Source organism: Ornithinimicrobium sp. CNJ-824, from assembly GCF_001942405.1.
In the GTDB taxonomy this organism is placed as follows: domain Bacteria; phylum Actinomycetota; class Actinomycetes; order Actinomycetales; family Dermatophilaceae; genus Ornithinicoccus; species Ornithinicoccus kibberensis.
Map to the genome: position 1 here is coordinate 55,247 of NZ_MKKA01000004.1, position 40,947 is coordinate 96,193.

A 40,947-nucleotide genomic window follows, 5' to 3' on the forward strand; every position below is an offset into this window, starting at 1 on the left:
CGGCTGGTCAGGGTGGAGCGGTCGAGCTGGTCCTTGGCGGCCTGCACCAGCGCGGGGTGACGGTGGCCGAAGTTCAGCGCCGAGTAGCCGGACAGCGCGTCGAGGTAGCGGCGGCCCTCCACGTCCGTGACCCAGATCCCCTCGGCGTGCTCGACGACGACGGGCAGCGGGCTGTAGTTGTGGGCGGCGACCCTGTTCTCGAGGTCGATGAAGTCCTGGTTGGTCGACAGCTGCGTCATGGTCGTCATCCTAGGGGTGGGGCCGGTGGTGGACCGGGGTGCGGGTCGGCAGGGCGCGCGGTCCGGCAGCGCCGACGGACCTGTGGGGAAAGTATGCAGTGTCAAGAATAAGTATGCAAAGACCGGGTCAGGTCGCGTCGAGGCTCTCCCCCGCCCGCTCGGGCAGGAGCAGGTATGCCGCGACGGCCCCGACGAGGAAGGTGCCCCCGAACAGGGCGAACAGTCCGGCGTTGCCCCACAGGACGAGCAGGGCGGGGACCGACAGCGGTGCCACGATGGAGGCGATCCGGCCGAAGCCGGCCGCGGCCCCCGCGCCCGACCCGCGGACCGAGGTGGGGTAGATCTCCGGGGTGACGGCGTACAGCGCGCCCCAGGCCCCCAGGTTGAAGAAGGACAGCGCCATGCCCGCGGCCAGGACCTGGGTGGTGCCGTCGGCGACGCCGAACAGACCGGCGGAGACCGCCGACCCGACGAGGAAGGACGCCAGCGTCACGCGGCGTCCCCACACCTCGACCAGGACCGCCGCCAGGGCGTAGCCGGGCAGCTGGGCCAGCGTGATGACGAGCGTGTAGCCGAAGGAGCGGACCAGGTCGTAGCCCTGGGCGTAGAGCAGGCTGGGCAGCCAGATGAAGGCCCCGTAGTAGGAGAAGTTGACGCAGAACCAGACCAGCCAGATGCCCAGCGTCCGCCGCCGGTAGGTCGGCGACCACAGCTGCCCGGGCGTCTTCGGCGGGACCGGGGGCAGCGGGCGGCTGCGGGCGGGCGGCTCGACCCCGGCGGAGTCCTCGAACCGGCGCACGACCGCCTCGGCCTCCTGCGCACGGCCGCGCCGCTCGAGGAACAGCGGGGACTCCGGCAGGCCCCACCGGATCACGACCGCCCACAGGGCGGGGACCAGCCCGATGGCGAACGCGTAGCGCCAGCCGCCCTCGAACCGCGGCACGACGAAGAAGCCGACGAGCGCGGCCAGCAGCCAGCCGACGGCCCAGAACGACTCCAGGGCCACGACCATCCGGCCGCGGATGCGCGTGGGCGAGAGCTCGCTCACCAGCGTGGAGGCCACGGGCAGCTCGGCCCCCAGGCCGAGCCCGACGAGGAAGCGCAGCAGCAGGAGCACCGCCAGGCCGGTCGCCAGGGCGGAGGCCCCGGTGGCCACGCCGTAGACGAGCAGGGTGAGGGCGAACACGGTGCGGCGCCCGTAGCGGTCCGCGAGCATCCCGCCGAAGGTGGCCCCGATCGCCATGCCGACGAACCCGATGGACAGCAGCCAGGACTGCTCGGTGCGCGTCAGGTCCCAGGACGTGGCGATGGCCAGGCCGACGAAGGAGATGAGCCCCACGTCCATGGCGTCCAGCGCCCAGCCGGTGCCCGCACCCAGCAGGGTGCGGGTGTGCTCGCGGGTGTAGGGCAGGCGCCCCATCCGCTCCGCGCGGGTGGGGGCCTGCTCAGGCGGATCCGCGCCCGGGGGCGTCGCCGTCGACATGGTCGCTGATCCTAGGTCACTCCCGGGCACCCGCCTCGGCCGCCCGCACCGCGAGGGCGATCGCCGCGCCGCCGCCGAGCAGGAGGACCACCCCCAGGGCCAGCAGCGTCCCGCCGAGGGGCCGGGCCCAGGGCATGGTCGCGGCCACGTCGATCCGGGCCTCCAGGCCCCTGCTGCCGTCGGCCGGCATGACGACGGCGACCCAGCTGCCGGAGGTGGCCGGCAGCTCGACCGACTGCCGGCCGGGACCCTCGGCGCTGGCCACCCAGACGTCGTGCCCGTAGGGGTCGGTGCGGGGGGCGACGCCGGAGACCTCGCGCACGTCGGCCGTGAGCGGCCCGGTCTGCACGGTGTGCTCGACCCCGGCGAGGTAGGACGCCGCGTCGTCGGCCCGGGCGACACCCACGAACACCTCGCCGCCGTCGGCGTCCTGGGCACGGACCCGGACCTCGCCGAGCCCCTCGTCCAGGCCCAGGCCCCGCAGCTCGAGCGGCTCGGTGGCCACGGCATACCCGTCCGTCTGCACCCGCAGGGTGGGGCTGGTGACCCAGCCGTCCTGCCGCAGCGCCGAGACGCCCGCGCCGCCGACGACCAGCCCGAGGCCGAGGAGCAGGGCCAGGGCCCCGGCGACCACGGCCACGGTGCGGCCGGCCGTCCAGGCGTGCGACCTGCCGGTGCCCGGGTGCCGGGCCGGGACGGTCCGGTCCTGCGGAACGGCGGCCGGCCCGGTCGGCGCCAGGGTGTCCTGGAGGTCGCCGCGGCCACCCTGGTCCAGCCGGAACGGCGGGTAGGTGTCGGTCATCAGGCCGGCGTAGGCGGCCACCCGCAGCACCCAGCGGTTCAGGCCGAGGAGCAGGTCGTAGAGGCCCTGGGGGTAGCGGCCGGTGAAGAGCAGGAAGAACCCGGCCACCACGGCCAGGAGGGCGATCAGGCCGCCGCTCTCCCAGGCCCACCGGGTGCCCTCCGCGGTCTCCCAGGCCAGGCCGTCCACGCGGGCGTCGTCGACGAACCGGATGCCGTTGGTCGTCAGCAGCCCGACGATCAGGTAGTGCGGGATCGCCAGCAGCCACCACTTGACGAGGACGAGGCCCCGCGAGAGCTGCCCGGGCGGGTCGACCTCGAGGTGGGCCGGGTAGTCCGGGACGTCCTGCAGGGTGAACGGCGGGTAGCGGTCGGTCGCGAGGGCGCCGTAGGAGTAGTAGGCCACCCGCCAGCTCCACCGGAGGACGCCGACGTTGAAGTCGAAGATCGCGCGCGGATACCGCCCCGTGAACAGGATCGCGAAGAACGCGACGACCGTGAGGACCACGAAGGCCGCCCACAGCACGGCGAGCACGATCGCGTGCGGGACGACCAGCACCCACTTGACCAGCCACAGCCCACGGGAGGGCCGGTCCGGACCGGGGTCAGCGATAAGGTGGAGGGGGTATGCGGGAACGGTTCCCGGTGCGAGGACCGCAGTCATCGCGATCACCTTCTTTTTGTCAACCCCACCCTATCTCTCCCCGGGAGGCGGCGGAAGAGGCTCGGGCCCGCCGTGACCAAGGTCACCCCTCCACCGCCACACGGCGGGGGCCGACCCCGCGGTCAGCGGTAGTTGGTGAACTGCAGCGCCACGTCCAGGTCCTTGCCCTTGAGCAGGCGCTGGACCTCCTGGAGGTCGTCGCGGGACTTGGACGTCACCCGCAGCTCGTCCCCCTGGATCGTCGGCTTGACGCCCTTGGGGCCCTCGTCGCGGATGATCTTGGAGATCTTCTTGGCGTTCTCGCTGGAGATCCCCGACGTCAGGGCGGCCTCCAGGCGGTACTCCTTGCCCGAGGCCCGCGGCTCGCCGTCGTTGCTGTACTCCAGGTGCTTGAGCGAGACACCGCGCTTGACCAGCTTGGTCTGCAGCACGTCGAGCACGGCCTTGCAGCGTTCCTCGCTGTTCGCCGCCATCGTGATGGTCTCGCCGGACAGCTCCACCCGGGCCCCGACGTTCTTGAAGTCGTACCGCTGGTTGATCTCCTTGGCCGCCTGGTTGACGGCGTTGGCGACCTCCTGGTGGTCGACCTTGCTGACGATGTCGAAGGACGAGTCGGCCATGACGGCATACCTCCTGCTGCGCTCGGTTCGGACCCGTGGTCCCGTCCTGTTATCCTTTCATCCGCGCGCAGCGCACTGGCAGGTTGTCCGAGCGGCCAATGGAAGCGGACTGTAAATCCGTCGGCGTATGCCTACGCAGGTTCGAATCCTGCACCTGCCACTCCCGCGAGAGGGCCCCACCAGGGTGGGGCCCTTCGCCGTTCCGGGGCCGGTCGGACCGCGGCTGCTCCCTCGCCCGGCGACGGTCCCGCGGCGCGCTTCGTGCAACACCGGGCCCGCCGGGGACATAGTGCGGGTGTCGGCCCCCGACCGGGGGCGGCGCCACTCGTGCGCCAGGAGGAGCGATGGCCGGCAGCCTCGCCGACGACGACGGACCGGCCGCCCTCGCCGTGGACACCCGGGACGCCGCGTGGTTCGACGCCTTCTTCGCCGACCACGCGACCGCCGTGCACCGCTACTTCGTGCGACGGGCCGCCCGCGACGACGCGGAGGACCTCGCCGCCGAGGTGTTCGCCACGGCCTGGCGACGCCGGGACCGCATCCCGGCCGGCTTCGAGCTGCCGTGGCTCTACCGCACCGCCTCCTACGTCCTGGCCAACCACCGGCGACGGCCGACGCTGACGCTGATCTCGGAGTACGGCAACGAGCAGGAACGGCACACCACGCGCACGGCCGACCCCGCCGAGCTCGTCATGGCCGACCAGGAGGTGCGCACGGCGATGGCCCGGCTCAGCAGCCGCGACCGGTCCGTGCTCATGCTGCACGCCTGGGAGGGCATGGACGGAGAGGGCCTCGCCAAGGCCCTCGGCCTGACCCGCGGCGGCGCCGCGGCCGCCCTCTCCCGCGCCCGGGCCCGGCTGCGCCAGGCCTGGTCCGAGGACCACTGAACGACCCAGGAGGATCTGCACCATGGTCGACCACGACGACGAGGCCCTGGCCCGTCTGCGGGCCAGCGACCCGGCCACCGGGTCCCATCCCGACCTGCGGACGCTGCGGGCGCGCATCGCCGGCAAGGCGCCGGACAGCCTGGGCGCGGACCGGGCCACCGCCGTGCCCGACGAGGTGTGGCGGGGGAGCCGGGCGGCGACCCTCCCCTGGGTGGCGGCGACGGTCGCGCTGGCCCTGGGCATGGGCTCGGGGGGCTACGTCCTGGGCGCCCGGAGCGGCGAGGACCCCGGGGTCGTCGCGGCGCGCGAGGCGGACGTCGGCCCCGCCGTCGACGACGCCCTGCCGGGCCTGTCCCCGGGCGCGCAGCCGGTCCAGGACATGGAGGGCTCGGTGCCGGCGTCGCAGGACGGTGTGCCGACGAGCGGGGGGACCGTGGAGGGGGCGAACTACGACCCGGGACCGGTCCGGCTCGTCGCGGGCGAGGGCCTGCCGGAGGAGCGCACGACCGGAGAGGTGCGCACGCTGGTGTCGGCCCTCGACGCGGAGGAGTTCCTGGCCGACTGGGCCCGGTCCCTGGGGCTGGACGGGGCCGGCGTCGTGGAGGCCGACGACCTCTGGGGGGCCGGGCAGGGTCTCTACGACCCGGCGACGGGACGCATGCTCAGCGTCCATGCGGCCGACGGCGGGGCGCTGAACTACTCCTACGAGGACAGCTACCGTTCACCCTGGTGCCGGGAGATGGTCCCCAGCGACGAGGAGGGCCGCGCGCAGATGGCCCAGGAGTGGACGGACGCCATGGGACCGGACGTGCCGATGCCCGACCCGGCCAACTGCCGCGAGGTGGCCGGCGAGACACCGACCCCGGAGCAGGCGGTCGCGGCCGCGCGCGACTTCCTCACCGGCACGGGGGTGGTCGGCGAGGACTGGGACCTGGTGGCCCCGGGCTGGGACGACCCCACCTCCGGCACGGTGGCGGTCGAGGGCCGGCCCGCCGACTCCAGCTTCCAGGAGCTCACCGTCACGGTCACGGTCGGGCCCGAGGGGGTCGTCAGCGCCTGGGGAGTGACCGGGGAGCCCACCTCTCTGGGGACCTACCCGGTGATCTCGCCGGTGGAGGCCGTCGAGCGGCACGGTCGCCGGGAGTTCTCCGTCGACTACGGCGTCTCGATCCCCGAGGACCTCTCCTGGGCCGACGACGGCGCGTCGACGTCGATGCCCTACCCCGAGTACGAGATGCCCGAGCCCACCCCGCCGGAACCCGGGATGAAGATCCCCATGCTCATCAAGGACAAGACCGTCACCGACGCCGAGCTCGTCCGCGGCACCATGTGGACCCAGACCGGCGGTTCGCTCGAGGTTCCGGTGTGGAAGCTGCTCACCGGCGACGGGATGCACTACACCGTGATGGCGGTGGCCGACGAGGCGATCGACTGGCAGAGCTGGGAGTGACGGGACGCCGACCTCGGCCGGAGCGCGGTCAGGGTCAGCGGCGTTCGATGCCGGGCTGCCGCGCCTGCGCCATCCCCTCCAGCCGGGCGATCCGCTGGTCCATCGGCGGGTGGGTGGCGAAGATCTTGCCGACGTCCTTGGCCCGGAACGGGTTGGCGATCATCATGTGCGCCGCGTTCTGGAGCCGGGGCTCTGGCGGCAGCGGCGCCCGCGCGGTGCCGGCCTCGAGCTTGCGCAGCGCGGAGGCCAGGGCCAAGGGGTCGCCGGTGAGGGCGGCGCCGTCCTCGTCGGCGTCGTACTCCCGGGTCCGGGAGATGGCCAGCTGGATGACCGTGGCCGCGAACGGGGCGAGCAGTGCCATCGCCAGCATCGCCAGCGGGTTGCCGCCGTTGCCCCGGCCGGCCCCGCCGAAGAAGAGCATCATCTGGGCCACGGAGGTGATCACGCCGGCGATCCCGGCGGCCACCGAGCTGGTGAGGATGTCCCGGTTGTAGACGTGCATGAGCTCGTGCCCGAGGACGCCGCGCAGCTCGCGCTCGTCGAGCAGGTGCAGGATCCCCTCGGTGCAGCACACCGCGGCGTTCTCCGGGTTGCGGCCGGTCGCGAAGGCGTTGGGCGCGGCGGTCGGGCTGACGTAGAGCCGGGGCATGGGCTTGCCGGCCTGGGCGGAGAGCTCCTCGACGATCCGGTACATCTGCGGCTGCTGCTCGGGGGTGACCGGCTGCGCACGCATCGCCCGGATGGCCAGCTTGTCGGAGTTCCAGTAGCTGTAGAAGGTCGTGCCCAGGCCGATCAGGCGAACAGCCAGATGTAGCGTCCTGCGCCCACGACCGCGCCCAGCCCGAGGAAGAGCGCCATGATGGCGCCGAAGAGCAGCGCGGTCTTGGCGCCGTTGAAGTGGTTGTGCATGTCGGGTCCAACGTCTGTCCCGGCCCCCCGTGTTCCGCCGGGGCGGCCCCCGTCCGGCGACGGTTCAGAGCACGCCGACGGGGGTGATGCTGCCCACGACGACGACCGCGGTCAGGACGGCGACCAGGACGCCCTCACGCACCGGGACCCTCGGGCGGGCCGCGCCCTCCTGGGCGTCGTCGACCGCCGGGCGGTCCGCACCCTCCTGGGCGTCGTCACCGTCCCCGTCGGCCCCGTCGCCGGGCGAGGTGGCCTGCACGGCCTGGGCCGGGTCGGGCGTCTGCAGCAGCACCGCGACCCAGCGGACGTAGACGGCGATGCCCAGGGCCACGTTGAGGGCGGCCACCACCGCCAGCCACCAGGTGCCGTCCGCCGCGACCGGGCGCAGGGCGACGATCTTGGCGACCAGCCCGAGCACGGCCGGCGGCAGACCGGCCAGGGTCAGCAGCGCCAGGGCCAGCGGCAGCCCCAGCAGCGGACGGGTCCGCACGAGGCCGCGGTGGGCGGTCATCGCCGTCCCCGGGCCGGTGGTCACCGGACCACCGGTCGCCGGCCGGGCCACCGCCACCACGACGACGAGTGCGAGCAGCGTGCCGACGACGTAGACGACCAGGTAGGACCCCGCGGCGTGCACCGCCCGGGAGGACAGGGCCGCCAGCGGCAGCAGCACCCAGCCCGCCTGCGCCACCGTGGACCAGGCGAGCAGCCGCACGGTGTCGACCTGGCCCAGCGCCACGAGGTTGCCCACGGTCATCGACAGGGCGGCGAGCAGGGCCACCGCCAGCAGCGTCGTGCCGTCCACCGTCCCCAGCGCGCGGACGAGGACGACCAGTCCGCCGAGGGCGGCGACCTTGGAGACGGTCGCGAGGTATGCCGTCACGGGCAGGGCGCCCGCGCGTAGGTGACGGGGGTCCAGGCGTGGAAGGGGACGGCGGACACCTTGAACGCCAGGCCGGCCAGCAGCAGCACCGCCGCGACCGCGAGCAGCCCGGTGTCGTCGGTGGTGGGGACGGCCAGCAGGGCCGTCCCCGTGGCGGCGACCCAGAAGGCCGCGCCGAGGGCCATGAGCCCGAACGAGACGAGCGAGGTGGTCAGCAGCGAGACGGCCCCGTCGACCGCCCCGGCACGGCCGCCGGAGGTCCACCGCGGGTCGGCCAGGACGACCAGGGCCACCGTCGGCAGCGTCGCCAGCTCGAGGGCGACCAGCAGCGTGCCGAGGTCGCCGGCCGCGGGGACGGCGGCGGCGCCGGCGGTCGCCCCCAGGACCAGTGCTGCCACGACGGGCGTCCGGCCCACGCCGGAGGGCTGGCGCCAGTCGTCCCAGGCGAGCACGAGGACGACGAGCCCGCCCAGCAGCGCGGTCAGCTGCAGCACCGAGGTCAGCCGGTCGGCGGTGTAGAGGCACTCACCCGACGGCAGGCAGAACGCCGTGCGGGCGTCGCCGGCGACCAGTCCGAGACCGGGCCAGGTGCCCAGCGCCCCGGCGAGCAGGCCACCGCCGGCGACCAGCAGGTGCGGCTCCCGCCGGCCGGGGACGGCGGCGTCCAGGAGCAGGACGAGGACCGCGGCGACGAGGGGCGCGAGCACCGGGAGGGTGGCGACGAGGTCGAGCTCGAGGGTCATCGGGCCAGCACCGCCTCGACCGCCGGGGCGGTGACGGCCAGGAGCAGGTGGGGCAGCACGCCGAGCAGGAGGACGAGGACCCCCAGGATGCGCACAGACAGCCGTTCGGTGAGCACGGCGTCGGGGATGCGCGGCTCGACCCGTTCACCGGCCCACGCCTCCTTGAGCACGCGGGCCCCGTAGGCCACGGCGAGCACGGCGCCGACGGCGGCGGCCACGGCATACCCCTGGAACCAGGTCTGCGGACGTCCTTCGGCCGGGGCCCAGGCGGCGTAGACGGCACCGATCTCCCCCCAGAAGCCGGCCAGTCCGGGCAGTCCCATCGCCGCCGCCATCCCCAGGACGAGGGCGGCGCCCAGGCGCGGGCTGACCTCGCGCAGCGCCGCCCGGGCCACGGTGAGGTCGGCCGAGCCCCACCGGTGCTTGAGCCCGCCGACGACGACGAACAGCAGCGCGGAGATCAGGCCGTGGGCCACGTTGCCGAAGAGCGCTGCCTGCAGGCCGGTCTCCGTGCCGGTGGCCAGGGCGAGGACCACGAAGCCGAGGTGGGCGACCGAGGCCCAGGCGATCAGCCGTTTGAGGTCGCGCTCGACGAGGCAGGCCAGGCCCGCCCAGAGGATGCCGATGACCGCCAGCCCGCCGAGGAGGGGCGCGAGGGCGGCGAAGCCTCGGGGACGACCGGCACGACGAGCCGGACCATGCCGTACGTGCCCAGCTTGAGCAGGACCGCGGCCAGCAGCACCGACCCGGCGGTGGGCGCGGTGGCGTGCACCCACGGCAGCCAGGTGTGCAGCGGCCACAGCGGCACCTTCAGCGCCAGGCCGGTGAGCAGCAGGGCGGCCAGCACGACCTGGGTGCGCGGTGCGATGCCCTGCCCCCTCAGGTCGGCCCAGACGGACAGGTCGGTGGTGCCGGTCGCCGCGGCGACCCCGAGCAGGCCGACGAGGACGAGCGTGGACCCGAGCACGGTGACGAGCAGGAAGCGAAGCGCCGCCCCCTCCCGGTCGCTGCCCGGGTCGCCCCAGCGGGCCACGAGCACCCACATCGGCACGAGCACCAGCTCGAACCCGACGAAGAACAGCAGCGCGTCGCCGGCGAGGAAGGCCACGAGCGCACCGAGCACCACGAGCAGCAGGGAGGCGTCGTATGAGGCCAGCCCCGGCACGTCGGTCCCCCGCAGGAGCGGGATGGGGGCCGTGGTGTCCAGCGTCTCCTCGTCGACGTCGACCCGGCGGTGGGGCGGGGGGACGTGCAGGTGCTGCAGCACCGCCACCACGCCGACGACGGCGGTGAGCAGGACCAGGGGGATGCTGATCCCGTCCGCGGACAGCCGCAGCCAGACCCCCAGGCTGGGGATCCAGGAGACTTCCAGCTCGGGCCGGTGCAGCGCGGTCCCGGCCGATCCGACGGCCGACATCGCCGCCGCGGCGAGGGAGAGGGTGTGCACCGCCCGGTGGCCCGGCACGCTCGGCCACCGGTCCGCGGTGAGCAGGACGACCGCCCCGACCAGCAGCGGCCCGAGGGCCAGCAGCAGCCACCACGTGCCCAGGTCCGGGACGAGGCCGACGGCCTGCTCGAGCGCCGAGCGCAGCGAGCCGGTCATGAGGTCACCACCGCCACGAGCACGACGAGCAGCATGCCGCCGAGCACCCCGGCCAGGGACGGGGTGACGCGCCGCGGCGTCAGCAGGTCACCGGCCCGGCCGACGAGCCGGGCCCCCGCCCCGGCGCCACGCACCCAGGCGTCCAGCACCTCGCCGTCGAACCACGTGACCGCCCGCGCCAGCGCCAGGACGGGCGTGGCGACCACGAGCCGGTAGGCGTAGTCGGCGCCCAGCCCCCGTTCGGCCGCCAGGCTCAGCCGGGCCGGGACCCGGGCGGCCGCGTCCCGGGTGCGGACCCCGCGGGCGGCGAACCACACGGCCAGGGCGGCGGCGGCCATGAGGACGAGGGTGGCCAGGAGCAGCTGCACGTTCAGATGCACGTCGGAACGCCACACGGGCAGCAGGGCCACGACCGAGCCCAGCAGGGTCATCAGCGTCAGCACGGTCGTCCCCAGCCGGGCGGAGGAGGTGATCGCGGCCTCGGCGCGCTCGACCCCCTCGGCCTCGTGCACGACCTGGGGCTCGTCGAAGAAGTCGTCGATCCGTTCCACCGGTCCGGCGTGGTAGGTCGCCGCGTGCTGCTGGGCCAGGGTCGGCCGGTCCAGGACCAGCCAGGCCCGCATGCAGTAGGCGGCGGTGAGAGGTGCCGATGCACCCACGGCGGCGAGCACCACGACCGAGGCCGGGCCGCCGGCCCCGACGGCGCCGGTCTCGGCGGTGCCGAGGACCAGCTCCTTGGAGACGAACCCGACGAAGGGAGGCACCCCCGCGAGGGCGAGGAGGCCCCAGGCGAACCGTCGCCGCAGCACGCGGTAGCGCCGACCGCCCGAGGCGACCACGGCCATCGCCGTGCCACCGACGAGGACGCCGAGCCACCCGGCCGAGAGGAAGAGCAGCGCCTTGAACCAGGCGTGCGCGAGCAGGTGCTGGGTCGCCGCGTCCGGACCCGTCTGCGGCGTCGCCGCCGCGAGGCGCCCAGCATGAGCGCCACCTGGCTGACGGTGGACCACGCCAGGAGGCGCTTGAGGTCGCCCTGGGCGAAGGCCAGCAGGGCGGCGCCCAGCATCGTCACGGCGGCGAGCACGGCGAGCAGCGTCCGGGCGGTGTCCGTCGCCGCCAGGAGGGGGAAGAGGTGGACGAGCACCACCGTGCCGGCGGCGACCATGGTCGCCGCGTGGATCAGCGCGGACGCCGGGGTGGGGCCCTCCATCGCGTCGGGGAGCCAGTCCTGGAAGGGGAACAGCGCCGACTTGCCGGCCACGCCGACGACGAGCAGGACCATCGCTGCGGTGAGGGCCGGCCCCGGGGAGCCCGCCTCCCCGGCCACCTCGGCCACGCCCGACCAGTGCTCGACGATCCCGGTGAGCGAGGTCGTCCCGGCCCCGGCCGCGAGGACGACGAGCCCCAGGACGACACCCACGTCCGCGGTGCGGGTGACGAGCAGCGCCTTCAGCGCCGCCCGGCGGGCGGCGGCGCGGGTGGAGTGGTGACCGATGAGCAGGTAGGAGCACCAGCCCATCACCTCCCAGCCGACCAGGAGCAGCAGCACGTCGTCCGCAAGGACGGTCAGCAGCATGGCCGCGGTGAACGCGGCCACCGTGGCGGCGAAGACCGTGTAGCGCGGGTCGTACCAGAGGTACCACCGTCCGTAGACCTGCACGACCAGGGCGACGAGGGCCACCGCGACGGCGACCAGGCCCAGGGGCCAGTCCACCTGGAGTCCCAGGGGGACGGTCAGCTCGCCGAGCGGCAGCGCCCCGACCGACCCGGACACGTGCCGGCCGTCGACCCGGACGAGCACCACGAGCTGCCACAGCGCCGCGAGGAAGGTCACCAGCCCGCCGCCCACCCCGAGCCAGGCGGCCAGCCGGTTGGACCGGCCGCTGAGGGTGATCACCGCCAGCGCGGTGAGCGCCGGGACGGCGACCAGCCACTGCATCGGCGTGCCCCAGAAGTCGGGCACCCCGGGCAGGAAGGGCAGGTCGGGCATCGGCGGCAACGGCGGCAGCGGGATCTGCAGGTCGTCCCAGGACACGGTCGGGGCCGGTGGCGCGGCGGGCAGGCGGGTCACGGCGTCGAGCTCCCGTCCTCGAGGGGCGCCGCGAGGTCGACGTGACCGCGTTCGCGGGAGAGGGCGAGGAAGACGGCCAGTGCCACGACCACCTCGGCCGCGGCGATGGTGATGAGGAACAGCGTCAGCACGGGCCCGGACGTGGCCGCCGCCGTGCCCTCCCCCACGGTGGTGGAGCCCACGGTGACGAGCAGGAGCCCCGCCGCCCCGAGGATGAGCTCGACCCCCACGAGGACGAGCACGGCGTGCCGGCGGGCGAGGATGCCGTAGACGCCCAGACCGGCGAGCACGGCGACGAGCACGGAGGGCAGCGCGGGATGGATCACGACCGCTTCCCCCCGCCCCGGGCGATCGCGACCCCGGCCACGAGCGCGAGCAGCAGCAGGGCCGAGAGCAGCTCGAAGGGCCAGACGTAGACCCCGAAGATCCCCTCGGCCACGCGGGCGTTGTCCGGGCCGGTCAGCTCGACCCGGTCCCGTCCGACGCTGCCGACCAGGGCCGTGCCCAGCAGCAGGGTCGTGGCCGCACCCACCACCGCGGCGCCCGCGCGCTGGCCCCCGGAGGTGACGACGGGCACCCCGCCGGCCCGGGTGAGCATGAGCGCCACGAGGATGAGCACGACGACGGCACCGACGTAGACGAGCAGCTGCACCAGCGCGACGAGCTCGGCCCCCAGCACCAGGTAGCAGCCGGCGAGCCCCAGGAGGGCCACGACCAGCCACAGCGCCGCGTGCAGCACGCGGCCGGCCGTCACCGCGAGCAGGGCCGAGCCCGCGGTGAGCAGGCCGACGGCGAGGAAGAGCACGTCCAGACCGCTCACCGCTCACCCCCCTCGTCCACGGTGCCGGGCCGGTGCCCCTCGGGGAGGGTGGCGGGCGGGACCTGCTCCATCCAGCCGCCGAGCCGTTCCTTGTCGTGGAGCAGGTTGCGGATGTCCCCCTCGGCGTAGGCGAACTCGGGGGCCCAGAAGAGGGCGTCGAAGGGGCACACCTCCACGCAGATCCCGCAGTACATGCACAGCGAGTAGTCGATCTCGAACCGGTCCAGCTTGTTGACCAGGCGGGGCCGTCCGCGCGGGGCGTCGCCCTCCTGCGGCAGCTCCTCCTTGTGGGAGTCGATGTAGATGCACCAGTCGGGGCACTCGCGGGCGCAGAGCATGCAGGAGGTGCAGTTCTCCTCGAGGAGCGCGATGACGCCGCGGGATCGCTCGGGCAGGGCCGGCTGCTCGTGCGGGTACTGCCGGGTGTGCGCACCCCGCGCGAGGACCCGGGCCGTCGTACGCAGCCCCTTGAGCAGACCCTTGCCTCTCACTGCAGGACCACCACCCCGACGCCGGTCACGGCCAGCTGGAGGAGGGCCACGGGCAGCAGCACCAGCCAGGCGAAGCGCTGCAGCTGGTCCTCGCGCACGCGGGGCCAGGCCACCCGGAGCCAGAGGAAGACCACCCCCACGACCGCGGCCTTCAGCAGCGTCCAGAGCACGCCGACGACGGCGATCTCGTCCCAGGGGCCGCGCCAGCCGCCGAGGAACAGCACGGTGAACAGCAGCGCCATGACCACCATGCCGGCGTACTCCGCGAGCAGGAAGAAGGCGAAGCGCAGCCCGGTGTACTCGGTGAGCGGGCCGAAGACCACCTCGGAGTCGGCGATCGGGGCGTCGAAGGGGGTGCGCTGCAGCTCCGCGACGCTGGCGGCGAGGAAGACGAGGGCCGCCGGCGCCTGCCACAGCAACCACCACCAGGACCACTCCTGGACGATGCCGGTCAGCGAGAGCGTGCCCGCGGCCATGGCCACGCTGGCCGCGGCGATGACCAGCGGCAGCTCGTAGGAGACCAGCTGGGCGCCGGCCCGCATGCCGCCGAGCAGGGAGTACTTGTTGCCGCTTCCCCAGCCGGCCATGAGGGTGCCGATGACGCCCACGCTGGTCACGGCCAGCACGAGCAGGAGCGAGCCGGGCACGTCGGCGGCCACCCAGGCCGCGCCGAAGGGGATGACGGCGAGCGCCACGAGATAGGGGATCAGCGCCACGGCCGGGGCCAGCCGGAACACCGGACGGTCAGCCGCCGCCGGGGTGACGTCCTCCTTCTGGACGAACTTGATGCCGTCGGCGACCAGCTGGAGGATCCCGTGGGGGCCGGCCTCCATCGGGCCCAGACGTCCCTGCATGTGACCCATCACCTTGTGCTCCAGCTGGCCCAGGGCCAGGGGCATGGTGAGGAAGACCGCGAGGACCACCGCGGCCTTCAGGGCGACCTCGACGAGGAGGGGGAGCTCGGACGGCATCGGCGCCACCCTAACCAAGTCCACCGACGCCGCGCTGACCCCGCGCCGGGCCCGGCAGGCCGGCTAGCGACGGGAGGGCATCTCGTGGCGGTAGGTCCAGGAGGTCAGGGCCGTGCCGAGCATGACCACGAGGACGCCGAGGAAGATGTGCAGCGCCCGCTGGTCGGTCTCCCCCAGGGCGAACTGGACGGTGACCGCCAGGGCGAGCAGCACGGCCAGGGTGGTGTTCACGGGGCCGGCGGACCGTCGCAGGAGGAGGTAGACGAGCGCGGACAGGACCGCCGCGGCGAGGGTGACCCAGGCACCGACCTGGTGGTGGCGCAGGTACCGGTCCTGCCCGTCGAGGAAGGCGGCGGCCCAGCCGGCCTGGCCGATGAGACAGCTGAGCACCACGGTCACCGCGCTGCGCAGCACGATCAGATGGGGGTGGGGCATCGCCGGCAGACGCATACCGTCACTCTGGCAGAGACGTCGCGGTGGCAGACTGAAGACCCGTCGACGAAAGGCACCGTCATGTCGAACACCCTGGTCCGTCCCCGTCGGGGCAAGATCATCGCCGGCGTCTGCGCCGCGCTGGCGGAACGCTTCGGCCTGCCGACGTTCCTGGTCCGGGTGGGCTTCGTCATCTTCGGGCTGGTCGGCGTCGGCGAGCTCGTCTACCTCGCCCTGTGGATCATCATCCCCAAGGAGCGCTGACCGCCGACAGCGGCACGTCGTGCTCGGCGGCCCACGTCGCCCACTCCTGGGCCGTCCGTCGGCTGAACACCTCCGCGAAGGCCTCGTGGGTGGTCTCCACCCCCAGGGCCTCAGCGGTCCGACGCAGGAAGTGCGGCTCGAGCGCGGCGAGGGCGACGTGCCCCTCCGCGGCCGGGTACACCGCATACCCCGGCAGGCCCCCGCCCAGCAGACCCCCGGGGGCGGTGAGACCCCGGACGGCCGGCTCGGCCATCGCCGCGGCCGCGTCCTCGAGGGCGACCTCCCGCCGTGACCCCACCCCTGTGCGCGTGCGCCGCAGCAGGGCGGCCAGTGCCTCCCCGACCGCCCGTTCGGCCCCGTGGAGGTCGGCGACCAGCGTGGCCGGCAGGTGCGGGGGACGCACCAGGCCGACCGCCGCCTGGTAGGTCAGGTCGTGGCCGGGCAGCTCGGCCCGCCGCCCCGGGGAGCCCACCACGTCCACCTGGCACAGGCGGGGATGACGTTCGTGCAGCGTCCCGAAGTCCAGACCGAGCCGTCGCAGCGCCGACGGCCGGGACGAGGTGATCAGCACGTCGGCGTCGGCCAGCAGGGTGTCCAGCCGCTCCCGGGCGTCCTCCCGCTTGAGGTCGAGCGTGACCAGTTCCTGGCCGCGGTGCAGGTCGGCGTACCAGTCCGGCTGGTAGTGCTCCAGCGGGTCGCCACCGGGCGGCAGCACGGTCGTGACCTGCGCCCCGAGACCGGCCAGGCGCGCCGCGGCGAGCGGCCCCGGCAGGTTGACGGCGACCGTGACGACCTTGGTGCCCTGCAGCGGCGGGTCGTCCGGCAGCGTCACCGTGGGCCCCACGACGGTCGGGCACCCCCGGCGGCAGCAGCCGACGGCGGGACGGCGAGCGCCTCGCCCCCGACCCCTCGCCCGGTTCCTTGGCGCCCGGCCACGCCTTGGACGCCCGGGCCGCCAGCACGAAGCTCTTGCGCAGCGGGGTCCCCTCGAACCCCTCGGGCAGCAGCAGCGGACGCAGCCCCTCCCCCGTCCCGTCGTCGAACCCTTCGAGGTCCAGCCCGAACATCTCGTGCGTCTCCCGCTCGTGCCAGCCGGCGCCGGGGAAGATCCGCGTGACCGACCCGAGCCGCTGGCCGTCGGGGACCCTCGTGGTGAGCAGCACCCGCCGCAGGCGCCCTCGCCGTGCCGCACGTCGATCAGGTGGCAGAGGACGTCCAGGCCCGGGCCGTGCTCGTCGGTGGCGTCGGTCTCGTCGACGGCCGAGAGCCAGTCGAAGAAGGCATACCCCTCGTCGCGGGCGGCGCGCACCGCCGCGACCCACTCCCCCGGCCGGACCCGCCGGCGCTCGACGCTCACGCCGGGTCCGTCCCGGGCGGGCGCACCAGCCCGCGGGTGACCTCGCCCGCGGAGACGTCCCGGTCGCCGTAGCGCGCGTGCGCCCGCGCGCGCCCGGGGACCTCGGCGGCGATCTGGTCCTGCAGCTGGACGATCCCGGCCAGCAGCGCCTCCGGCCGGGGCGGGCACCCGGGCACGTAGACGTCGACGGGGATGAGCTGGTCGACCCCCTTGGTGACGCAGTAGGAGTCCCAGTAGGGACCGCCCGAGTTGGAGCATGCCCCGAAGGAGATGACGTACTTCGGCTCGGGCATCTGGTCGTGGAGCCGCCGGATCGCCGGCGCCATCTTGTCGGTGACCGTCCCGGAGACGACCATGAGGTCGGCCTGGCGGGGCCCCGGCGCGAACGGGATCACCCCCAGCCGGATGAAGTCGTGCCGGGCCGTCGAGGCGCTGATGAACTCGATCGCGCAGCAGGCCAGGCCGAAGTTGAACACCCACAGGGAGTACTTGCGTCCCCAGTTGAGGACCACCTGGACCGCGCGGGGTGCGCGTTCCGCGGGTGCTCCGACCCGGGGGGTGGCCAGCGCGGTGGAGGTGCCCGGCGCGCTGGCGACGGGGGGGTTGGGCCGCCATGGTCACCACCACCTCAGCAGGCCGCGGCGCCACACGTGCAGGAGGGCGACGACGAGCACCCCGATGAAGATCGCCATCTCCACCAGGCTGGCGACGCCGAGCTCGCTGCGGATGACCAGGGCCCACGGGAAGAGGTAGACCGCGTCGACGGCGAAGATGACGTAGAGGAGCGCGAAGACGAGGTAGCGCACGCTGCCCTGCTCCCACCCGCTGCCGATCGGGTCGACGCCGGACTCGTAGGTGGTGAGCTTGGCGGGGGTCGCGTCGTCCGGCGCGAGCAGGCGACGCACGCCCGAGCCGGCGGCCACGAGGGCCACGCCGGCCAGGGCGACGGCCGCGACGACGAGGTACTCACGCATCGCGCCCACCCTAGTCGCATCCCGCCGGGCGCGGCGGGAGGTGCGCACGACGGGGTATGCCGTCGCGCCGCCCGCTCAGAACCGCGGCCGCAGGGGGTACCCGGTGCCGCCGTCGGCACCGGTGCGGGTCGCGAGCACCTGGTGCAGCTGGATGCCGCCGCGCTCGAAGCTCAGCCGCGACCCGGCCAGGTAGAGCCCCCAGACCCTGGCGGTCGCCAGTCCCGCCTCGGCCACGCACTCGTCCCAGTGGTCCCGGAGGTTCTCGCACCAGGCCCCGCAGGTGCGGGCGTAGTGCGCCCGGAGGTTCTCGTGGTGCTGCACCTCGAGACCGACCCGCTCCATCTCGGTGACGATGCGTCCGGACGCCGCCAGCTCGCCGTCGGGGAAGACGTAGCGGAAGACGAAGTCGCCCTGGCGCATGGGGGCACGGTCGGGGTCGCGCCAGGTGATGCAGTGGTTGAGCAGCCGCCCCTCGTCACGGAGCCGGTCGCGCAGGAAGGCGAAGTAGCGCCCGTAGTTGCGCACCCCGATGTGCTCGGTGAGGCCGATCGAGGAGACCGCGTCGAAGCCCCGCTCCGTGACGTCCCGGTAGTCGGCGTGGCGGACCTCGGCCCCGGTCAGCCCCTCGGCCGCGATCCGTTCCTGGGCCCAGGTGGCCTGGGCGCGGGAGAGCGTCACGCCCAGGGCGGTGACCCCGTGGTGGCGCACGGCGTGCCGCACCATGCCGCCCCAGCCGCAACCGACGTCGAGCAGCCGCATCCCCGGCCGCAGCCCCAGCTTGCGGCAGACCAGGTCGTACTTCTCCTCCTGCGCCTCCTCCAGCGAGGCCTCCTCGTGCGGGTAGACCGCACAGGTGTAGGTCATCGACGGGCCGAGGAGCATCTCGTAGAAACGGTTGGAGACGTCGTAGTGGTGCTGCACCGCCTCGGCGTCCCGCCGCCGCCCGTGGCGCAGACCGTGCGCGAGCTTGCGCAGCTCGGACGGGGTCTCCAGGTCGGGCAGCTCCGGCACCCGCAGGCCGGTGGCGCGGGCCATCCGGAGCAGGTCGGGCACCTCGCGCAGCGGAGGACGCCTCAGGTCGAGGCCGCCGAGCAGCTTCAGCTCCTCGTAGGGGTAGGCCTCGTCCATCCCGTCGACGACCAGGTCGCCCTGGAGGTAGGCCCGCACGAAACCGAGCTGGCCCGGGTGCGTGGCGATGTAGCTCAGGCCCCGGGTGGTGCGGATCCGCAGCACCCGTCCGGCGTCGGGGCCCGCGCTGGAGCCGTCGGGCGCGACGACCCGGACCTGCGGCGGCTCGCCCAGCAGCTCGTGGATCGTGGCGGCCACGGTCCGGGAGCTGCCGGGACCGGCACCCTTCCTCTCGCCGGTCGAGGTCCTCGTCATCGCGATCGCACCGCCTTGTCGTAGAGGGTGGGCAGCCGCCCCTCGGGGTCGTAGCGCTGCTTGACCGGCCGGTACGCCGCACCGCCGTAGCGCTCCTCGAACGTCGCCTCGTCGAAGAAGGACTCCGAGTAGAGGCCCTTGTGGCCGCCGAGGGCGTGCACCTGCTCCTCGACGGCCCGGTTGGTGTCACCGTGCCGCCCCCCGGGCGGGACGTCGACGGCCGACCAGAAGCCGACGTTGACGTAGTCCTCCCCGACCCGCATCGGGTAGAGCGGCCACGGCGGCCCCCCGTCCGGCCCGGGGGTGGTCGTCCGCAGCCGGACCGGGCAGAGCCACAGCGGCTCGATGGGGATCTCGCGCAGGAACCAGCGCAGGAAGTCCGCGGTGCGATCCAGCGGGATCTCCACGTCCTGGATCACGCGCTCCTGGCGGGGCCGCCCCCGCGCCCGACGGTAGGCCGACACCCAGCCGTGGCGCTGCTCGAAGGCCATGATCCGCCAGTAGACGTCGCTGCGCAGCAGCCGGCGGGGCCAGACCCGGCGGACGAGCGGGCGCTGGGCCCCGAAGGCCCGGGAGCACCAGAACCAGTCGGTGTCCCACCGCCACAGGAAGTCGGCGGCGGTGAGCACGTCCCGGCGGCGGTGCTGGACGGAACGGTAGAAGGGTTCGGCTCCCGTGTGGTCGCCGGGCCGGGTCGCGCCCTCGAGGCTGTCGGACCACCGGGCCAGCGTCAGGTAGGACTCGGTGGGTCCGAAGACGACGCCGTCCATGAAGTCGACCCGGGCACCGCCGTGGGCCTGCCCGTGGGCCCCCGTGGCCGTGACCTCCCCGATCGCGGCGACGACCGCCTCGACGGAGTCGAACCGGAGGTGCTCGAGCACGACGTACCTGCTGGTGCGTTCGAGCTGGATCACCAGCCCGAGCACGTAGCCCAGGGAGCCGTAGGAGTTGGGCAGCGTCCGGAAGAGGTCGGCGTGCTCCCCGTCGGGGGAGGCGGTCACCACCTCCCCGGTCGGGGTGAGCACGTCCATCTCGAGGACCGACTCGTGCGGGAGGCCGGAGCGGAACGAGGTGGCCTCGATGCCCAGCCCGATGACCGCCCCGCCGATCGTGATCGTGCGCAGCTGCGGCACGACGAGCGGCATGAGCCCGTGGGGCAGCAGCTCGTCGACGAGCTGCTCGTAGGTCGTCAGGCCCCCCACCCGCGCCAGGCCGGCCTCGACGTCCAGGGCGAAGACGCCCTGGAGGGCGGACAGGTCCAGCCCCGACGGTCCGGCGTCCGGGCGTGGGCGGAACAGGTTGGAGGTCTTCTTCGCCAGCCGGACGGGGGCGTCCAGGGGCAGGGCGGCGTACGACTCCCGGGCGGAGCGCACCGCCGCCTCGTAACGTGGCGACCGGGCCGGACCCATGGCCGCCATCATGCCCCTCCACCGGGTGTGGCGCACCTCTCAGTGGGCGTCGCCGCCGTCGAAGCCCGCCGTCCCACCGCCTCCTTGCCGAAGACCAGCCCCTCGTCCCCGCTCACGCTCGAAGATCGTTCCGGCCGACCGGCCACCCCCTCGCGTCAGGTGGAAGATCGTTCGACGACGACGTTGGTCCCACCGCCAGGGCACGGGTAGCCTGGGACCCGCGATGAGGACCTCGAGGATCGACCGACGAATGTGCCGGGCGCCGGGCGGGCAGCAGCCCCCGGCGTCGTGGCGGCGCGCCCGCTGACGCCACCGCCCGAGCGTCCCCTCACCACCCCCTCCCCTTCCTGCCCCCCGCCCCCGCCCTGCGGCCGCCCCGACGCGGCCCGGGAGGGGGCCCCACCGACCTGTCCGTCGTGAGGAACCACCGTGATCACCCTGCAGCACGTCTCCAAGACCTTCCCCGCCCGGCGCCGCAGCCCCGCCGTGACCGCGCTCGACGACGTCGGTCTGCGCGTCGAGCGCGGCCAGGTCATGGGGGTGGTCGGACCGTCCGGCTCGGGCAAGTCCACCCTGGCGCGCATCGTCAACCTGCTGGAACGCCCGTCCGCCGGCACGGTGACCGTCGACGGCGTCGAGCTCACCACCCTGGGCGCCGCCGAGCTCGACCGGGCCAGGCGTGGCATCGGCATGATCTTCCAGCAGTTCAACCTGCTCGACTCGCGGACCGTCCTGGCCAACGTCGAGCTGCCGCTGGAGCTGGCCGGCGTCGGCCGCCGCGAGCGCCGCACGCGCGCCGCGGAGCTCCTGGAGCGGGTGGGTCTGGGCGACAAGCTCGACGCCCACCCGGCCCAGCTCTCCGGCGGTCAGCGGCAGCGGGTGGGCATCGCCCGTGCGCTCGCGCCCCGGCCGAAGGTGCTCCTCTGCGACGAGGCGACCTCGGCCCTCGACCCGGTCTCCACCGCCTCGGTGCTGGCGCTGCTGCGCACCCTGACCGAGGAGCTGGACCTGACGACGGTGCTCATCACCCACGAGATGGACGTCGTCAAGCGCGCCTGCGACCACGTCACCCTGCTGGAGTCCGGGCGGGTCGTCGACTCCGGGGCCCTGGGGGACGTCGTCCGGCGACCGGGCTCGCCCCTGGCCACCCGGCTGCTGCCCCCGCCCGCCGCTCCCGCCGGGGAGCAGGTGGTGGAGGTGGTCGTCGGCACCACCGAGCACGACACCGTCCTCACCGACCTCATCCGCCTCCACGACGTGCGCGTCGCCGTGCTCGCCGGCTCCGTCGAGACCCTCGGCGACCAGCGCTTCGGCCGGCTCCAGCTGCGGCTCGACGGCACCCCCGGGCAGGTCCGGGCCGCCCTCGACCACCTCGCCACCCACCAGCCCGCGGTCGACGACGACGCCACCGGCGCCCTCGCGGACCGGCCCACCGACCGCACCCTCGAAGGAGCCCTCGCATGATCGACTGGGACCGCATCGCCCCGGCGCTGTGGCAGGCCACCCTGGAGACCACCTACATGGTGGGCGTCTCGATGGTGCTGGCCGTCCTGCTGGGGATTCCCCTCGGCGTCCTGCTGCTGCTCACGGCCCCCGACGGGCTGACCCCCCGCCGGGTGGTCCACCAGGTCCTCGGGGCGTTCGTCAACGTCGGCCGCTCGGTGCCCTTCATCGTCCTGCTCGTCCTCGTGGCACCGGTCACCCGGTTGGTGACCGGCACGACCATCGGGTCCACCGCCACGATCGTGCCGTTGACCATCGCGGCCGTGCCCTTCTTCGCCCGCCTCGTGGAGGCCTCGCTGCGCGAGGTGGCCCCCGGCAAGGTCGAGGCCGCCCGCTCCATGGGCGCCAGCACCGGGCAGATCGTGCGCGTGGTCCTGCTCCCCGAGGCCCGACCGGGCCTGGTCGCGGCCGCGACGGTGACGCTCGTGGCCCTCATCTCCTACTCGGCCATGGCGGGCGCCATCGGCGGCGGGGGGCTGGGCGACTTCGCCATCCGCCACGGCTACCAGCGCTTCGACACCGGCGTCACCGTCGCGGTCGTGGTGGTCCTGCTCGTCATGGTCCAGCTGCTCCAGTCCGCCGGCGACCGTCTCGCCCGCCGCCTCGCGCACCGCTGAGCCGGCGCGCACCCCATACCCGTCTCCCCCGCCCCCTCCTCCTCCAAGGACCCGCCATGCCCGTCTCCCGCCTCCGCCGTCCCGCCCTGACCCTTCCGGCCACCGCCCTGACCGCCTCCCTCGCCCTGTCCGCGTGCGGCTCGGCGGGCACCGGTCCCGGCGCCGAGGGCGCGGACACCTCCGCCCCGCTGCGCGTGGCCGTCACCCCCGTCCCGCACGCCGACATCCTGGCGTTCGTCGACGCGGAGCTGGCCGACGACGCCGGCATCGACCTCGAGATCGTGGAGTTCACCGACTACGTCCAGCCCAACGTCGCGCTCGACCAGGGCTCGGTGGACGCCAACTACTACCAGCACGGCGTCTTCCTGGCCGACCAGGAGGAGCAGGCCGGCTACGACTTCACCGGGCTGGCGACCATCAGCTTCCAGCCGATGGGCCTGTACTCCGAGACGGTGGCCGACCTGGCGGACCTGCCCGACGGGGCGACCGTCGCGATCCCCAACGACCCGGTCAACGGCTCCCGCGGCCTGAAGCTGCTCGCGCAGGAGGGGCTCATCACCCTGGCCGACCCCGACGCCCCGGTGCCGACCCTGCTCGACGTCACCGACAACGCCAAGGACCTGCGGTTCGAGGAGGTCGAGGCCGCCCAGCTGCCCCGCAGCCTGGGTGACGTCGACGTCGCGGCCGTGCCGGGCAACTACGCCCTCGACGCCGAGCTCTCGCCCCAGGACGACGCCCTGGTCGCCGAGGACACCAGCGACACCACCTACGCCAACCAGCTCGTCGTCCGCGCCGGCGACGAGGAGGACCCGCGGATCGTCACGCTGCTGGAGCTGCTGACCTCCGAGGAGGTCCGCCGGCACATCGACGAGACCTACGACGGGGCCGTCGTCGCGGCCTTCTGACCTGCCGACCACCCGCACCACCCGACCCGACACACCGAGGACACCATCCATGCGCACCACCCTGTCCCTGACCGCCCTCCTCGCCACCGGCGCGCTCGTGCTGAGCGCCTGCGGAGCCGACGCCGACGACGGGACGACCGCCGCCGGCGGCACCGGGACCGGCCCGCTCACGGTCGGCGTCTCGCCCGTTCCGCACGCGGAGATCCTGCAGTTCGTCGACCAGGAGCTGGCGGCCGACGCCGGGATCGACCTCGAGCTGGTCGAGTTCACCGACTACGTCCAGCCCAACGTGGCCCTGGCCGACGGCTCCCTGGACGCGAACTACTTCCAGCACGAGCCCTACCTGGCCGAGCAGGAGGCCGCCGCGGGCTACGACTTCGAGGCCGTCACCCCCGTGCACCTCGAGCCGCTCGGCCTCTACTCCGAGACGGTCGGCTCCGTCGAGGAGATCGCCGACGCGCCCAGGTCGCCATCCCCAACGACCCCACCAACGGTGCGCGCGCCCTCGAGCTGCTCGCCGACCAGGGGCTGATCACCCTGGCCGACACCGGAGAGGCCTCGGCCACCGTCCTGGACGTGGAGGAGAACGCCCGCGACCTGGAGTTCGTCGCCATCGAGGCCGACCTGTCGCCGGCCGAGGACGCCATCGCGGCGGAGTCGCCGGAGGGCAACCCCTACGCCAACCTGCTCGTGGTCCGCGCGGGCGACGAGACCGACCCCCGGGTCGCCACCCTGGCCGAGCTGCTCGCCTCCGAGGAGGTCGCGCAGTTCATCGAGGAGACCTACTCCGGCACGGTGATCTCCGCCCGCTCCTGAGGGGGTACGACGTGGCCGCGGGGCCGGTGGGACGCACCCACCGGCCCCGCGGCATCCCTGCCCTCCTAGCATCTGGACATGCAGACCGGCAGCAGCCGCTTCCTCGACCTCGCCGACCCCGCCTTCGACGTCACCTCACCGGAGGTGCACGCGGCGCGCGAGGAGGCCTTCTGGGCCCGGACCAGCTACGGCTACGCCGTGCTGCGCCACGCCGAGGTGACCGCACTGCTCAAGGACCGCCGCTTCCGCCAGGGCAACGCCCGGTGGCCGGCGCAGAACGGCATCACCTCCGGGATGTTCAGCCAGTGGTGGCAGAAGGTGCTGCTCTCGCTCGAGGGCGAGGACCACCTGCGGCTGCGGCGGCTGCTCAACCCGGCCTTCAAGCAGGGCGCTGTCACGCCGATGGTGCCGGGTTTCACCGAGCTGGCGCACGAGCTGGTCGACGGGTTCGGCGAGCGCGGGTCGGTCGAGCTGATCGGCGAGTTCGCCGAGCCCTACGCCTCCCGGGTGCTGTGCCGGCTCATCGGCCTGCCGGAGGATGAGTGGGCGCAGGTCGCGCGCTGGGCCGACGACCTCGGCAAGAGCTTCGGGGTGCGGGTCAGGGAGGACCTGCCGCGGATCGAGCGGGCGCTGGAGGGGCTGTACGGCTACTGCGACGCGGTCGTCCGGGACCGCGCCGCCGCCCCGCGGGACGACCTCGTCTCCGACCTCGTCCGCGCCCAGCAGGAGGGCCGGCTGTCGGCCGAGGAGCTGTCGGTGGCGCTCGTCTTCCTCGTCTTCGCCGGCATGGAGACCACCCGCAACCAGCTCGGCCTGGCGGTGCAGACCCTGCTGGCCCACCCGGAGCAGTGGCGGCTGCTGGCCGAGCGTCCGGAGCTGGGCCGCAACGCGGTCGAGGAGGTGATGCGCGTCAACCCCACGGTCACCTGGATCACCCGGGAGGCGCTCGAGGACGTCGACCTCGGCGACGGGCTGGTCGTGCGGGCCGGCGACATCGTGCAGGTCCTCTCGCACAGCGCCGGCACGGATCCGCGGGCGCAGCCGGACCCGTCGTTCGACATCACGGTGGAGCACCTGATGCACATGGGGTTCGGCGGTGGGGTGCACCACTGCCTGGGGCACTGGGTGGCGCGCCTGGACATGGCCGTGGCGCTGCCGGTCCTCGCCGCGCGGATGCCGGACGCCCGGCCGGACGGGCCGGGCGAGTGGCTCCCGGTCTCGGGCAACACCGGCGCGGTGCGCTACCCGCTCGTGTTCACCCCCACGCCGACCGGGGGCAGGTAGTCCGGCACGAGCCGGGCGCCGTTGTGCCACAGCACGTCCCGCATCCAGTCCTCCCCCAGGCCCCACCGGTGCAGGGCCTCGAGCTGGTGGGCGTAGGGGTAGGGCAGGTTGGGGAAGTCCGAGCCCAGCACGATCCGGGGCCGCAGCTCGGCCAGCCGGCCGAGGAAGCGCGGTGGCACCGGGGCGAGCCGCTCCATGAAGTCCGTGCCGACCATCGTCGTGTCCAGGTGCACCCGCTCGTGGGCCTCGACCAGGTCGGCGAAGGCGTCGTAGTCCGGCATCCCCATGTGCGCGACGACGAGCGTCAGGTCGGGGTGGTCGGCCAGCAGGCGGGCCACCCCCTCGGGCCCGCTGAAGCGCCCGGCCCGGGGTCCGTGCCCGGCGTGGATCACCACCGGCACCCGGGCCTGGGCCAGCACCTCCCACGCCTCGTCCAGCTCCTCGTCGGCAGGATCCAGGTCGCTGACGACGACGTGCACCTTGACCAGCTGCAGACCGCCGGCCACCGCCTCGCGCATCTGCTGCGCCGCACCCGGTTCCGGGTAGAGGGTCGCGCACCGCAGGACCTGGGGGTGGGCGTCGGCGAAGTCGGCGCACCAGGCGTTCAACGAGGCGGCCATCCCCGGACGGTGCGCGTAGGTCAGCGCCGGGACCCGGTGCACCCCGAGGGCGGCCAGGGTGCGCAGCCGGTCCTCCGTGCCGGTGCGGTAGCGGACGGGCCAGGCGACCCCGTAGTGCCGCTCCCCCTCGTCGAAGTAGGCCCAGATGCGCTGCATGAGCCGGTCGGGGTGGAAGTGCACGTGCACGTCCGCCAGGCCGGGCACGTCCAGGGCGCGCAGGTAGGCGGCCACCTCGCCGTCCGTGCGGGGTGCCCGCAGGGAGGTTCCGCCGCCGGTCATCCCGCGGCCCTCCGCAGCGCGTCCCCGGCCTGGACCCCGTAGCCGCCGCCGAACAGCAGCGCGTGCACGAGCAGCGGCACGAGCTGGTGGACCGCGACCCGCTCCCGCCACCCCTCGGCCAGCGGCAGCTCCTCGACGTAGGAGGCGAAGACCCGGCCGCTGAAGCCGCCGAACAGCTGCATCATCGCCAGGTCGGTCTCCCGGTGCCCGTAGTGGGCGCAGGGGTCGATCAGCCAGCTCCGGCCGTCCGGGTCGGTCAACCGGTTGCCCGCCCACAGGTCGCCGTGCACGAGGGTCGGCGGCTCGGGCGGCCCCAGGCGCCCGGCGTCGATCCGCTCGGCGAGGGCGGCCGTGTCCGGGTCGAGGCGCCCCTCGTCGGCGGCCCGGCGCGCGAGCGGCACCACCCGGTGCCCGACCCAGCTCTCCACCCAGGTGTCTGTGGGGGTGAGGTCCACCGGGCAGGCGCCCAGGTATGCCGTGGGCTCCCCGTCGACCGAGCCGTAGCGCTCCCCGGTGGTGCGGTGCAGCGCCGCCAGCTCCCGGCCGAACTCCTCCTCGGTGGCGGCGGTGCGCGCGTGGCCCTGGGGGACCCACGACAGGGTGATCCGGTCGGTCCGCACGCCCAGCACCTGCGGCACCCTCGCCCCGGCGGCGGCCAGCGCCCGCAGGCCGGCCGCCTCGCGCTCGAAGAACTGCGGGGGCGCCTCGGCCAGCGTCTTGGTGAACACCTCGGTGCCGTCGGGCAGGCGGTCCCGGGAGGGCGTGCCGGTCGGGGACGTCCCGGCGGTCATGCCCGTCCGTCCGCGCCGGCCAGCTCGTCGGCGAGCTGCTCGACCAGGTCGGACCCGCCGGTGGCGTAGGCGAGCCAGTCCTTGCCCTGGTCCTGGCGCCGCCCCACCTCCTCGGCCCACCGGGTCCGGGCGTCCGCGAGGGCGGCGAGCGCCGCGGCGTCCCGCCCCTCCCCGGCCAGCTCCCGCCGCAGTGCACGGACCAGCTCGCTGGCCGCGGCGTACCTGCCCTCGTGGAGCTTGTAGGAGGGGAAGGAGCGCCCGTCCCGGGCCAGCGAGCAGGCGCTCGTCGGTCCGGCGAGCGCGGTCATCGTCATGACGGCCTCGGCCCGCAGCTCGGCGGCCCTGGCCTCGAGCCGGTCCGCCGTCCCACCGGCGGTCACGACACGGCCCCACGCCGGTCGAGGATCTGCTCGAGCGTCCCGTCGACGATCGCCGTGACGAGGGCCTCGACCGCCTCCTCGATCTGGTCGTACATCCGCCCGTAGGCGGCCTCGGGCAGCCCCCAGGGGTCGGGGACGTCGCGCACGCCCTCCGCGGCGTCGGGGGCGAAGGCCCCGAGCCGGACGACCTTGCGGGCGTCCTCGGGCCGACGGGCCAGGGCCAGCACGTCCTGCTCGTTGGCGGCGTCCATGACCACGACGAGGTCGGCGCCCTCCAGGTCGGCCGGCTCCAGCTGGGCCGCCCGCGCCGGGAAGCGGTAGCCGCGCCGTTCGCCCTCCGCCTGGCTCATCGGGTGCGGCCGTTCCCCCACGTGGTAGTCGGCGGTGCCCGCGGAGGAGACCCGCACGTGGTCCAGCCCGGCCTCGGCCAGCCGTCGCACCAGGACCGCCTCGGCGGCGGGCGAGCGGCAGATGTTGCCCAGGCAGACCGTCATGATGTGCATGGGCGCCAGTCAAGCAGATGCCTCCTGCCCGGCCGTGCCGGCCCGGTCGGGGGCCGCGTGCCATGCTGGGGCGATGGACGCGCAGGTCAGGACCGTGCTCGAGGCCAAGGAGGCCGAGATCGTCGAGGAGATGGCCACCCTGAGCCGCCCGACGCAGGAGCAGGGCAGCATCTCCTTCGGCAAGCGCGTGGGCGACGGGACCGCCATGGCGGTCGACCGGCTGACCGCCGTGACCGCCCACGACAACCTGCAGGGGCTGCTCGACGCGGTCCGGCACGCGCTGGCGCGGCTCGACGAGGGCCGCTACGGGGTTTGCGAGGCGTGCGGGGAGCCGATCCCGCAGGGGCGGCTGGAGGCCCGGCCGTGGGCCACCACCTGCGTGGCGCACTCACGCTGACCCCGGCGCGGGCTCAGCGACGGTCCGGAGCCTCCTCCCCGGTGCGCCGGACGGCGTGCTCGAGGAAGAGCCGGGCCGAGGGCAGCATCGGCTGACCCGTGGACCAGGCGATCCCGACGTCACGGTAGGCCCGGGCGTCGTCGAGGTGCAGCATCGTCAGGCCCTCGTGGGTGGGGGTCCAGGCGTCCGGCACCGGCAGGACGGCCACGCCCAGGCCGGCGGCCACGAAGGCCCGGGTCGTGGGCAGGTCCTGGCAGACCAGGGCGACCTGCGGCTCCACGCCCGCGTCCCGGCACAGCCGCAGGGTGACCTCCCACAGGTGCGAGCGGGGGTGGGTGGCCACGAACGGTTCCCCGGCGGCCTCGGCCAGGTCGAGGTGCCCGCGGCCGGCCCAGCGGTGACCGGGCCCGACGGCGAGCAGGAGCGGCTCGCGCACCAGCACCCGCCAGCGGATCGTGGGGTCCTCGGGGGGCCGGGTGGTGAACTCCAGCTCCACGGCCTCGTGGCCGCCGACCGCCGGAACCAGCTCCTCCTGCCGGGACAGCAGCTCCACCCCCACCCGCGGGTGGGCGGCCCGGAAGTCGCTGACCAGGCCCGGGACCAGCCAGGTCCCCAACGACGGCTGGAAGGCCAGGCTGACCGTCCCGGCCTCGGGGTCCAGGAGCTGCTGCACGGCTGCCAGCCCGTCGTCGAGCTCGTGGACGGCCGCGTCGACGTGCCGCCGGAAGGCGAGTCCGGCCCGGGTCGGGCGCAGGGTGCGTCCGGAACGGCGCAGCAACGGGGTGCCCACCTCGCGCTCCAGCCGGTCCAGGGCCCGGGAGATCCCCGACTGAGCCACCCCCTCGACGTCGCCGAGCTCGGTGAGGGTGGTGCCGTCGGCCACCTGCTGGAACCACCGGAGGGTACGCACGTCCATCCTCGCATGCTCTCACCGCAAGGGTGATATGTCACCCGTTCATTGGACGCATAGCGCCTGCTCAGCCACAATGGAGACATGTCAACTACCACGGCTCTCCCCACCCCCGTCCAGTCCGAGCTCGACACCCTCGCCCAGGTGCCCGTCGTGCTCGGCGGCCCGTCCGCCCGTCGCGGCGCCCACCGCCCGCGCCTCAACTTCCTGAGCCGGGCCAATCGGTCCGAGTCCCCCAACGACGCCGTCGTGCCCCCGCGCCGGATCGCGGGGCGCTTCACCCTCCCCCGCTGAGCCCCGTCCCGACCGACCGTGCGGCCGGACGTTTCGGTCGCACGACCTACGGGGGCGTAGGCTGATGGGTGACATGTCTTCGACTCAACTCCACCACCTCGACCGGGTCGTCATCCGGTTCGCCGGCGACTCCGGCGACGGGATGCAGCTGACCGGCGACCGCTTCACCTCCGACACCGCCTCGCTGGGCAACGACCTGTCCACGCTGCCCAACTTCCCGGCGGAGATCAGGGCGCCCCAGGGCACCCTGCCCGGGGTCTCCAGCTTCCAGCTGCACTTCGCCAACCACGACATCGCCACCCCCGGGGACGCCCCCGACGTGCTGGTCGCGATGAACCCCGCCGCGCTGCGCGCCAACCTCGCCGACCTGCCCCGCGGGGCCACCGTCATCGTCAACAGCGACGAGTTCGGCCGCCGCAACCTGGCCAAGGTCGGCTACGAGGCCAACCCGCTGGAGGACGGGTCGCTGACGGACGCCGGCTACCACGTGCACGCGCTGCCGCTGACGTCGATGGCGGTCGAGGCGCTCGCGGACTTCGACCTGACCCGCAAGGAGAAGGAGCGGGCCAAGAACATGCTGGCCCTGGGCCTGCTCTCCTGGCTCTACTCCCGGGACACCGGTGGCACCGAGGCGTTCCTGCGCGCCAAGTTCGCCCAGGCCCCCGACGTCCTCGAGGCCAACCTGGTGGCCCTGCGGGCGGGGCACGCCTACGGCGAGACGACCGAGGACTTCGCCGTCCGATACGAGGTCGCGCCCGCCCCGATGGCACCGGGCACCTACCGCACCATCACCGGCAACCAGGCCATGGCGCTGGGCCTGGTGGCCGCCGCGCAGCGGGCCGGGCTGCGGCTGGTGCTGGGCTCCTACCCGATCACCCCCGCCTCGGACGTGCTCCACCAGCTGTCCGCGCTCAAGCACCTGGGGGTGACCACGCTGCAGGCCGAGGACGAGATCGCTGCCGTCGGGATGGCGCTGGGCGCCTCCTTCGGCGGCGCCCTGGGGGTGACGACGACCTCCGGCCCCGGCCTGGCGCTGAAGAGCGAGACGATCGGGCTGGCGGTCTCCACCGAGCTGCCCCTCGTCGTCGTCGACATCCAGCGCGGCGGCCCCTCGACCGGGCTGCCGACCAAGACCGAGCAGGCCGACCTGCTGCAGGCGATGTACGGCCGCAACGGCGAGTCGCCCGTGGCGGTCGTCGCGGCGGGCTCCCCCAGCGACTGCTTCGACGCGGCGCTGGAGTCCGTGCGCATCGCCACCACCTACCGCACCCCGGTGATCCTGCTCTCCGACGGCTACCTGGGCAACGGCTCGGAGCCGTGGTCCGTGCCGGACGTGGCCTCGCTGCCCGACCTGACCGTCGAGAAGGCGAGCGCCCCCAACGCGGTGGACGACGCCGGCGAGCCGGTCTTCCACCCCTTCCTGCGCGACGAGCAGACCCTGGCGCGACCGTGGGCCGTCCCGGGCACGCCGGGTCTGGAGCACCGGATCGGCGGCATCGAGAAGGCCGACGTCACCGGGCACATCTCCTACGACCCGGCCAACCACGACCGGATGGTCCGTCTGCGGCAGGCCAAGATCGACCGGATCGCCGACACGATCCCGCCGCTGGCGGTCGACGACCCCGACGGCCGCGCCCGGCTGCTCGTCCTGGGGTGGGGCTCCACCTACGGCCCGGTCGCCGCGGCCACCCGCCTGGCCCGCAGCGCCGGCGCGTCGGTGGCCCGCGCCCACCTGCGCCACCTGAACCCCTTCCCCGCCGACCTGGGCGAGGTGCTGCGCCGCTACGACCGGGTGCTCCTGCCGGAGATGAACCTGGGCCAGCTGGCCCTGCTGCTGCGCGGACGCTTCCTGGTGGACGTGCGCTCGCACACCGCCGTGCGGGGGCTGCCGTTCACCGCCGCCGAGCTCGCCGAGGTGATCCACGCGCACCTGCTGGAGCTCACCGAGGCACCCGAGGAGGCACGTTGACGATGAGCAGGCACATCACGGAGATCGGGATGCCGTCGCCGGGCGGCTCCGCCGCACCCGCGGTCGCACCCCATACCCCCCGGTCCGGCACCGCCGGCGTCCCCGTCCTCCAGGACGGGACGGCGCAGACCAAGAAGGACTTCACCTCCGACCAGGAGGTGCGCTGGTGCCCGGGCTGCGGCGACTACGCGGTGCTCGCGGCGGTGCAGGGGTTCCTGCCCGACCTGGGGCTGCGCCGGGAAAACATCGTCTTCGTGTCCGGGATCGGCTGCTCCAGCCGCTTCCCCTACTACCTGGACACCTACGGCATGCACTCCATCCACGGCCGCGCACCGGCCATCGCCACCGGCCTGGCGACGGCCCGCGAGGACCTGTCCGTGTGGGTCGTCACCGGTGACGGCGACGCCCTGTCCATCGGCGGCAACCACCTCATCCACGCCATGCGGCGCAACGTCAACCTGACGATCCTGCTGTTCAACAACAAGATCTACGGCCTGACCAAGGGGCAGTACTCCCCCACCTCCGAGGTCGGGGCGGTGACGAAGTCGACCCCGGCCGGGTCGGTGGACCACCCGTTCAACCCGGTGTCCTTGGCCCTGGGGGCCGAGGCGACGTTCGTCGCGCGCACCATGGACTCCGACCGCAAGCACCTCACCGAGGTGCTGCGCCAGGCCGCCGAGCACCGCGGCACCGCGCTGGTGGAGATCTACCAGAACTGCCCGATCTTCAACGACGGCGCCTTCCAGCTGCTCAAGGACCGCGACGAGGCCACCGCCCGCCTGGCCCACCTGCGCGCCGGCGAGCCGGTGCGAATCGGCTCCGGCGAGGACGTGCGTGTCGTCGTCCGGGACGACGCCGGACGACTGGCCGTCGTGGCCGAGGCCGACGCCGACCCGGCCCGGGTCGTGGTCCACGACCCCGCCGACCCGGACCCCTCGACGGCCTTCGCCCTCTCCCGCCTCGACGACGCGAGCATGCAGCACGTGCCGATGGGGGTCTTCCGCTCGGTGCAGCGCCCGACCTACGACGACTCCGTGCGCGCCCAGGTGGCCACGGCCGTGGCCGAGGCCCCGCCGGCCGGGTCGCCCGACGAGACGCTGGCCGCGCTCCTGCGCGGGCGGGACACCTGGACCGTCGACGGCACCCGCGCCGGCCAGGTCGAGCAGACCCTGGCGGGCGAGACGTCCGAGGGACCCACTCCTGCGGCCGGGGACGCCCTGGTCGAGGAGGGCGAGGAAGCGTTGGACGAGGAGTGACCGAGGCGCGCCGTCGGCAGGAGGGCACGCTCGCCGGGTTCCTGGCCTACCTGCTCTGGGGCGCCTTCCCCCTCTACTTCGCCACCCTGCGCCCGGCAGGGCCGTGGGAGATCCTGGCCCACCGGATCGTCTGGACCCTGCTGCTGTGCGCGATCGTCCTCGTGCTCACGCGGGACCTGCGCTGGCTGCTCGAGCTGGCCCGCCGCCCGCGTCGGGCCGGCGGGGTCGCCCTGGCCGGCCTGTTCATCGCCCTCAACTGGGGCGTGTACACGTACGCCGTGCTCAGCGGGCACGTCACCGAGGCCGCCCTGGGCTACTTCCTCAACCCCCTGGTCACCGTGGCCCTGGGCGTGGTGGTCCTGCGCGAGACGCTGCGTCGCGCCCAGTGGGTCGCCGTGGCGGTCGGAGGGGTCGCCGCGGTCTACCTGACGATCGACTATGGTCGGCCGCCGTGGATCTCCCTGGTGCTGGCGGTCAGCTTCGCCTCCTACAGCCTGCTGAAGAACCGCCTCGGCATCTCGTTGTCCCCGATCCGCTCGCTCGCCGGGGAGACGCTGGCGATCCTGCCGGTGGCCGTGGTCGTGCTCGTCTGGCTCTCGGCCCGTGGGGAGACCACCTTCCTGGCGCACGGCGGGGTGCACACCGCGCTCCTGGTCTCCACGGGCCTGGCGACCGCGGTGCCGCTGCTCCTCCTCGCCGCGGCGGCCAGCCGGGTGCCGCTGTCCACCATCGGCCTGCTGCAGTTCCTCACCCCCGTCCTGCAGCTGATGACCGGCGTGCTGCTGCTCGGCGAGACCGTGCCCGCCTCCCGCTGGGTGGGCTTCGCGATGGTCTGGGTGGCCCTGGCCGTGCTCACCTGGGACATGGTGACGCACGTGCGACGCTCCCGTCGCGCCCGTCGCGACCTCGTCGAGCCCGCCCCCTGAGGACCGGGTATGGCGCGCCTCACACCGGGTGCACGGCGAGCAATTTTGCACACTGTGCACGAACTTCTATCCTGAACGGGTGACCGACCCGACCGCTCCGCCCCGGGGCACGGTCGACCCGTCCACGGGACGGCGCGAGCTGAACAAGGTCCGCACCCGCGAGGCCGTGGCCGGCTCCCTCCAGGCGCTCCTGCGCCGCCACCCGGTGGCGGAGATCACCGTCGACCAGGTGGCCGAGGGTGCGGGGATCTCCCGCCGCACCTTCTTCAACTACTACGCCGGGCTCCCTGCCGTCCTGGTCGAGGTCTTCTCCGGGCACGCCGAGCAGATGGTGGCCCGGGTCGACACCGCGCTGCTGGCGCGGGACCCGCTGCAGGCCCTGCGCCGCCTGGTCGCCGCAGGAGGTGTCGACCCCGACTTCCTGGCTGGATGGTCGCGCTTAACGCGCACGGACCCGCCGGGGGCGACCCCACCCTCGAACGGGCCGTCTGGACCGAGCTCGGCGCCTGGTTCGAGACCCGCCTCCGGGACCTGTTCCCGGAGGGCACCGACCCCCTCTACCTCACCACGCTGGCCGCCAGCGTCATGCACGCCTTCGCCGCGGCGGAGCAGGAGTGGCTCGCGGGGCCGACCCGTCCCGCGAGCCTGACCCCCCAGGACCTGTCCGCCTTCGGCGAGCATCTCGACCGCGCCCTGGGCCACCTGGCCCGCGGGTGGCGGCCAACCTCTCGCAGCTGACCCGAAAGGACCACGACCGTGGCCGTCCTCCTCAACCGTCTTGGCCGCTGGTGCGCACGTCACCGGTGGGGCGTCGTCGCCGCCTGGGTCGCCATCCTGGCGATCGTCGCCACCGGAGCCCTGGCGCTGATGAAGCCCCTGACCAACGACATCTCCATCCCGGGCAGCCGGTTCGAGACCGTGCTCGACACGCTGCGCGAGGAGATCCCCGAGGCCTCCGGCACGACCGGCACCGTCGTCTTCACCACCAACGAGCCGTTCACCGACGAGCAGCGCGCGTCCGTCGCCGACGTGGTCGAGCAGTGGAACGCCATGCCCGACGTCGAGGCGGTCGACCCCTTCGAGAGCCAGGCCCAGCTGGACGCCACGGCCGAGGACCTGGCCGAGGGTCGCACCCAGCTCGAGGAGGGTCGCGCCGAGCTCGAGCAGGGCGAGGCCGACCTCGCGGACGCCCGCGAGCAGGTCGAGACCGGTCGCGAGGAGCTGGAGACCGGCACGGCCCAGCTCGAGGACAGCCGCACCGAGCTGGAGGCCGGCCGGGCGGAGCTGGAGTCCGGGCAGGCCGAGCTCGACGCCCAGGCCCAGCAGCTGGACGCTGCCCAGGCCGAGCTCGACGCCCGCAGCGCCGAGCTGGAGGCCGGCGTGGCCGCCGGGGTCGTCCCCCCGGCGCAGGCGGAGGCCGCGCGCGCCGAGATCGCCGCCGGCCAGGCACAGATCGACGACGGCCGCCAGCAGCTGGTCGCGGGTCAGCAGCAGCTCGACGCCGGGCTGGCCGAGCTGGAGGCAGGGGAGGCGCAGCTGGCCGCCGGCGAGGCCGAGCTGGAGGCCGCCCGGGAGCAGCTGGCCGAGGCCGAGCAGCAGATCGTTGACGGCGAGGCGGAGCTCGTGGAGGGCCGGGCCGAGCTGGCCGACGCCCAGGCCCAGCTCGAGGCCGGCGAGCGCATGGCCGCCCTCACGGACGGGCTGCGCGTCGTCAACGAGGAGGGCACCGTGGCGATGACCCAGGTGTCCGTGACCGGCAGCAACGCCCAGGCCATCACCCCCGAGGTCGCCGACGAGATCCAGCGCATCGGCGACGCGATCGAGGACGGCAGCGGGGTGGAGGTGGACTTCTCCGCCGAGTTCGCGCTGGACCTCAACAGCATCTTCGGGCCAGGCGAGGCCGTCGGCCTGGCCGTCGCCGGCCTGGTGCTCGTCGTCATGCTGGGCAGCCTGGTCGCGGCCGGCCTGCCCATCCTCATGGCGCTCGTGGGGGTGGGTGTCGGTGTCGCCGGGTCGCTGGCTCTCTCCCCCGTCATCGAGATGCAGTCGATCACCCCGGTCCTGGCGCTCATGCTGGGCCTGGCCGTGGGCATCGACTACTCCCTGTTCCTCATCAACCGGCACCGCCAGCAGCTGCGGCACGGCATGCCGGTCCAGGAGTCCATCGCCCTGGCGGTCGGCACCTCCGGCAACGCCGTCACCTTCGCCGGCCTGACGGTCATCATCGCGCTGTCGGCCCTGGTGCTGACCGGTATGCCGTTCCTGGGCACCATGGGGCTGGTCGCCGCCGCGACGGTGGCCCTGGCCGTCCTGGTCGCCATCACCCTGACCCCGGCGCTGCTGTCCGTCATGGGCCTGCGGGTGCTGCCGAGGAAGGAGCGCGCCGCGATCGCCGCCGGCGACCACCACCTCGCCGACGCCGACGACGCCCGGGAGGCCGACACCACCCGCGGCTGGGCCGCGGTCGTCCAGCGCCGACCCTGGCTGGCCATCCTGGGCGTCGTCGCGATCGTGGCGGCCCTGGGCTACCCCACCGGCCAGCTGCGGCTCGGCCTGCCGGACAGCAGCTCCGAGCCGCTGGGCTCCACCGCCTACACCACCTACGACACCGTCCGCAGCGAGTTCGGCGCCGGCGCGACCGGCCCCATCCTGGCCGTCGCCGAGCTGGACGACCCCGTCGCGGACGGCGAGGTCGCGCTGATGAACGCCCAGGCCGACATCGCCGAGGACCTGGCCGCCGTCGAGGGTGTCGAGCGGGTGCTGCCCGCCGGCGTCAACGACGACCGCGACGTGCTGGCCTTCCAGCTGCAGCCGGCCGGCGGCCCCACCGAGGAGTCCACGGTGGCCCTGGTCGACCGGCTCGACGCCGACCTGGCCGCCCTCGGCCAGGAGCACGGCGCCAGCATCGACATCACCGGCCAGACGGTGGCGAACATCGACATCTCGGAGCAGCTCGCCGAGGCCCTGCCGGTGTACCTGCTCGTCGTCGTGGGGCTGTCCCTGCTGCTCATGATGCTGGTGTTCCGGTCCATCTGGGTGCCCCTGCTGGCCACCGCCGGCTTCCTGCTGTCGATCGTGGCCGCCTTCGGCGCGGTCGTGGCGGTCTACCAGCTGGGCCACCTGGGCGCGGTCTTCGGGGTCCACGAGCCGGGGCCGGTGCTGTCCTTCCTGCCGATCCTGCTCATCGGCATCCTCTTCGGGCTGGCGATGGACTACCAGGTCTTCCTGGTCTCGGCCATGCGCGAGGAGCACGTGCACGGGCGGGACGCGCGGACGGCCGTCGTGACCGGGTTCAACCACAGCGCCCGGGTCGTCACGGCGGCGGCGATCATCATGATCTCGGTCTTCGCCGGCTTCGTGTGGGCGCACCTGACGATGGTCCGGCCGATCGGGCTGGGCCTGGCGCTCGGCGTGCTCGTCGACGCCTTCCTGGTGCGGATGACGCTCACCCCGGCGGTGCTCTCGCTGCTCGGCGAGCGTGCCTGGTGGTTCCCGCGGCGGCTGGACCGGATCCTGCCGGACGTCGACGTGGAGGGCGCCCAGCTGGAGCGGTCGCTGGGGACGTCGGCCGGGGGGTCGGTGGCGCCGACCCAGGAGCCGGGAGCCCGGGATCAGGCGCCGGTGGGCTCGCCCAGCCGCTGACCCGCGGCCCGGGACAGCGCCCGGGCGCCGGCCCGCGCCGCCCCGTCGCCCTCGGTGACCTGGACGGCCAGCCGGCGCCCGTCCGCGCGCCAGACGACCAGGCCGGGGCCGCCGTCGACGACGTAGGAGGTGCGGTCGGGCAGCGGCCGCAGCCCGATCCCGCCCCAGGCCATGGGGTCCAGGTCCTTCACCTCGACGCCCAGGACGTCCTCGGCGGGCACCCGGAGGAGCCGCACCGGGAGCACGCGCGAGCCGATCAGCAGGCCGTCGGCGTCCACGACCACACGCACGCGCGACCAGGCCAGCGCCAGGCCCCCTGCCACGAGGCCGAACACCAGCACCCCCAGCGCCAGCACCACGCCCTCCCCCATGAGCAGGACCACGGCCGCGGTCACGACGAAGACCCCCAGCAGCCCCAGGCCCTGCGCACGCAGCGTCCCGGAGGACACGTCGGTGGCCCACTCCTCGACCGGCGCCACCGCCCGCCCCCGCACGGCCGGAACCCGGGCCCGCTCCGGCACGCGTTCCAGCAGCTGGGCCCGGGGCCGGGACCGCCGGCCGTGCAGCCGGTGGCCCGCCCAGCCGGCCAGGAGGGCGACCACTGCCACGGCGGTCCACCGCAGCCCCGGCGCGGCGGCGCCGACCAGCGCGACGGCATACCCGCCCCAGCCCACGGCGGCGGACGCGGCCAGCCCCCACCGGCCCCACCCCGCGGGGACCACCCGGCTCAGCAGCGCCACCCCGGCGGCCGCCAGGGCGGCCAGCACCGTCGCGGTCAGCGCGGTCTGCAGGAGGGAACCGTCGACGCCGGACCCGGGACGCGCGGCGCGGGGCAGGGTCAGCAGGAGCAGGGCCAGCGGCAGCATGGCCCACAGGCCGGCCAGGACGCGGCGCACGCGGGCTCCTCTCGGGAGGGGTCAGGACCGCTCCAGGGTATGCCGGGCCCCCTGCACTAGGTTGGGGGCGTCATGACGACCCCCGCCAGCCCCCAGCCCGAGGACACCCTCGGCCACGTCGTCCACACCGCCCAGCAGATCGCGGCCACCGACGTCGAGGACGTGCGGCACGCGATGCGCACCGCCCTGGCGGGTGCCCGGCACCTGACCGGGGCGCGGGCGGCCGTCCTGACCGTCGAGGACGAGGAGCACCCCGGCTGGGTCGCCCACGTCCTGACCGACGGGGTGGCCCCGGACGACCCGGTCGTGGAGGCCCTGACCTCCTCCACGGTCCACGACGGCCCGGAGGCGGTGCTGGGCACGCCCGTCGTCGTCGGGGGCCAACGGTTCGGGACCCTGCACGTCGTGGGGGCGAGTCGTCCGGACGACGCGGCCGTGCCCAGCTGCCTGCGGCTGGTCGCCACCGTCCTGGGGCTGCGGCTGGGCAAGGAGCGCCAGCGCCGGGTCGCCGGGCTGTACGAGGGGGTGGCAGCCTCCCTGTGGGCCATCGACCGCACCATCGTGGAGTCGGTGGACCTCGAGGTCGCCCTGCCGCTGCTGACCGACCGTGCCCGCGAGCTCACCGGGGCGCGCGCGGTGGCCCTGGTCGGCACCCGGCCCGACGGCGAGCTGCGGGTGCTGGCGGCCTCCGGTCCGGAGGCGGGGGCCGCGCTGGCCGAGCTGGGGCCCGACCTGCGCGAGGTCATGGCCGACGGGTCGCCGCACCACTGGACGACCACGCGCGACCCGGTGTCGCTGGCGGCCACCGCCACGCCGCGGACGGGGGACGCGGCCGCCGACGCCGAGGCGCGCAGCAGCACCAGCCTGGTGCCGCTGGACACCCGGGCGGGACTGCCGACGGTCCTCGTGGTCCACCGGTGGTCGCCGTCGCCCGGCGTCTCCGCCCGGCAGGTGCGGGACGTCATCAGCGCCCTGGCCCTGCACGCCACGCTGGTCCTGGACCGGGAGCACGGGGAGCGCGACCACGACCTGGTCACCCTCCTGCAGGACCGCGACCGGATCGCCCGCGACCTGCACGACCTGGTCATCCAGCGTCTCTTCGCGGTGGGCCTGACCCTGCAGGGCGCGGCGCGGCACAGCGAGGACGGCGAGCTCGTCGAACGGCTCGGCGGGGCCGTCGCCGAGCTGGACCAGACGATCCGCGACATCCGGGCCACGATCTTCGAGCTGCGCCACCACCCGGGGGCGGGCAGCTTCCGGGCCGACCTGCGCCAGCTGGTGGAGTCCTACGCCTCCACGCTGGGCTTCGCACCGGTGGTCCACCTGCGGGGACCGCTGGACTCGGTGGCCGACGAGGAGGTGCACACCCAGGTGCTGATGGTCGTGCGGGAGGCGCTGTCCAACGTGGCCCGGCACGCCCGGGCCACCTCGGTCGTGGTCACCGCAGAGGTGGTCGACGACCCGTCGGCCCTGCGCCTGGTCGTGCGGGACGACGGCGTCGGCATCGGGCCGGAGGTGGCCGAGTCCGGGCTGGGCAACGTGCGCGCCCGGGCCACGGACCGCGGAGGCACCGTGGAGCTGCGTCGGGTCCGCCCCCACGGCACCGAGCTCATCTGGTCGGTGCCCCTGTAGGACCGCCGCCGGGGAGGACCGGAGGATGCTGCCTCAGAGGACCATGACGGGGCAGGTCGCGTCCTCGACCACGGCGCACGCACGCGGACCGCGGGGAAGGACCAGGATCTCGGCCCGCCCGGCCAGGTCCAGAAGGGTGGAGACGGGGTGGCGGTCGGTCACGAGCGGGCGCAGCTGGACGGTCGGGTATGCCGCCCGCCAGCGCTCCAGCAGACCGTCCAGCTGCTCGGCGGCGCGGTGGGCGTACTCGTCCCACACCTGCACGATGGACCGGCCCTCGGCCGCGACCGTGGACGGGACGCGCCAGTGCAGGACGGCCACGAGGGGACGCCCGGTGCGGTGCGCCCGGGACATCGCCACCCCGAGCACCTCCTCGGGCTGCGTGGCACGGTGCGCGGTCAGCGGCTCCGCCGGGCGTCCGGCGGCCCAGCCCGCGTCGGGTGAGACGTCGACCACCACCGGGGAGTCGGCGGACGGGGGCGCCCAGGCGTCCGGCCCCTGACCCGCCGGGACGACGACCGTGACGGGTCCGTCGTCGTGGACGAGCCGGCGGGCGGTGGACCCCAGGCTCAGCCCGGCGAACCCGCCGGCGCCGCGCCGACCGACGACCAGCAGGCCCGGACCCTCCCCGGCGGGTCCTTCGCCCTGCTCCTGCCCCTGCCCGCCGGCCGGGCGGCTGCGCTCGAGCACGGCCCGCAGGGCGGGGGCTGCGGCCCCCTCCCCTCCGTGGGTGGCCGGGGTCGGTCGCCCCCCGGACGCGGACTTGCTCCGCGGTCGCCAGGCGACCGCGGAGGCGGAGGAGGCCGACCCGTCCACGCCCACCAGCACCGGACCCAGGGCCCGAACCGTGGCGCTCACGACCCGACCCCGGATCTC

General features: G+C 74.4%; 40 protein-coding genes, 1 tRNA gene and 6 pseudogenes (1 of these 47 running past the window's edge). 18 read left to right on the plus strand and 29 right to left on the minus strand.

Going from position 1 to position 40,947, the window contains the following annotated elements:
- The 4 genes and pseudogenes from rocD to BJF81_RS01915 all read right to left on the minus strand — a co-directional run.
- Positions 1-239: pseudogene (gene rocD, locus BJF81_RS01900) on the minus strand (ornithine--oxo-acid transaminase); it reaches 984 nt to the left of the window's first position.
- Positions 240-366: 127 nt separating this feature from the next.
- Positions 367-1,722 (minus strand): MFS transporter, encoded by a 1,356-nt coding sequence (locus BJF81_RS01905; RefSeq protein ID WP_075956923.1) that lies wholly within the window; start codon positions 1,720-1,722, stop codon positions 367-369.
- 16 nt (positions 1,723-1,738) lie between these two features.
- On the minus strand, positions 1,739-3,187 hold the full coding sequence (locus BJF81_RS20680; protein WP_083663921.1) for a DUF4389 domain-containing protein: 1,449 nt from the start codon (positions 3,185-3,187) through the stop codon (positions 1,739-1,741).
- Positions 3,188-3,309: 122 nt separating this feature from the next.
- On the minus strand, positions 3,310-3,807 hold the full coding sequence (locus BJF81_RS01915; RefSeq protein WP_075956924.1) for a YajQ family cyclic di-GMP-binding protein: 498 nt from the start codon (positions 3,805-3,807) through the stop codon (positions 3,310-3,312).
- Positions 3,808-3,884: 77 nt separating this feature from the next.
- Here BJF81_RS01915 and BJF81_RS01920 point away from each other — a divergent pair.
- From BJF81_RS01920 to BJF81_RS01930, 3 genes are all read left to right on the plus strand, one after another.
- Positions 3,885-3,967, plus strand: a tRNA-Tyr gene (locus BJF81_RS01920).
- Between the two features lie 184 nt (positions 3,968-4,151).
- Positions 4,152-4,694, plus strand: coding sequence for an RNA polymerase sigma factor (locus BJF81_RS01925; RefSeq protein ID WP_075956925.1), 543 nt, complete (start codon positions 4,152-4,154; stop codon positions 4,692-4,694).
- Between the two features lie 22 nt (positions 4,695-4,716).
- Entirely contained in the window at positions 4,717-6,144 is a 1,428-nt protein-coding gene (locus BJF81_RS01930; protein WP_075956926.1) for a hypothetical protein, read from the plus strand.
- A gap of 34 nt (positions 6,145-6,178) precedes the next feature.
- Here the strand turns inward: BJF81_RS01930 and htpX are convergent.
- The 12 genes and pseudogenes from htpX to BJF81_RS01975 all read right to left on the minus strand — a co-directional run bounded on the left by htpX (position 6,179) and on the right by BJF81_RS01975 (position 15,082).
- Positions 6,179-7,053 (minus strand): annotated as a pseudogene (gene htpX, locus BJF81_RS01935) (zinc metalloprotease HtpX).
- Positions 7,054-7,117: 64 nt separating this feature from the next.
- Positions 7,118-8,676 (minus strand): annotated as a pseudogene (locus BJF81_RS21290) (proton-conducting transporter transmembrane domain-containing protein).
- On the minus strand, positions 8,673-9,311 hold the full coding sequence (locus BJF81_RS20175; RefSeq protein ID WP_269087296.1) for a proton-conducting transporter transmembrane domain-containing protein: 639 nt from the start codon (positions 9,309-9,311) through the stop codon (positions 8,673-8,675). Before BJF81_RS20175 ends, BJF81_RS21290 begins: the two are co-directional and overlap by 4 nt.
- Complete coding sequence (locus BJF81_RS20180) at positions 9,245-10,279, minus strand: proton-conducting transporter transmembrane domain-containing protein (protein ID WP_269087295.1); 1,035 nt, start codon at positions 10,277-10,279, stop codon at positions 9,245-9,247. The genes BJF81_RS20175 and BJF81_RS20180 overlap by 67 nt, the downstream gene beginning before the upstream one ends.
- A complete protein-coding gene (locus tag BJF81_RS18855; protein WP_237769956.1) occupies positions 10,276-10,830 on the minus strand; it encodes a hypothetical protein in 555 nt (184 codons plus the stop codon). Before BJF81_RS18855 ends, BJF81_RS20180 begins: the two co-directional genes overlap by 4 nt.
- A gap of 222 nt (positions 10,831-11,052) precedes the next feature.
- Positions 11,053-11,289, minus strand: a pseudogene (locus tag BJF81_RS20185) (hypothetical protein); the annotation flags it as partial.
- A gap of 20 nt (positions 11,290-11,309) precedes the next feature.
- Positions 11,310-12,269 (minus strand): annotated as a pseudogene (locus tag BJF81_RS20685) (proton-conducting transporter transmembrane domain-containing protein); the annotation flags it as partial.
- A 77-nt stretch (positions 12,270-12,346) separates the two neighbouring features.
- Positions 12,347-12,676: an NADH-quinone oxidoreductase subunit K gene (locus BJF81_RS01955; protein WP_075956927.1), complete on the minus strand. Its 330-nt coding sequence runs from the start codon at positions 12,674-12,676 to the stop codon at positions 12,347-12,349.
- Positions 12,673-13,170: an NADH-quinone oxidoreductase subunit J family protein gene (locus BJF81_RS01960; RefSeq protein WP_075956928.1), complete on the minus strand. Its 498-nt coding sequence runs from the start codon at positions 13,168-13,170 to the stop codon at positions 12,673-12,675. Before BJF81_RS01960 ends, BJF81_RS01955 begins: the two co-directional genes overlap by 4 nt.
- Positions 13,167-13,661 carry a 4Fe-4S binding protein gene (locus BJF81_RS01965; RefSeq protein WP_075956929.1) on the minus strand — a complete coding sequence of 165 codons (495 nt, stop codon included), beginning with the start codon at positions 13,659-13,661 and terminating at the stop codon, positions 13,167-13,169. The genes BJF81_RS01960 and BJF81_RS01965 overlap by 4 nt, the downstream gene beginning before the upstream one ends.
- On the minus strand, positions 13,658-14,632 hold the full coding sequence (gene nuoH, locus BJF81_RS01970) for an NADH-quinone oxidoreductase subunit NuoH (RefSeq protein ID WP_075956963.1): 975 nt from the start codon (positions 14,630-14,632) through the stop codon (positions 13,658-13,660). Before nuoH ends, BJF81_RS01965 begins: the two co-directional genes overlap by 4 nt.
- 63 nt (positions 14,633-14,695) lie before the next feature.
- A complete protein-coding gene (locus tag BJF81_RS01975) occupies positions 14,696-15,082 on the minus strand; it encodes a hypothetical protein (RefSeq protein ID WP_075956930.1) in 387 nt (128 codons plus the stop codon).
- 63 nt (positions 15,083-15,145) lie between these two features.
- On the opposite strand from BJF81_RS01975, the gene BJF81_RS01980 reads away from it, so the two are divergent.
- On the plus strand, positions 15,146-15,328 hold the full coding sequence (locus tag BJF81_RS01980) for a PspC domain-containing protein (RefSeq protein WP_075956931.1): 183 nt from the start codon (positions 15,146-15,148) through the stop codon (positions 15,326-15,328).
- On the opposite strand, the gene BJF81_RS01985 is transcribed toward BJF81_RS01980, so the two are convergent.
- The 6 genes and pseudogenes from BJF81_RS01985 to BJF81_RS02010 all read right to left on the minus strand — a co-directional run bounded on the left by BJF81_RS01985 (position 15,309) and on the right by BJF81_RS02010 (position 20,451).
- On the minus strand, positions 15,309-16,172 hold the full coding sequence (locus BJF81_RS01985) for a CoA transferase (protein ID WP_075956932.1): 864 nt from the start codon (positions 16,170-16,172) through the stop codon (positions 15,309-15,311). The genes BJF81_RS01980 and BJF81_RS01985 overlap by 20 nt on opposite strands.
- A gap of 166 nt (positions 16,173-16,338) precedes the next feature.
- Positions 16,339-16,650, minus strand: a pseudogene (locus BJF81_RS20690) (NADH-quinone oxidoreductase subunit C); the annotation flags it as partial.
- A gap of 31 nt (positions 16,651-16,681) precedes the next feature.
- The gene (locus BJF81_RS01995; RefSeq protein WP_075956933.1) at positions 16,682-17,251 is read right to left on the minus strand and encodes an NADH-quinone oxidoreductase subunit B; all 570 of its coding nucleotides are present in this window, start codon (positions 17,249-17,251) and stop codon (positions 16,682-16,684) included.
- A gap of 51 nt (positions 17,252-17,302) precedes the next feature.
- A complete protein-coding gene (locus BJF81_RS02000) occupies positions 17,303-17,659 on the minus strand; it encodes an NADH-quinone oxidoreductase subunit A (RefSeq protein WP_075956934.1) in 357 nt (118 codons plus the stop codon).
- Between the two features lie 75 nt (positions 17,660-17,734).
- Positions 17,735-19,042, minus strand: a complete 1,308-nt coding sequence (locus tag BJF81_RS02005; protein ID WP_075956935.1) for a class I SAM-dependent methyltransferase — start codon at positions 19,040-19,042, stop codon at positions 17,735-17,737.
- Entirely contained in the window at positions 19,039-20,451 is a 1,413-nt protein-coding gene (locus tag BJF81_RS02010; protein WP_075956964.1) for an FAD-binding oxidoreductase, read from the minus strand. Before BJF81_RS02010 ends, BJF81_RS02005 begins: the two co-directional genes overlap by 4 nt.
- 429 nt (positions 20,452-20,880) lie before the next feature.
- Here BJF81_RS02010 and BJF81_RS02015 point away from each other — a divergent pair, with 429 nt between their 5' ends.
- The 6 genes from BJF81_RS02015 (at position 20,881) to BJF81_RS02035 (ending at position 25,576) form a co-directional block, all read left to right on the plus strand.
- Positions 20,881-21,915 (plus strand): methionine ABC transporter ATP-binding protein, encoded by a 1,035-nt coding sequence (locus tag BJF81_RS02015; protein ID WP_075956936.1) that lies wholly within the window; start codon positions 20,881-20,883, stop codon positions 21,913-21,915.
- Positions 21,912-22,571: a methionine ABC transporter permease gene (locus BJF81_RS02020; RefSeq protein WP_075956937.1), complete on the plus strand. Its 660-nt coding sequence runs from the start codon at positions 21,912-21,914 to the stop codon at positions 22,569-22,571. The genes BJF81_RS02015 and BJF81_RS02020 overlap by 4 nt, the downstream gene beginning before the upstream one ends.
- A gap of 56 nt (positions 22,572-22,627) precedes the next feature.
- Positions 22,628-23,476 carry a MetQ/NlpA family ABC transporter substrate-binding protein gene (locus BJF81_RS02025; protein ID WP_075956938.1) on the plus strand — a complete coding sequence of 283 codons (849 nt, stop codon included), beginning with the start codon at positions 22,628-22,630 and terminating at the stop codon, positions 23,474-23,476.
- 49 nt (positions 23,477-23,525) lie between these two features.
- The gene (locus tag BJF81_RS20695; RefSeq protein WP_342447043.1) at positions 23,526-24,008 is read left to right on the plus strand and encodes a MetQ/NlpA family ABC transporter substrate-binding protein; all 483 of its coding nucleotides are present in this window, start codon (positions 23,526-23,528) and stop codon (positions 24,006-24,008) included.
- Positions 23,987-24,292, plus strand: coding sequence for a MetQ/NlpA family ABC transporter substrate-binding protein (locus BJF81_RS20700; protein WP_342447044.1), 306 nt, complete (start codon positions 23,987-23,989; stop codon positions 24,290-24,292). The genes BJF81_RS20695 and BJF81_RS20700 overlap by 22 nt, the downstream gene beginning before the upstream one ends.
- 78 nt (positions 24,293-24,370) lie before the next feature.
- Complete coding sequence (locus BJF81_RS02035) at positions 24,371-25,576, plus strand: cytochrome P450 (RefSeq protein WP_075956939.1); 1,206 nt, start codon at positions 24,371-24,373, stop codon at positions 25,574-25,576.
- Here BJF81_RS02035 and BJF81_RS02040 read toward each other — a convergent pair.
- Genes BJF81_RS02040 through BJF81_RS02055 form a run of 4 tightly spaced genes read right to left on the minus strand, consistent with a single transcriptional unit; the run spans position 25,534 to position 28,149 of the window.
- Positions 25,534-26,475, minus strand: coding sequence for an amidohydrolase family protein (locus BJF81_RS02040; protein ID WP_075956940.1), 942 nt, complete (start codon positions 26,473-26,475; stop codon positions 25,534-25,536). The genes BJF81_RS02035 and BJF81_RS02040 overlap by 43 nt on opposite strands.
- A complete protein-coding gene (locus tag BJF81_RS02045) occupies positions 26,472-27,266 on the minus strand; it encodes a fructosamine kinase family protein (protein WP_083663923.1) in 795 nt (264 codons plus the stop codon). Before BJF81_RS02045 ends, BJF81_RS02040 begins: the two co-directional genes overlap by 4 nt.
- Positions 27,263-27,646 (minus strand): hypothetical protein, encoded by a 384-nt coding sequence (locus tag BJF81_RS02050; protein ID WP_075956941.1) that lies wholly within the window; start codon positions 27,644-27,646, stop codon positions 27,263-27,265. Before BJF81_RS02050 ends, BJF81_RS02045 begins: the two co-directional genes overlap by 4 nt.
- Positions 27,643-28,149: a low molecular weight protein-tyrosine-phosphatase gene (locus tag BJF81_RS02055; protein WP_075956942.1), complete on the minus strand. Its 507-nt coding sequence runs from the start codon at positions 28,147-28,149 to the stop codon at positions 27,643-27,645. The genes BJF81_RS02050 and BJF81_RS02055 overlap by 4 nt, the downstream gene beginning before the upstream one ends.
- A 73-nt stretch (positions 28,150-28,222) precedes the next feature.
- Here BJF81_RS02055 and BJF81_RS02060 point away from each other — a divergent pair, with 73 nt between their 5' ends.
- Positions 28,223-28,546, plus strand: a complete 324-nt coding sequence (locus BJF81_RS02060) for a TraR/DksA family transcriptional regulator (RefSeq protein ID WP_075956943.1) — start codon at positions 28,223-28,225, stop codon at positions 28,544-28,546.
- A 13-nt stretch (positions 28,547-28,559) separates the two neighbouring features.
- Here BJF81_RS02060 and BJF81_RS02065 read toward each other — a convergent pair whose 3' ends face one another.
- Positions 28,560-29,462: a LysR family transcriptional regulator gene (locus BJF81_RS02065; protein ID WP_075956944.1), complete on the minus strand. Its 903-nt coding sequence runs from the start codon at positions 29,460-29,462 to the stop codon at positions 28,560-28,562.
- Positions 29,463-29,540: 78 nt separating this feature from the next.
- On the opposite strand from BJF81_RS02065, the gene BJF81_RS02070 reads away from it, so the two are divergent.
- The 6 genes from BJF81_RS02070 to BJF81_RS02100 all read left to right on the plus strand — a co-directional run bounded on the left by BJF81_RS02070 (position 29,541) and on the right by BJF81_RS02100 (position 37,543).
- On the plus strand, positions 29,541-29,750 hold the full coding sequence (locus BJF81_RS02070) for a hypothetical protein (RefSeq protein ID WP_075956945.1): 210 nt from the start codon (positions 29,541-29,543) through the stop codon (positions 29,748-29,750).
- A 73-nt stretch (positions 29,751-29,823) separates the two neighbouring features.
- Positions 29,824-31,719: a 2-oxoacid:acceptor oxidoreductase subunit alpha gene (locus BJF81_RS02075; RefSeq protein WP_075956966.1), complete on the plus strand. Its 1,896-nt coding sequence runs from the start codon at positions 29,824-29,826 to the stop codon at positions 31,717-31,719.
- A 29-nt stretch (positions 31,720-31,748) separates the two neighbouring features.
- Positions 31,749-32,975 (plus strand): 2-oxoacid:ferredoxin oxidoreductase subunit beta, encoded by a 1,227-nt coding sequence (locus BJF81_RS02080; RefSeq protein ID WP_075956967.1) that lies wholly within the window; start codon positions 31,749-31,751, stop codon positions 32,973-32,975.
- The gene (rarD, locus tag BJF81_RS02085; RefSeq protein WP_075956946.1) at positions 32,972-33,901 is read left to right on the plus strand and encodes an EamA family transporter RarD; all 930 of its coding nucleotides are present in this window, start codon (positions 32,972-32,974) and stop codon (positions 33,899-33,901) included. Before BJF81_RS02080 ends, rarD begins: the two co-directional genes overlap by 4 nt.
- A 429-nt stretch (positions 33,902-34,330) precedes the next feature.
- Positions 34,331-34,639: a hypothetical protein gene (locus tag BJF81_RS02095; protein ID WP_075956948.1), complete on the plus strand. Its 309-nt coding sequence runs from the start codon at positions 34,331-34,333 to the stop codon at positions 34,637-34,639.
- A gap of 18 nt (positions 34,640-34,657) precedes the next feature.
- On the plus strand, positions 34,658-37,543 hold the full coding sequence (locus BJF81_RS02100; protein WP_075956949.1) for an MMPL family transporter: 2,886 nt from the start codon (positions 34,658-34,660) through the stop codon (positions 37,541-37,543).
- Here BJF81_RS02100 and BJF81_RS02105 read toward each other — a convergent pair.
- Positions 37,513-38,439 carry a hypothetical protein gene (locus tag BJF81_RS02105; protein WP_075956950.1) on the minus strand — a complete coding sequence of 309 codons (927 nt, stop codon included), beginning with the start codon at positions 38,437-38,439 and terminating at the stop codon, positions 37,513-37,515. The two genes, BJF81_RS02100 and BJF81_RS02105, sit on opposite strands and share 31 nt — an antisense overlap.
- Before the next feature lie 72 nt (positions 38,440-38,511).
- On the opposite strand from BJF81_RS02105, the gene BJF81_RS20525 reads away from it, so the two are divergent.
- Positions 38,512-40,071: a sensor histidine kinase gene (locus BJF81_RS20525; protein ID WP_075956951.1), complete on the plus strand. Its 1,560-nt coding sequence runs from the start codon at positions 38,512-38,514 to the stop codon at positions 40,069-40,071.
- A 33-nt stretch (positions 40,072-40,104) separates the two neighbouring features.
- On the opposite strand, the gene BJF81_RS02115 is transcribed toward BJF81_RS20525, so the two are convergent.
- The coding region (locus BJF81_RS02115; RefSeq protein WP_237769958.1) for a hypothetical protein at positions 40,105-40,947 on the minus strand (843 nt) is incomplete at its 5' end.

Coding starts and splice junctions, on each gene's coding strand:
- BJF81_RS01980 (WP_075956931.1), top strand. CDS start 15,146: ATGTCGAACACCCTGGTCCGTCCCCGTCGGGGCAAGATCATCGCCGGC.
- BJF81_RS02000 (WP_075956934.1), bottom strand. CDS start 17,659: ATGCGTGAGTACCTCGTCGTCGCGGCCGTCGCCCTGGCCGGCGTGGCC.
- BJF81_RS01930 (WP_075956926.1), top strand. CDS start 4,717: ATGGTCGACCACGACGACGAGGCCCTGGCCCGTCTGCGGGCCAGCGAC.
- BJF81_RS01975 (WP_075956930.1), bottom strand. CDS start 15,082: ATGCGTCTGCCGGCGATGCCCCACCCCCATCTGATCGTGCTGCGCAGC.
- BJF81_RS02040 (WP_075956940.1), bottom strand. CDS start 26,475: ATGACCGGCGGCGGAACCTCCCTGCGGGCACCCCGCACGGACGGCGAG.
- nuoH (WP_075956963.1), bottom strand. CDS start 14,632: ATGCCGTCCGAGCTCCCCCTCCTCGTCGAGGTCGCCCTGAAGGCCGCG.
- BJF81_RS02095 (WP_075956948.1), top strand. CDS start 34,331: ATGGTCGCGCTTAACGCGCACGGACCCGCCGGGGGCGACCCCACCCTC.
- BJF81_RS01905 (WP_075956923.1), bottom strand. CDS start 1,722: ATGTCGACGGCGACGCCCCCGGGCGCGGATCCGCCTGAGCAGGCCCCC.
- BJF81_RS20180 (WP_269087295.1), bottom strand. CDS start 10,279: ATGACCGGCTCGCTGCGCTCGGCGCTCGAGCAGGCCGTCGGCCTCGTC.
- BJF81_RS02010 (WP_075956964.1), bottom strand. CDS start 20,451: ATGGGTCCGGCCCGGTCGCCACGTTACGAGGCGGCGGTGCGCTCCGCC.
- BJF81_RS02020 (WP_075956937.1), top strand. CDS start 21,912: ATGATCGACTGGGACCGCATCGCCCCGGCGCTGTGGCAGGCCACCCTG.
- BJF81_RS02005 (WP_075956935.1), bottom strand. CDS start 19,042: ATGACGAGGACCTCGACCGGCGAGAGGAAGGGTGCCGGTCCCGGCAGC.
- BJF81_RS02060 (WP_075956943.1), top strand. CDS start 28,223: ATGGACGCGCAGGTCAGGACCGTGCTCGAGGCCAAGGAGGCCGAGATC.
- BJF81_RS02065 (WP_075956944.1), bottom strand. CDS start 29,462: ATGGACGTGCGTACCCTCCGGTGGTTCCAGCAGGTGGCCGACGGCACC.
- BJF81_RS02045 (WP_083663923.1), bottom strand. CDS start 27,266: ATGACCGCCGGGACGTCCCCGACCGGCACGCCCTCCCGGGACCGCCTG.
- BJF81_RS20525 (WP_075956951.1), top strand. CDS start 38,512: ATGACGACCCCCGCCAGCCCCCAGCCCGAGGACACCCTCGGCCACGTC.
- BJF81_RS02075 (WP_075956966.1), top strand. CDS start 29,824: ATGTCTTCGACTCAACTCCACCACCTCGACCGGGTCGTCATCCGGTTC.
- BJF81_RS01925 (WP_075956925.1), top strand. CDS start 4,152: ATGGCCGGCAGCCTCGCCGACGACGACGGACCGGCCGCCCTCGCCGTG.
- BJF81_RS01915 (WP_075956924.1), bottom strand. CDS start 3,807: ATGGCCGACTCGTCCTTCGACATCGTCAGCAAGGTCGACCACCAGGAG.
- BJF81_RS20680 (WP_083663921.1), bottom strand. CDS start 3,187: ATGACTGCGGTCCTCGCACCGGGAACCGTTCCCGCATACCCCCTCCAC.
- BJF81_RS02070 (WP_075956945.1), top strand. CDS start 29,541: ATGTCAACTACCACGGCTCTCCCCACCCCCGTCCAGTCCGAGCTCGAC.
- BJF81_RS20695 (WP_342447043.1), top strand. CDS start 23,526: ATGCGCACCACCCTGTCCCTGACCGCCCTCCTCGCCACCGGCGCGCTC.
- BJF81_RS02055 (WP_075956942.1), bottom strand. CDS start 28,149: ATGCACATCATGACGGTCTGCCTGGGCAACATCTGCCGCTCGCCCGCC.
- BJF81_RS02025 (WP_075956938.1), top strand. CDS start 22,628: ATGCCCGTCTCCCGCCTCCGCCGTCCCGCCCTGACCCTTCCGGCCACC.
- BJF81_RS02035 (WP_075956939.1), top strand. CDS start 24,371: ATGCAGACCGGCAGCAGCCGCTTCCTCGACCTCGCCGACCCCGCCTTC.
- BJF81_RS02080 (WP_075956967.1), top strand. CDS start 31,749: ATGCCGTCGCCGGGCGGCTCCGCCGCACCCGCGGTCGCACCCCATACC.